The organism is Methylobacterium sp. C1 (assembly GCF_001854385.1).
GTDB lineage: Bacteria > Pseudomonadota > Alphaproteobacteria > Rhizobiales > Beijerinckiaceae > Methylobacterium > Methylobacterium radiotolerans.
The window spans coordinates 4,892,230-4,949,576 of record NZ_CP017640.1 but is presented as its reverse complement, the minus strand read 5'-3'; the positions used below and the strand labels follow the sequence as shown (position 1 = coordinate 4,949,576).

Below are 57,347 nucleotides of genomic sequence, written 5' to 3'. Positions count from 1 at the left end.
TCGACCGCGAGGCGCGCCTCGGGCACGTAGTCGAGGAGCGTCACGAGGCGCGGGTAGTAGCGGTCCAGGCGGTGCTCCTGCCCGGTGAACGGCTCGAAGCTCTGGCCGGAACCGGGCTCCAGGATGATCTCGGTGGCCGGGTCGATGACGAGTTCGTCGGCCTCCGCCACCGAGCGCTGCGAGATCGGGTCGTAGGAGCGGATCGCGGTGACGCGGCCCTCCGCGTGTTCGATCCGGCACGGCCGCGGCGCGGCGGCGGGGAACACCTCCACGGTGCGCCCGCGGACGGCGATCTCGCCCGGCTCGTCGACCCGCTCGTCGAGGATGTAGCCGAGGCGCTTGAGGTCGGCGGTGGCGGCCGCGACGTCGAGGGGGTCGCCGACCCGGAGCGTCACGCGGGCCGAGGCCCAGGTCTCCGGCGGCGGCACGCGCTGCACGAGGGCGGGGGCGGTCGTCAGAACGAAGTCCGGCAGCGCGTTCCGGTCGGTCAGCCAGCGCATCACGGCGGCCCGGGCGCCCATCGTCGCCCGCGACGGCGAGGCGTGGTCGAAGGGCAGGCAGTCCCACTCGGGATAGACCGCGACCCGCGCGTCGGGCTCCAGCGCCCGCAGGGTCGCGGCGAGATCCTCGAGGCGGCGGGCGTCCCGGGCGACGTGCACCACCGGCCCCGGCCCCTCGGCGAAGGCCAGGAGCGCGACCGCCAGGGCGCCGGTGGGCATCAGCGGCGCGTCCTCCAGCCCCTGCTGGGCGCCCGCCTTCGTCCTGCGCTTGGCCATGCCTGATCCGAACCCATCCCGTGTGAGCCGGCAACGCCGCACCCGCCCCGCGGGCTCCCGACCGCGGCGATCCGATCCACAAGGGCCGCGCGGCGCCCGCCGGATCGCGTCGCGCGGCTCCGACGGGCGCCGCAGGACGAGATCCCGGCAGGTGCCCGAAGCCCGGTCGGCCGCACCGGCAAGACTTGGACGGCGACCGTGAAACCGCGCCGCCGCCGACAATTTGAGATGAATGTCGAGTATTGGACGAACGCGGAATGCTTGCGCTGGTCCCGCCGTCGGACGCGTGATGCAGAGTTTCACTAGGGAGAAGCGGGAGCGTAGGCTATGACGACCCCGTGTCGCCGAACGAGACAATACCCCGCCCGTCGGGTTTCGAGCCCCGGCATCCCCAGCGGCTCGCCGCCTTGCGCGCCTACGCGATCCTCGATACGCCACCGGAGCGCGCGTTCGACGAGATCGCCGAGATGGCCGCCCAGGCCTGCGGCACGCCGATGGCCCACATCAACTTCGTCGACGCCGACCGGCAGTGGATCAAGGCCGCGTTCGGCCACGCCGCCCGGACGATGCCGCTCGATTTCGGCTTCTGCACCGAGGCCATGCGCGCGGACGGCGTCCTCGTGCTGCCCGATCTGGCCGCGGAGCCGGAGAGCGCCGCCAACCCCCTCGTGACCGGCGAACCGCACCTGCGCTTCTACGCCGGCGTGCCCCTTGTGACGCCGGACGGCTGGGCGATCGGGACGCTCTGCGTCCTCGACCGCGTCCCGCGCACGCTCACCGACCAGCAGCGCTTCATCCTGATGGCGCTCGCCCGGACGGTGATGACGCAGCTGGAATCCCGGAACGCCGAGGCGGCCCTGCGCCGGAACGAGGAGCGCTACCGCTCGCTGTTCACCTTCATCGATGCCGGCTTCTGCCTCATCGAGGTGAAGTTCGCCGACGGCGACCGGCCCGTCGACTACCGCTTCCTGGAGGTCAACCCCGCTTTCGAGCGGCAGACCGGCCTGCGGGAGGCGGTGGGCCGCTGGATGCGGGACCTCGCCCCCGACCACGAGCAGCACTGGTTCGACCTCTACGGCCGGGTCGCCCTGACCGGCGAGCCGGTCCGGTTCGAGCAGGCCGCCGCGGCGCTGGGCCGCTGGTACGACGTGCACGCCTACCGGGTCGACGGGCCGGCGCGGAACCGCGTCGCGATCCTGTTCAACGACATCACCGAGCGCCGCCGGGGCGAGAACGCGCTGCGGGCCCGCGAGGCGGAGCTCCGGCTGGTCGCGGACGCGATGCCGGTCCTGATCGCCTTCATCGACCGCGACCTGACCTACCGGTTCGCGAACGCCGCCTACGAGACCTGGACCGGCCAGACCCCCGACGCCGTCGTCGGGCGGACCGTTCGCGACCTCCTCGGCCCCGGCGCGTTCGAGGCCCGACGCGCCGGCATCGAGCGGGCGCTCGCCGGTCAGGAGGTCCGCGAGGAGTGGGCCTGGACCTTCCCGAACGGGCAGGCCCGGATCGCCGACACCCGCTACCTCCCGCGCCGCGGACCGGACGGAAGCGTCGACGGGTTCTACGTCTTCGCCCACGACGTCTCCGAGCGGAAGCGGAACGAGGTCCTGCTCCAGTCCCGGGCGGAGCACCTGGAGGCGCAGGTCGCCGCCCAGACCCGCGACCGCGACCGGGTCTGGACGCTGTCGCCGGTGCTGAAGCTCGTCTCGGACCGGACCGGGCAGGTCCAGTCGGTGAACCCCTCGTGGAGCCGGGCGCTCGGCTGGTCCGAGGCCGAGACGATCGGGCGGGCGGCCCTGGACTTCCTCGCCCCCACCGAGCGCGCGGCGGCGGAGGCGGCGCTGCGCCCGCTCTGCGCGGACAGCCGGGTCGAGGATGTGGAACTGTCGTGCCTGACCCGCGCCGGCGACCGGCGGCGGGTGCTCTGGACCGTCGTGCCGGAGGACGGGCTGTTCTACGGCTTCGGGCGCGACATCACCGAGCAGCGCCAGGCCGAGGAGGCCCTGCGCCAGTCCCAGAAGCTCGAGGCCATCGGCCAGCTCACCGGCGGGGTGGCGCACGACTTCAACAACCTCCTGACCATCATCCGATCCTCCGTGGAGTTCCTGCGCCGGCCGGAGCTGGCCGAGGAGCGCCGGCGCCGCTACCTCGACGCCGTCTCCGACACGGTCGACCGGGCGGCCAAGCTCACCGGCCAGCTCCTCGCCTTCGCCCGGCGCCAGGCGCTGAAGCCCCAGGTGTTCGACATCGGCGCGCGCCTGCGCAGCATCGCCGACATGCTCGACTCGGTCACCGGCGCGCGCATCCGCGTCACCATCGACCTGCCGGAGACACCCCGCTACGTGCGCGCCGACGAGAGCCAGTTCGAGACCGCGCTGATCAACATGGCGGTCAACGCCCGCGACGCCATGGACGGGGAAGGGTCACTGATCCTGCGGCTGGAGGGCGACAGCCCGATGCCGCCGATCCGCGGGCATGCCGGCGCGACGGGGCCGTTCGTGGCCGTGCGGGTCTCCGACACCGGCGCCGGCATCCCCGACGCGGATCTGGGGCGGATCTTCGAGCCGTTCTTCACCACCAAGGAGGTCGGCAAGGGCACCGGCCTCGGCCTCAGCCAGGTGATCGGCTTCGCCAAGCAGTCGGGCGGCGACATCGACGTGGCGAGCGCGCTCGGCCACGGCACGACCTTCTCGCTCTACCTGCCGCAGGTCGAGGCCCCCGCCGCGCCGTCCGAGGCCGACCGCGCGTCCGACCGGGCGGCGGAGCCGCGGCGGGGCCTGTGCATCCTCGTCGTGGAGGACAATCTCGGGGTCGGGCGCTTCTGCACCCAGATCCTGGAGGATCTGGGCCACGCGCCGGTCTGGGCGAAATCCGCCGAGGAGGCGCTGGCCGAGCTCGACCGGGCGCCGGACCGGTTCGACGTGGTCTTCTCCGACGTGGTCATGCCGGGGATGGGCGGCTTCGCCCTCGCCCGGCAGCTCCGGACCCACCGTCCCGACCTGCCGGTGGTGCTGACGTCGGGCTACAGCCACGTCCTCGCCAAGGACGACGCCCACGGCTTCGCCCTCGTGCGCAAGCCCTACTCGGCCGAGCAGCTCGCCCAGATCCTCTACGAGACGGCGCAGCGGGGGCGGCAGCCGGCCTCCCGGGCCCGACCCGCCGTCGGCTCCGATTAACAGACTTCGCTAGAATTCATCCGCGGTCTGGACGGCAATATTCCCGCGGATCCGATCCGGCTGTAGTCTATCGCCCATCGACCGCCGGGGCCTCGACCGCCATGCCGCTGACCGGACGTTTTTGGTTCCGCCGGACCTGGACCGGCAAGCTGATCCTGCTCGTCGAGGAGGAGCGCGGGCGCTGGTTCCGGCGCCGCCTCGGCCGCACCCTGCGCTGGCGCGACGCGCGGCTGCTCGACCTCGCCGAGGGGCCGCTGCGGGGGCTGATGACGTTGGAGCGGACCTACCGCGCCGAGTTCGGCCCCGGCGAGCCGCGCCGCCCCGCCGGCCTCGCGGCGGTCCCGGCCGGGCTGGCCCTGGCGCGCGGCGGACCGGAGCCAGGAACAAGGCCGCCCCTGTCGGGTTGACGGGAGGCAACACAGCGACGGCGTCGCTGTGTTGCAGCCCCTCGTGGGCGTTTCCTCCCTAGACTTCCGGACCGTTCTCCCCGGGGACGGTCCTTTTTTTGCTGTCCACCGCCAGTGCTCGACGGAGCCCGCGACGGACAGTTCTCAAGAATCTCTCAGAAAGTCTTCCCGCCGCCCTGGGTGTCGCCCGCGACGGCCTCGAGGGCCAGCAGCGCGAAGGTCGCGAGCCAGTGCTCGCCCATGTAGTCGCCGGTGACGTGCGGGAGGCCCGCCGCGAGGTGCGCCTCCGCGGCCGCGCGGAGTGGCGGCCGGCGGGGATCGTCCGGACCGAGGGACGCGGCGAGCGCGCGGAAGCACCACGCGCGGCTGAGGTTCAGCCCGTCGAGATGGGCGATCTTCCCGTCCGAGCGGTCGGTCACGCGGGCCGGGCGGAACAGGGTCGCCGGCCGGGACGCCGCGAGACCGGGCAGGAACCGGTCGAACCAGGGCGCGAAGCGCGCGGGCGGCAGCAGGCGGCGCATGCACTCCGCCTCGATCAGCGCCGAGGAGAGGAAGTCGTCGCCGCTAGGCTCGCCCCAGGCCGGGCAATCCGCGTCGTCCCCGTACCAGCGGACGGCGGTGTCGCGCAGCAGGGCAATCAGCGCGGCATCCCCGGCGCCCTCCGCGTAATCGGCCGCCAGGCGCAGCGCGAAGGCGGTGTTGAAGTGGGTCCCGACCCGCACCGGGTAGGTCGCCACCGGCAGGAACTCCGCGAATCGACCGACGATCAGCCCGGCCAGCGGCGCCAGGGCCTCGGACCAGCGGCGCTCCGGGAGCGCGGAGAGTTCGTCGGCGAGCTTCAGGAGCCAGCCCCAGCCGTAGGGCCGCTCGAATCCCCGGGCGGTCGGGGCGGCGAAGTAGGCGCATTCCCCCGCCACCGTCCCGGGGGTCAGCTGCGCGTCGAACCGGGCGCGGATCGCCGCGGCCTGCGGGCCGTCCGGGAACAGCCGCAGCACCCGCGCCAGCAGCCACGTGCCGTGGACGCAGGAATGCCAATCGTAGCTGCCGTGGAAGGCCGGGTGCAGGGCCGCGGGGGTGCGGGCATCGGCCGGCCCGGCCAGGACGTGCCCCGGCTTGTTCGGATACTCGCGGCCGACATGGCCGAGGGCGACGGCGGCGAAGCGCGCGGCGAGGTCGGGGGTGAGCGAAGGGGTGAGCGTCGGGGTGAGCGCGGGCGTCATCGCGGCATTCCGGCGGGGACTTGGCTGGGACTTGGCGGGGACTTGGCGGAGGCTTGGCGGAGGCTTGGCTGAGACTTGGCGGGGACTCTGCGACCGCCGGCATAGCGGGTTTCCCGGTGCGGCGTCAGGGCCTGCGGATCCTTTGCCGGCGCGGCCCCGGATCGGCTATCGCGGAGGGCCGGGCCGGACGCGCCGGCCTCACCGGGAGTCCCCATGCGCCGCGCGCCGCCCGCCGCCCTCCTCGTCGCGGCCCTGTCGGCCGCCGCGGCACCGGCCACCGCCGCGCCGGACCCGAGCCGCGACGTCCTGTGGGCGGCCCTGAAGACCTGCGTGCTCGCCAAGCGGCTCGCCAACCGGACCTTCCCGTGCCTCTCGGTCGATCTCGGGGACGGGACGCGGCCGGGCTCGGCGGTCCTGCGCGCGCCCGGCGAGCCGACCCACAGCGTCGTCATGCCGACCGACACCGTGCCGGGCCTGGAGGCGCCGGTCCTGCGCGGGCCGCGGGGTGCGGCCTACTGGCGGGCGGCCCTGGCGGCGCGGCCGCTCGTGTCGGACGCGCTGAAGGGGAGGCTCACCCCCGCGGAGGTCGGGCTCGCGGTCAACTCGGCCCGGGGCCGCAGCCAGGACCAGCTCCACATCCACCTCGACTGCCTGAAGCCGAGCGTGCTGAAGGCCGTCCGGGCGCACGGCCGGCAGGTGCGCCACACCTGGAGCCGCTTCCCGGTGCCGCTGGCCGGCGACCGCTACTACGCCCTGCGCGTGCCGGAGGCGGAGGCCGCGCAGTTCAACCCGTTCGCGGCCCTTCACACCCTGCCGGGCGCCCGGCCCGACCTGCACCGGACGAGCTTCGCGGCGCTCGCCACGCCCCCCGGCGATCCCGAGCCGGGCTACATCCTGCTGGCCTACCGGGCGCCGAGCGCCAGCGCCGAGGACGTGATGGACCATAGCTGCGCCGTCGCGGCCGCCCGGGGCGGCGCCTGAGCGGTCCGGGTCACCGGCTCAGCCCCTCCGCGCGGTAGAAGCCGGCCAGGGCGGCCCCCGTGGCCAGCCGGATCTTGGGCAGGGCGATGCGGTCGAACAGGGCCGCGTCGCGCGCGCGGTTCCCGCGTTCGGTGACGGCGATGTGGCGGATCATCGCCCATTTCACGCTGTCCCGGCCGCCGTCGAGGACGCCAGGCCGGTCACGCACGAACCACGACCGGCGCAGGTAGCGGATCAGGCCGGTGGCGGTCGGGACGTCGAGGAGGATCACGCCCGTCGCCCGCGCCAGACGCTGCGGCAGGCACCGGGCGTAGGTGCCGTCCATGACCCAGCGGGGCTCGCGGATCGCCGCGTCGTGCAGGGCCTGGAACTCCGCGAAGGGCCGCGGCTCCCAGTCGGTGCCCGGCCGGTGGTACAGCCGGTCGAGGTGGACCGGCGGCAGGCCGCGCGCCCGCGCGACGGCGACCGCCAGGGTGGACTTGCCGCTGTTCGACGGTCCCAGGATGCAGAGCCGCGGGCCGAGCGCGTCGAGGGTCACGGCGGCGTCACGGCGGCGTCACGGCGGCGTCACGGCGACCGCGGCGGCGGCAGCGCGTCGAGCAGCTGGCGCAGGAACGCCCGCACCGCCCGGGGCAGCCGCCGGTCGCGCATGGCCTGGACCTTGATGCCGCGGGCGAGGCTCGCCCGGGACTGGATCGGCAGGCTGACCAGCTCGTTGAGGCGCAGGGGCGTCCGGACCGACAGGGCCGACATCAGCGCCAGCCCGCGCGACCGCCGCACGAAGGGCAGCAGCGCCGAGAGCTTGTTGGCGGTCAGCACGGGCTCGACCGTGAGGCCCTCGTGCGCGCAGGCGGCGTCGAAGACCTGCCGCAGGGTCGTGTCCCGGGTCGGCAGGGCGACGGGATAGTGCAGCAGGTCGACGAGGCGCAGGGCCGGTGCCCGCGCGAGGGGGTGGTCGGGGGCGGCCAGCGCCAGCATGTCGACCTGCCCGTCGTAGAGAACCTCGACCTGCGCGGTTGGCGTCAGCGCGAAGGTGATCCCGAGATCGGCATCCCCCGCCGCGACCGTCTGGGTGACCTGGGCCGGGGGCTGGACCGTGACCTCGAAGCGGATGCCGGGATGGTCGGCGTGGAAGGCCGCGATCGCGTTCGGCACGATGTCGAGGGAGAAGCCCTCGGAGCAGGCGACCCGGATCAGCCCGCGGGCGAGCCCTTCGAGCTCCCGGATCTCGGTGACCACCTGCTCGGAGCGGATCAGCACCTGATGGGCGTGCTGCGCCAGGAGCTCCCCGGCCGGGCTCGGCACCATGCCGCGCGGGCGCCGCTCGAACAGCACGCAGTCGAGTTCGGCCTCGAGGTTGGCGATCTGCCGGCTGATCGCCGAGGCCGCGACGTTGAGCTGGGCCGAGGCCGCCGCGATCGAGCCGGTGCGGGCCACGGCCAGGAAGTAGCGCAGGCCCGTGCTCTGCATTATCGTGCTCGATACGCTGTATGGTGCCGCGCACATTGCCGATACGGCAACGCAGCACTCGCCAAATTCTACTTGTTGCGATCCCAGATGCACAACACCATGGCAGGGTGAAAAACGCGGCACCCGCGGAACCGTCCGCCGGGCCTGTCCGCCGCGCCGTCGGAGCCTGCATGCCGCTACGGACTCTCACCCGGGCCGCCACCCTGGCCGCCTCGCTCGCCGCACTGATGGCCGCGCACCCGGCGCTCGCCGGCAAGGCCGACGACACGCTGGTCTACGCCTCCGACAGCGAGCCCGAGAACGTCAGCCCGTACCACAACAGCGCCCGCGAGGGCGTGATCCTGGCCCGGAACTGCTGGGACACGCTGCTGTACCGGGATCCCAAGGACGGCACCTACAAGCCGATGCTGGCGACCGCCTGGACCTGGGTGGACGACACGACCCTCGACCTCACGATCCGCGAGGGCGTGGTCTTCCACAACGGCGACCCGCTCGGGCCGGAGGACGTGGCCTTCACGTTCAACTACGTGCTGACGCCCGAGGCGCGCACGGTCACCCGCCAGAACGTCGACTGGATGAAGTCGGTGGAGGTGACCGGCCCGCACAGCGTGCGCATCCACCTCAAGGCGCCGTTCCCGGCCGCGCTCGAGTACCTCGCCGGCCCGACCCCGATCTTCCCGGCGAACTACTTCAAGAAGGTCGGCCTCGACGGCTTCGCCAAGGCGCCGGTCGGCAGCGGACCCTACCGGATCACCAAGGTCGACAGCGGCCGCGGCGTCAGCATGGAGCGGTTCGACAAGTACTGGGCGGAGAGCCCTCTGGGTAAGCCGAAGATCGGCAAGCTGCAGTTCCGCGTCATCCCGGACGGCGAGAGCCGGATGGCCGAGCTGATGACCGGCGGCGTCGACTGGATCTGGCGGGTGCCGAGCGACCAGGCCGAGCAGCTGCGCGCCGCGCCCAACATCACGGTCCTCAATTCCGAGACGATGCGGGTCGGCTTCCTGCAGTTCGACACGCTCGGTCGCGCCAAGGAGAACTCGCCGCTCAAGGACGTGCGCGTCCGGCAGGCGATCTCCTACGCCATCGACCGCAAGGCGATGGTCGACAACCTCGTGCGCGGCGCCTCCCGGGTGATGAACGCGCTGTGCTTCGTCGACCAGTTCGGCTGCACCGACCAGGGGGTGATGCGCTACCCCTACGATCCGGCCAAGGCCAAGGCGCTGCTCAAGGAAGCCGGCTACGGAAACGGCTTCGAGATCGACCTCGGCGCCTATCGCGAGCGCGACTACGCCGAGGCGGTGATCGGCTATCTCGGCGCCGTCGGCATCAAGGCGCGGCTCAACTACCTGCGCTACGCGGCGTTCCGGGACGCGCTGCGGGCCGGCAAGACCTCGATCGGCTACCAGACCTGGGGCTCGTTCTCGGTGCTGGACGTCTCGGCCTTCGACGGGGTGTATTTCCGCGGTGGCGAGGAGGATCTGACCAAGGATCCGCAGGTAATCGCGGATCTGCAGAAGGGCGACGGCTCGACCGACCCGGAGACGCGCAAGGCCGCCTACGCCAAGGCGCTCCAGCGGATCGCCGCGGAAGCCTACGCGCTGCCGATGTTCTCCTACTCGACCAACTACGCCTTCACGTCGGACCTCAACTTCACCGCCCAGCCCGACGAGGTGCCGCGCTTCTACGCGGCGTCGTGGAAGTGACGGCGGTGGCCGCGGCGCGCCGAGCCCCCTCTCCCGTGCGGGAGCGGGTTGGGGTGAGGGGCCCGGTCAGTCCGGAGAGGTCGCATCCCTCACCCTGTCCCTCTCCCGCACGGGAGAGGGGACCCGCGATCGGTCCGGATGCCGTGAGCGCCGACCGATCCGTCTCCGATCGCCACGAAGGAGCCTGAGCCATGCTGGCCTTCACGGTCCGGCGCGTGCTGGTCGCCCTGGCGGTGGCCGTCACCGTCTCGGTGGCGAGCTTCCTGCTCCTCCACCTCTCGGGCGACCTCGCCACCGCCATCGCCGGCCCGGAGGCCACGGGCCCCCAGATCGCGCAGATCCGCCGGGATTACGGCCTCGACCAGCCGCTGCTGACCCAGTTCCTCACCTGGGGCTGGCGGGCGCTGCACCTCGATTTCGGCAACTCCTTCTATTTCCGCGAGAGCGTGATCGACCTGCTGGCCGCCCGCCTGCCGATCACCCTCTACCTCGGCATCATCGCGCTGGCCGTCGCGCTGTTCGTGGCGATCCCGCTCGGCGTCGTCGCCGCCGTGAAGCGGGACACGTGGATCGACCGGACGGCACTGGCCGTCTCGGTGCTCGGCCAGGCGATGCCGAGCTTCTGGTTCGGCCTGACGCTGATCCTGATCTTCTCCGTCAATCTCCGCTGGCTGCCGGTCTCCGGCAACGCCACGTGGAAGAACTTCGTCCTGCCCGCGGTGGCGCTCGGCTACTACGCGATGCCGGCGGTGATGCGCCTCACCCGCAACGGCATGCTGGAGGTGCTGGCCTCCGACTACGTCCGCACCGCCCGTGCCAAGGGGCTGCCGCCCCGGAAGATCCTGGTCCGGCACGCGCTGCGCAACGCCGTGATCCCGGTGATCGCCCTGTCGGCGGTGCAGTTCGGCTTCATGCTCGGCGGCTCGATCGTGATCGAGGCGGTGTTCTCGCTCCAGGGCCTCGGGCAGCTCGCCTGGGAATCCATCGCCCGCAACGACTTCCCCGTCGTCCAGGCGATCGTGCTGGTGCTCGCCATGATCTACATCGGCCTGACGCTCGCCGCCGACCTCCTGAACGCCTTCCTCGACCCGCGCCTGCGCCAGTCGTGAGGATCCGCCGATGAGCCTCCCCCCCGACACGGCGGCGCTCGCCGCCCCGGCCCTGCCCACGGACGCGCCGGTCGCGCTGGCGCCGGTCCCCTCCCCCACCCGCCTGATCCTGCGGCGGGGCCTGCGCCACACCGGCTTCCTGATCGGCGCCGGGATCCTCGGGCTGATCGTGCTGGCGGCGCTCGCCGCCCCGCTCATCGCGCCCCACGACCCCTACGCGCAGGACGTGTCCCGCCGCCTGATCCCGCCGGTCTGGCAGGCCAAGGGCACCTGGGCGCACGTGCTCGGCACCGACAAGCTCGGCCGCGACTACCTGAGCCGCCTGCTCTACGGCGGCCAGATCTCCCTCCTGATCGGGCTCTCGGCGGCGCTGATCTCCGGGCTGATCGGCACGACGCTGGGGCTCTGCGCCGGCTATTTCGGCGGCTGGGTCGACTCGGTGGTGAGCTACATCGTCACCACGCGGCTCGCCATGCCGGTGGTGCTGGTGGCGCTGGCCATGGCGGCGCTGGTCGGCGGCTCGCTCAAGGTGGTGGTGCTGGTGCTGGGCTTCCTGCTCTGGGACCGCTTCGCCGTGGTGACCCGGGCCGCCACCCAGCAGATCCGCAACCAGGATTTCGTCTCGGCCGCCCGCGCCGCGGGGCTCACGGACCTGCGGATCATCCGCCAGGAGATCCTGCCCAACATCATGAACGCCCTGATCGTCGTGGCGACCCTGGAGATGGCCCACGCGATCCTGCTGGAGGCCGCCCTGTCGTTCCTCGGGCTCGGCGTGCAGCCGCCCCTGCCCTCCTGGGGCCTGATGATCGCCGAGGGCAAGCAGTACATGTTCTTCCAGCCCTGGGTGATCACCATCCCGGGCGTGGCGCTCCTCCTGCTCGTGCTGGCGATCAATCTCCTGGGCGACGGCCTGCGCGACATCACGGCGCCCGAGGCGCGCAATTGACGCCTCCGCCGGGCCAGAGCCGGCCGGCAGATTAACGAAATGTTTCACGGGAAACACACCATGACGCGAGACGCCGCCATCGCGCGCGCCACGGAGGCCTTCGACTCGGGCGCGTTCCTCGCGCTCCTGCGAGAGGCGGTGGCGATGCCCACCGAGAGCCAGGCCCCCGGCCAGGAAGCGGCGCTCCGCGCCTATCTCGACGCCTTCATTGCGCCCCTCGTCGCCCGCCTCGGCTTCGAGACCCCGGAAATCTTCCCGAACCCGGACGGGGTGCACGGCCCGTTCCTGATCGCCGAGCGGCACGAGGGCGCGGACCTGCCGACCGTGCTGATCTACGGCCACGGCGACACGGTGCGGGGCTATCCCGAGCAGTGGCGGGAAGGGCTCGGGCCCTGGGAGATCGTGGTCGAGGGCGACCGCTGGTACGGACGCGGCACCGCCGACAACAAGGGCCAGCACGTCCTCAACCTCGCCGCCCTGGAGCAGGTGATCGCGGCCCGCGAGGGCCATCTCGGCTTCAACGTGAAGCTGCTGATCGAGATGGGCGAGGAATCGGGCTCCCCGGGCCTGCGGCCGTTCTGCCGGGAGCAGGCCGAGTCCCTGCGCTCCGACGTGCTGATCGCCTCGGACGGCCCCCGCCTCAACGGCGAGCGCCCGACCCTCTTCCTGGGCTCCCGCGGCGCCTACAATTTCGAGCTGAGCCTGAACCTGCGCGAGGGCCCGCACCATTCCGGCAACTGGGGCGGCCTGCTGCGCAACCCCGGCACGGTGCTGGCCTCGGCGATCGCCTCGATGGTCGACGCGCGGGGCAGCATCCTGGTGGACGCCCTGCGGCCGCCGCCGATCCCCGAGGGCGTGCGCGCGGCTTTGGCCGACATCCGCGTCGGCGAGGACCCGACCGCGCCCACGATCGATTCCGACTGGGGCGAGCCGGGCCTCACCCCGGCCGAGCGGGTCTTCGCCTGGAACACGCTGGAGGTGCTGGCCTTCAAGACCGGCGATCCGGACGGCCCGCTCAACGCCGTGCCGCCCCACGCCAAGGCGACCCTGCAGCTGCGCTTCGTGGTCGGCACCGACTGGCAGAACCTGATCCGGAACGTGCGCGCCCATCTCGACGCGCACGGCTTCCCGATGATCGAGGTCAGGCCGGCCCGCGCCGCCGAGGTGTTCCAGGCGACGCGGCTGCCGGTGGAGGATCCCTGGGTCGAGTGGGCGCTCCAGTCGATCGAGGCGAGCTCCGGCAAGAAGCCGGCGCTGCTGCCCAATCTCGGCGGCTCGCTGCCGAACGACGCCTTCTCGGAGATCTTAGGGTTGCCGACCCTCTGGGTGCCGCATTCCTACCCGGCCTGCCGCCAGCACGGGCCCGACGAGCACATGCTCGCCTCCGGCACCCGCGAGGGTCTGGCGATCATGGCCGGGCTGTTCTGGGATCTCGGGCAGGATGGCCCGGACATCCTCCGCCGCCGCGAAGCGAGGGCCTGACACGATGAGCGAGCCGGTCGTCCGCATCCGCGATCTGACGATCGCGCTCCCCAAGGGCGCCGACCGCCCGCACGCGGTCGAGGGCCTGAACCTCGACCTCGAGGCCGGGAAGATCCTGTGCGTGGTCGGGGAATCGGGCTCGGGCAAGTCGATGAGCGCCTACGCGCTCACCGGCCTCCTGCCCCGGGCCCTGAAGCCGACGGCCGGCACGATCCTGTTCGAGGGGCGGGACCTCCTGACCCTCGACGAGCCGGCGTGGCGGTCCCTCCGCGGCCGGCGCATCGCCATGGTGTTCCAGGAGCCGATGACGGCGCTGAACCCGGTGATGCGGATCGGCGACCAGATCGCCGAGATGTTCGAGGCGCACAACCTGCTCACCCGCAGCGAGCGCTGGGCCCGGGCGGTGGCGCTGGCCACGGAGGTCGGTCTGCCGAACCCCGAGGAGGCGGTCCGGGCCTACCCGCACCAGCTCTCCGGCGGCCAGCGACAGCGGGCGATGATCGCCATGGCGCTGGCGCTGGAGCCCTCGGTGCTGGTCGCCGACGAGCCGACCACGGCGCTCGACGTCACCACCCAGGCCCAGATCCTCCGGCTGATCCGCGACCTGCAGCGGAAGCGCGGGATGAGCGTCCTGTTCATCACCCACGATTTCGGCGTCGTGGCGGAGATCGCCGACCACGTGGCGGTGCTCCAGCGCGGGCGGCTCGTCGAGTCCGGCACGGCCGAAGCGGTGCTGCGCAACCCCCAGGCGCCCTACACCAAGGCGCTGCTCGCAGCCGTCCCGAGCCTGACGCCGCCGGCGCGCCCTCCGCTCGCGGCGGCCCCGGTCGCCCTGTCGGTCGCCGGCCTGTCGAAGACCTATGCCGGGCGCTCCGGCCTGTTCGGCAAGCCGCGGGTCGTGGCGGCGGTCAGGCAAGTCTCGTTCGATGTCCGCCGCGGCGAGACATTGGGGATCGTGGGCGAATCCGGCTCGGGCAAGTCGACCACGGCGCGGCTCGCGATCCGGCTGATCGAGCCCGACGGCGGCACGGTGCGCCTGGGTGACCTCGACTACACGGCGCTCAAGAGCGGCGCGCTGCGCGACAAGCGCAGCCGCATCCAGATGATCTTCCAGGACCCGTTCGCGTCGCTGAACCCGCGCCGCACCGTGGAGCAGATCATCACGGCGGGGCCGATCGCCCACGGGGTCCCGGCCGCGGAGGCGCGGGAGCGGGCGCGGAGCCTCCTCGACCTCGTCGGTCTCGATCCGAAGGCCGCTGCCCGCTACCCCAACGCCTTCTCGGGCGGCCAGCGCCAGCGCATCGGCATCGCCCGGGCGCTCGCCATGGAGCCGGACGTGCTGGTGGCCGACGAGGCGGTCTCGGCCCTGGACGTCTCGGTCCAGCGGCAGGTGCTGGATCTCCTGGAGGACCTGAAGCAGCGCCTGTCGCTGGCGATGCTGTTCATCACCCACGACCTGCGGGTGGCCGCCACGATCTGCGACCGGATCGCCGTGATGCACCGCGGCGCCATCGTGGAGATGCGGGGCACCGCGGACCTGTTCGCCGCGCCGGAGCACGCCTACACCCGCACCCTGCTCGCCGCGGTGCCGGGGGCGCACGCGCCCTGAGCCGTGCCGGCCCCGGACAGGCCAATCTGGGACGCAGAGACAAGTTTTTTGGACGGGACTGCCCTGTCCGGATCCTGCGAGTTCAGTAGGATAGCGCCGTTGTCGAGGGTGGAGCACCCCGGCGGATCTACGGCTGCACCCGCTATCCGTCCCCGCCCGCACCTCGCACGGGGACAGGGTTATCGAGCGTGTCGATCTCAGACAAGACCGACGACATCCGGCCGAACCGCAAGCGCAGCGAGGCGGATCTGCCGCCGGTGCTGCGCCGCGGGCGCGAGCACCGGATCGTGCGCTGGATCGGCGCCGCCAACCGCAAGGCACAGCGCTCCGCGGAGGACACCGCGCCCGCCTCCGCGGACAACCGCGTGATCAAGCTGAGCTGGGCCGACACGTTCGGCCGCCCGAGCCGGGCCGAGCCCGGCCGGCCCGCTCCGGGCCCCGCACAGGTGCTGCCGTTCCAGGGGCGCCGGAGCGAGACCGCGCCGCGCTCGACCCGGCGCCGCGCCGCCGATCAGCCGCCGGTGCCCGTCCTGCGCTGATCGACGCGCCCGCCGGGCACACCGAGGCCGATCGCCTTCGCGAGGGCGGAGCGCTGCGCGGCGTAGCCCGGCGCGGTCATCGGGTAATCGTCCGGCAGGCCGTAGCGCTCGCGGTACCGCTCCGGCGTCAGGCCGTGGGCGGTGAGGTGGCGTTTCAGGGTCTTGTAGGTCCGGCCGTCGATGAAGCTGACGATGCCGTCCTCCTGGACCGACTTGCGGATCTGGGCCGGCGTCGGCCGCTCCACGGCCGGCTCGGCGGCCGCCGCGGGCGGCTGCCCGTCGAGGGCCGCCAGGGCCGCGTGCACGCTCGCCATCAGCTCCGGCAGGGCCGTCGGCGGAACGGAATTGTTCGAGACGTAGGCGGCGACGATCTCGCCCACCAGCGTGACCAACCTGAGGCTGTTCTCGGGATTCTTTTCAGGCACTGCGGGAGTCCACACAAAGCTTTCGACGACGGTGCCCGCGGTTCCAAAGCAAAAACCGCGTATGTGTCAAGACGGTCTTGACAGAGAGTCGATCTCCCAAATCGCTTCACGGTGCGGGACGGCCGGCTCGCCGGCGCGAAAGGCCTCGGTCACCTGCACAAAGGTGCCAATCGAAGGCCGGTTACAGGGGTCGGGGGCCCGCGCGGCGGGAAATACCGCGCGCGGCGTCAGCCGATCCCGAGGGCGCGGATCAGGGTGAGGCTGAGGGCGATCAGGACCGCCAGGGAGGCGGTGACCGCGAGGGTGACCCGGCCGCCGACCCGGGCCAGGACACGGACGTCGACCCCGAGGCCGAGGGCGGCCATGGACAGGACCGTGAGCACGCCGGCGAGCTGGGTCAGCGGCTTCACCGCCGGGTCCGGGACAAGGCCCAGGGAGCGCAGGGTGGCCAGCGCCAGGAAGCCGAGGATGAACCAGGGCACCAGCTTGGTGAAGCCCGGACGGGACGGCGCCGGCGGCGCCCCCGCCGCCTGCGGCAGACGCGGGGCGATCAGCGAGAACACCACCACGACGGGGCCGAGCATCAGCACGCGCACCAGCTTGACCAGGGTGCCGACCTGGGTCGACAGCAGGCTCACCGGCACGGTCGCGGCCAGGACCTGCGGCACCGCGTAGACGGTCAGCCCCGCCAGCACCCCGTACTGGTTGTCGGTCATGCCGGCGAGGGGCACGAACAGCGGCAGCCCGAGCACCATCAGCACGCCCAGGACGGCGGTGAACGCGATGGCGGCGGCGATGTCCTTCGCCTCCGCGCCGATCACGGGCGCCACCGCGGCGATGGCCGAGTTGCCGCAGATGGCGTTGCCGCAGGCCACCAAGATCGCCATCCGGGCCGGCAGCCCGAGCGCCCGGCAGATCGCCACGCTGGCGGCGATGCCGAGCACCACGGTTCCGACGATGCCGGCCAGCAGCGCCGGGCCCGAGGCGAGGATCGCCCCGAGGCTCAGGGAGGCGCCGAGCAGCACCACGGCGACCTCGAGGAGCTGCTTGGCCGAGAAGGCGATGCCGGTGCGGAACTGCGCCGGGGGTGTCCAGGCGGTTCGCACCGCGATCCCGATCAGGATCGCCAGGACCAGGGCCTCGATATAGGGGTGGCCGGCGACCCGCTCCTCCACCGCCTGCGCGGCCATCGCCACCGCGGTGATCGCCGCGCACAGCCCGATCCCGGGCAGGACCGAGGCGGCCGTGTCCGACCGGCCGCCCCGGTCGGAGCGCGCCGGCGTCGGGGCCGTCTTGGAGGGGGCTTCAGGACTCACGGGATCGGGCTCCGGGGATCGTCGGCGGAGCCTATAGGAAGAAAACGTTCGCCGCACCCGCGCAACAGAGAAGTTCGATCTCTATTCGAGTGCCATGCGAGAAGACACATCTCGGCGTCCGCCGGAGACAGCGACAGGCCGAGCGCTGCCGGAGCGCTCCGCGTCCCCCCGCGGCGACGCGGGCCGGTGTCGCGCACCGGCCCGCCCCCGCTCAGGCCTGCATGCCCCAGCGCTGGACGGTGCGCCGCTCGATCGTCTGGAAGATCAGGTTCTCGACCACGAGGCCGATCAGGATCACGGTGAGCAGCCCGGCGAACACGTTCGGGATGTCGAGCATGTTCTTGTTCTCGAAGATGAACCAGCCGAGGCCGCCCGCCCCGGACGACACGCCGAAGACCAGCTCGGCGGCGATCAGGGTGCGCCACGCGAAGGCCCAGCCGACCTTCAGGCCGGTGAGGATCGAGGGGAAGGCCGCCGGGATCAGGATCTTGCCGATCAGCCGCGGGCCCGAGAGCCCGTAATTGCGCCCGACCATCTTGAGCGTGCGGCTGACCGACAGGAAGCCCGAATGGGTGTTGAGCGCGATCGCCCAGGTCACCGAGTGGACCAGCACGAAGATCAGGCTGCCGTTGCCCAGGCCGAACCAGATCAGCGCCAGGGGCAGCAGCGCGATCGCCGGCAGCGGGTTGAACATCGACGTCAGGGTCTCGAGGAGGTCGGTCCCGATCCGCGACGCGATGGCGACGCCGGTGAGCAGGGTCGCCAGGGCGACGCCGGCGGCGTAGCCCATGAGCAGCACCTTCAGCGAGCTCCAGGCCCGGGCCGGGAGCGTGCCGTCCGCGATGCCCCGGACGAAGGCCTCCACGGTCGCCGAGAAGGTCGGGAACAGGAGGTCGTTGTCGAGGTAGCGCCCGTAGGCCTCCCAGATCCCGGCGAGGAGCACGAGGATCACGACCTTGCGCAGCCAGGCCTGGTTGTAGAGCCGCTCGGCGACCGACAGCGGCTTCTCCACCACGGTGGCGCCGTGGGCGTGGCCGGTCTCGCGCACGATCTCGGGCCGGCCGGACGGCGGCAGGGGCGACAGGCGCGGCGCGGGGCCGGCCAGCGGGGGGCCGCTCAGGGCTTGCGCGCTAGACATTCTCCGCCTCCTGGATCTCTTCCGAGAACAGCATGTGCTGGATCCGGCCCTCGAGCTGCAGCGCCGCCTCCGGCGTTTCGGCGCTGTTGAGCTCGGCCTTCACCTCGCCGGGATGGGGCGAGAGCAGCAGGATGCGCGAGCCGACCTTGATCGCCTCGGGGATCGAGTGGGTGACGAACAGGACGGTGAAGCGCGTGCCCTCCCACAGCATCAGCAGCTCGTCCTGCATGCGCCGCCGGGTGAGCGCGTCGAGCGCCGCGAAGGGCTCGTCCATCAGCAGGATGTCGGGCTCCATCGCCATGCCGCGGGCGATGGCGACGCGCTGCTTCATGCCGCCCGACAGGGTGTGGGGGTAGCTGTCGGCGAACTTCGTGAGGTTGACCTTGTCGATGTAGAGGTTGGCCCGGTCCAGGGCCTCGCGACCTCTCAGCCGGCCCGAGGCCTCGAGGGCGAAGACCACGTTCTGCCGGACCGTCTTCCACGGCAGGAGCTGGTCGAATTCCTGGAACACCATCATCCGGTCGGGGCCGGGCTCGGTGACCGGGCGCCCCTTCAGGCGGATCTCGCCCTCGGTCGGCGCCATGTAGCCGCCCACCGCCTTGAGCAGGGTCGACTTCCCGCATCCGGACGGCCCGAGCAGGACGAAGCGGTCCCCGGGCCAGACCCGGAAGCTCACCCGGTAGGTGGCCGTGACGAGGTGCTCGGGCGTCTTGTAGCGGAGCGTGACGCCGTCGACCTCCAGCAGAGGCTGACCCGTGTCCATCCATCCTCCCTGGCGCCGCGGCTTGGGCCGCGTTTCGCTGAGCGCCGGAGATGGTCCGACCCTCACGGGAAAGTGTATCGGTCAGTCGAAGAGGCTGTAAAGGTCGATATTTTGTATGCGATAGGACCGAGGTCCTCGGGGCGCGATCCCGGCGCGGTCAGGCCGGGTGCCACCACGCCCCGCGCAGCACCACGCCCTCCGCGGTGATCCGCCGGTCGCCCGTCATGTGCTCGCCCCGGGTGTCGACGTAGTCGAACTCCCCGTCCCGCACCGCCAGCACCGTGGCGTCGCCGAGCGCCCCGACCTTCAGGGTCCCGTACTCCATCCGCTTCAGCGCCACGGCGGCGTTCACCGTGGAGGCGGCGACGACCTCGTCGAGGCTCATGCCCAGGCAGAGCATCTTCGACATGGTGGTGACCTGGTCGAAGGCCGGCCCCTCGATGCAGAGCTGGTGCACGTCGGACGAGATCGTGTCGGGCAGGAAGCCGCCGGCCAGCATGGCCCGCGCCGTCTTGAAGGCGAACGAGCCCTTGCCGTGGCCGATGTCGAAGATCACGCCCCGCGCCCGCGCCTCGCGGAGCGCCGGCTTCACGGCGCCCTGGGCCGTGATCGGGGAGTTCGGGAACGGCCGGAACGCGTGGGTCAGCACGTCGCCGGGCCGCAGCATGGCCAGCACCGCCTCGTAGCTCGGCGGCGGCTCGTCGATATGGGCCATCAGCGGCAGGCCGGTCTCCTCGGCGACCTGCAGCGCGATGTCGAGCGGCGCGGTGCCCTGGTCGCCCGAGGCGTGGCGCCCGACCCGGACCTTGATGCCGACGATCACGTCCCGGTTGGCGTCGGCGACCTCGACCGCCTCGCGCGGTGCCATGAGCCGCGGATCCTCGCTCTCGCCGACCATGATGGTCTTCGAGAAGCCGAAGATCCCCGCGAAGGAGACGTGCAGGTAGGCGAGGATCCGCGCCTGCGACCGCTCGATCACGTGGCTGCGGAAGCCGGCAAAGTTGCCGGGGCCGGCGCTGCCGGTATCGACCGAGGTGGTCACCCCCGAGGTCCGGCAGAATTCGTCGGCGTCGATGCCGAGCGAGGTGCCGCCCCAGTAGACGTGGGTGTGCAGGTCGATCAGGCCCGGGGTGACGATGGCGCCGGCCATGTCGCGGACCTGCGTGCCGGGGCTCGCCTGAAGGTCGCGGCCGAAGCCCGAGACGCGGCCGTCCGCGAAGGCGACGTCGCAGATCCCGTCGTGGTTCTGCGACGGGTCGATGACCCGCGCGCCCTTCAGGATGAGGTCGTGCTGCACGAGAGACTCCAGATGTTGGTCGCGGGAATCCGACCCGTCATCGCGCGCGCAGCGAAGCGACCCAGGGATCCGCCACGCTCGGGGACCGCGCGCCGCCCTGGATTGCTTCGCTGCGCTCGCCAGGACGGCGCCGTCAGGCCGCCCGGGCGGGCACGGCCGTGTCGTTGAGGTGGCAGGCGGCGAAGTGGCCGGAGCCCACCGGGTCGAGGCCGGGCACCTCGGTCCGGCAGCGGTCGAAGGCGTGCGGGCAGCGGGTGTGGAAGCGGCAGCCCGACGGCGGGTTGATCGGGCTCGGCACGTCGCCCTTGAGGACGATGCGGGTGCGCCCGGCCCCGGGCTCGGGGATCGGCACCGCCGAGAGCAGGGCCTGGGTGTAGGGGTGCTTGGGCGCCAGGAAGATGTCCCGGCGCGGGCCGATCTCGACGATCTTGCCGAGATACATCACGGCGACGCGGTGGGTCATGTGCTCGACGATGGCGAGGTCGTGCGAGATGAACAGCATCGCGAGGTCGAGCTCGCGCTGCAGGTCGCGCAGCAGGTTGACGATCTGCGCCTTCACCGAGACGTCGAGCGCCGAGACCGCCTCGTCGCAGATGATCAGGTCCGGCTCGGCGGCGAGCGCCCGGGCGATGCCGATGCGCTGGCGCTGCCCGCCCGAGAACTCGTGCGGGAAGCGCCCGAGCGCCTCGCGGGGCAGGCCGACCCGCTCCATCAGGCTGGCCAGCCGGCTCTCCAGGTCGGCGGCGTTGCGGGCCAGCCCGAAATTGCGGATCGGCTCGGCCAGGATCGCCCGCACCCGCATCCGCGGGTTGAGCGACGAGAACGGGTCCTGGAAGACCATCTGGATGTGGCGCCGCAGGGGCCGGAGCGCCCCGGCCGAGAGGTCGTCGATGCGCTTCCCGCCGAGGACCACCTGTCCGGCGGTGGGCGCGTAGAGGCGCATCAGCGCCTTGGCGACGGTGGACTTGCCGCAGCCGGACTCGCCGACGAGCGAGAGGGTCTCGCCGCGGGCGACCGTGAACGACAGGCCGTCCACCGCCTTGAGCACGCGGCTCTGGCGGCCGAGCAGGCCGCCGCCGAGGGCGAAGTGCTTCTTGAGGTCGTTGACCTCCAGCAGGGTGCGACCGGCGGGTGCGGGGGTGGCGCTCATGCCGCGAGGGCGTCCTTCGGCGCGTAGTGGCAGGCGGCGAGGTGGCCCGGCGCCTTCGGCTCCAGGGCCGGCGCGTAGGCGCGGCACAGGTCGGTCACGTCCGGGCAGCGCCCGGCGAAGACGCAGCCCTCGATCCGGCCTTTCAGGCTCGGGACCATGCCGGGGATCTCGGCGAGCCGCGCGTCGGCGCCGTGCTCGACGGCGCCGAGCTTCGGCACCGCCCCCATCAGGCCGCGGGTGTAGGGATGGCGTGGCGACCGGAACAGGTCGCGGACCGGCGCCTCCTCGACCTTGCGGCCGGCATACATCACCACCACCCGGTCGGCGACCTCGGCGACCACGCCGAGATCGTGGGTGATCAGCATGATCGCGGCGCCGACCCGGGCCTTCAGGTCGCGCATCAGGTCGAGGATCTGGGCCTGGATGGTCACGTCGAGCGCCGTGGTCGGCTCGTCGGCGATCAGGAGTTTCGGCGAGCAGGCGAGCGCGATGGCGATCATCACCCGCTGGCGCATGCCGCCGGAGAGCTGGTGCGGGTATTCCCGCACCCGGCGCCGCGGCTCGGGGATGCCGACGAGGGTCAGCATCTCCACCGCCCGCTCCTCGGCCTCCCGGCGGCCGAGGCCCTGGTGCAGCCGCAGGGTCTCGCCGATCTGGCGGCCGACCGTCAGCACCGGGTTCAGCGAGGTCATCGGCTCCTGGAAGATCACGCTGATGTCGTTGCCGCGGATCTTGCGCATGGCGCTGTTCGGCAGGTCGAGGAGGTTCCTGCCCTCGAACTTGATCGCGCCGGCGATGCGGGCCGGCGGCTCGGGCAGGAGCCGCAGGATCGACATCGAGGTCACCGACTTGCCGCAGCCGGACTCGCCCACGATCGCCAGGGTCTCGCCCGACTGGATCGCGAACGAGACCCCGTCCACCGCCCGGTTCACCCCGTCGGGGGTGCGGAAATGGACCTGCAGGTTCTCGATCGACAGGAGGGGGGTTCCGCTCACGCCTGTGCTCATCCCTGTGCTCATCACACGTCCTTCGCCATGCGGGGATCGAGGGCGTCGCGCAGGCCGTCGCCGACGAGGTTCACGGCGAGCACCGTCATCGAGAGGAAGATCGCCGGGAACAGGATGATGTAGAACTTCACCTGCCAGAGGGCCCGGCCCTCGGCCATGATGTTGCCCCAGGACGGCGTCGAGGGCGGCACGCCCGCGCCGATGAACGACAGGATCGCCTCGGTGATCATCGCGGAGGCGCAGATGTAGGTCGCCTGCACGGTCATGGGCGCCAGCGTGTTGGGCAGGATGTGGCGCCAGATGATCGCCGGCATCCGGGTGCCCGTGGTCACCGCCGCCTCGACGTAGGGCTGCTCGCGCAGCGACAGCACCACGCCGCGCACGAGGCGGGCGACGCGCGGGATCTCCGCGATGGTGATCGCGATGATCACGTTCTGGACCGAGCCGCGGGTGAGCGCCATCAGCGCGACCGCGAGCAGGATCGGCGGGATCGACATCATGCCGTCGACGACCCGCATGACGATCCCGTCGAGCCAGCGCACCATGCCGGAGACGAGGCCGACCGCCAGCCCGGCGATCGACGCGAGGAACGCCACCGAGAAGCCGACCAGCAGCGAGACCCGGGCGCCGTAGACCACCCGCGAGTAGACGTCGCGGCCGAGCATGTCGGTGCCGAACCAGTACTGCGCCGACGGTGCCCGGGTGCGCTTGGCGGGCGCCAGGGCGGTCGGGTCGACGGTGCCGAGGTAAGGCGCGAGCACCGCCATCAGGAAGACGATGAGCAGCAGCACGCCGCCGACCACGATGGTCGGGTTGCGGCGCACGTAGGTCCAGACCTTGCCCCGGCGCTTGCGGGCCGGGATGACGTCCGGCAGCGGCGCCGCGACGGCGAGGCCCGGCGGCGGCGGTGCCTTGGGGACGGCCCCGTCGGGCGGATTGCCCGCCTGCGGGGCGCTGCTGGGGAAGGGCGCGACGGTCGCGGTCAATAGCGGATCCTCGGGTCGAGCACGGTGTAGAAGAGGTCGATGGCGAGGTTCACGAGCACGTAGACGAAGCTGAACAGCAGCACGACGCCCTGGATGACCGGGTAGTCGCGCCGCAGGATCGCGTCGACGGTGAGGCGCCCGAGGCCGGGGATGGCGAAGACCGTCTCGGTCACCACCGCGCCTCCGATCAGCAACGCGATGCCGATGCCGATCACGGTGACGATCGGCACCGCGGCGTTCTTGAGGGCGTGGACGAACAGGACCGGCCCCTGCGCCAGCCCCTTGGCCCGGGCGGTGCGCACGTAATCCTGCTGGAGCACGTCGAGCATGGTCGCGCGGGTCACCCGGGCGATCAGCGCGATGTAGACGAGGCCCAGCGTCACCGCCGGCAGGATCAGGTTGGACAGCCAGGGCCACAGGCCCTGCTCGATCGGCGTGTAGCCCTGGACCGGCAGCCAGCCGAGCTCGAGGGCGAAGACGTAGGCCAGCACGTAGCCGACCACGAAGACCGGCACCGAGAAGCCCGTCACGGCGAGCCCCATCACGAGGCGGTCGATCAGGCTGCCGGCCTTCCAGGCGGCGACGACGCCGAGCGGCACCGCCACCAGGATCGCGAAGACCAGGGTGACGAGCATCAGCGAGACGGTGGGCTCCACCCGCTGGCCGATCATGGTGGTGACCGGCAGGTTGGTGAAGATCGAGGTGCCGAGATCGCCGTGGAGGATCTGCCACGACCATTCCCAGAACCGCACCAGGAAGGGCCGGTCGAGGCCGAGCGTGGCGCGGATGCGGGCGACGTCGTCGGGCGTCGCCTGGTCGCCCGCGATGATCGCGGCCGGGTCGCCGGGGGCGAAGTAGAGGAGGCTGAAGACGAACAGCCCGACCACCGCCATGACCGGGATGGTGGCGAGGATGCGCCTGCCGATATAGCCGAGCATGGGTCCTCGCTATCGTGCGGGCGGGCGGGCGCGGCGGGTAGCGCCGCCCCTGCCCTCATCGCGGGGGCCGACATTCACGCGTCCGGGTCGGGCGCCGACGCTGGCGGCGGAGCGCGACGCGCCCCCTCTCCCGTGCGGGAGCGGGTCGGGGTGCGGGATCGGACGCTTCAGGAGCGCGCGCACCGCCGGCGCACGTGCGGGAGAGGGGCCTCGCGCCTCGTCCCGCGGCCGCGTTGCCGAACGCGCTGTCCGAGGCCGGTAGCCCGCCCGAGAGACCGGGCGGGTCGGGCGGCCCGACTTGGCGAGAGCGAGCGCCATCACGCCTTCGACACGCCCCAGGTGAAGGGGATCGGCCCCTTCACGATGCCCGAGACGTTCTTGCGCCACGCCTGGTAGCCGAGGAAGAACCCGGTGGGCACGTAGACCACGCCCTCGCAGGCGGCGGCGTTGACCTTGTCGATGGCGGCCTTCTCGGCGGCCGGGTCGGCGGCGTCGAACCACTCGGCGATGGCGGTCTCGACCGGCGGGATGCTGGGCCAGCCGAACCACGCCTTGTCGCCGCTCGCCCGCACCGCCGGGTAGCCCGCCGGATTGATGCAGTCGGCGCCCGCGTGCCAGGTGTGGAACATGTTCCAGCCGCCCTGAGACGGCGGCGCCTTGGAGGCCCGGCGGGTGCCGGTCGTGCCCCAGTCGGTGGCGACGAAGTCGACGTTGAAGCCCATCTGCTTCAGGAGGTCGGCGGTGATGTCGCCCTGCGCCTTGGTGATCCCCTGGTCCTGCGCCACGACGCAGACCACCGGCTCGCCCTTGTAGCCGGCCTCCTTGAGCAGCTTCTGGCCGAGCTTGATGTCGCCCTTGCCGACATTGCCGCCGCCCGCCTCGCTGTAGAGGGGCGTCCCCGGCGTGAAGAAGCCCGGCAGCTTCTTCCACAGGCTGTCGTCGTCGCCGACGATCGCCCGCATGTAGTCCTCCTGGCTCATGGCGGTCATGACCGCCTGGCGGATCTTCGGGTTGTCGAAGGGCGGGTGCAGGTGGTTCATCCGGAACGACCCGACATTGCCCAGCGGGTCGGCGATATCGACGTTGAGGTTGGCGTTCTTGCGCAGCAGCGGCACGAGGTCGGAGATCGGGTTCTCCCACCAGTCGACCTCGCCGTTCTGCAGGGCCGCCGACGCGGTGGCGGCGTCCGGCATGATCACCCACTCGACCCGGTCGACCAGCATGCGCTTGCCGCCGGCGAGCCAGGAATTCGGCTCGTCGCGGGGCTTGTAGTCGGTGAAGGTCTCGAACACCGCCCGGGCGCCCGGCACCCACTCGTTGCGGACGAACTTCATCGGGCCCGAGCCGACATACTCGGAGATCTGCGTGAACGGGTCGGTCTTGGCGATCCGCTCCGGCATCATCAGCGCCATCGGCGCGTTGGTCTTGCCGAGCGCGTAGAGCAGCTTCGGGAACGGCTTCTTCAGGCGCCACTGGAAGGTCTTGTCGTCGGTCGCCGCGAGGTCGTCCTGGATCCCGCGGATCATCAGGCCGATCGGGTCCCGGGCCATCCAGCGGGTGAGGCTCGCCACCACGTCCTTGGCCAGCACCGGCTCGCCGTCGTGCCACTTGAGGCCGGGGCGCAGCCGGAAGGTCCAGGTCAGCTTGTCGCCCGAGACCTCCTCGGACTCGACCATCTGGCGCTGCGGCTTCAGCTGCGCGTCGACGCCGTAGAGCATATCCCAGACGAGGGTGCCGGCGTTGCGCACCACGTACTGGGTCCCCCAGATCGGGTCGAAATTGGCGAGGTTCGCCTGCGGCACGAAGCGCAGGACCTTGCCGCCCTGCGCGAGGGCCGGCCGCGCGAGCTGCGGCGCAGCCAAACCGAGCGCAGCCGAACCCTTGAGAAAGGTCCTGCGGTCCATCGTCTTCTCCCTGGCGGTGCGGATCTCAAGCATCGGTCGCCGGCCCGCACCTTGCGGGCGAGTTTGAACGGTTCTGATGCACGGGCGCAATGGCCCGACGTGACAACGCGGCCCGGGCAAGCGCCCACGCCGCCGCCGGCCTCGGGGCGACGGCGGCGTGGATGGGGGCTGGGGTGGCGCGGCTCGAACTCACGGGGCGCGTCTCGCAAGCCCCGCGCCAGCCCGACCGTCCCTGCGTTATGTATTCAGGATCGGCGGTCTGTTTCGCGCGCGGCCTCGCGACGGCGCGTCATCCCGGAACCGCCGGGGCGCGGAGGGCCCGCACCGACGGCGGCCCTGGATGTCCGGCTCGCCCGCGGCCCCCGGAAAGACGGGGAGGCGTGCGCGCACAGGCGCGGGCGCGATGCCGGCGCGACCGCGCCAGAAGTGGGAGGGCCGACCGCGCGCCGACTCCGTCCTCGCTCCGCTCCCGCACGGGAACGGGGCGCGTCGTGCCCGGTCCGGGCTCAGCCCACCTGCCGCAGGTGACCGCCCCGCGCGCCCGGCACCGCCTGCATGGCGCGGATGAAGGCCGCGATCCGGGGCGCGATCACCGCCCGGTAGCGCGAGCCGTTGAACACGCCGTAATGGCCGACGCCGGCCTGGAGGTGGTAGGCCTTGCGCGCCTCGGGCAGGTTCGGCGTCAGGTCGAGGGCCGCCTTGGTCTGGCCGACGCCGGAGATGTCGTCGTTCTCGCCCTCCACCGCGAGGATCGCGCAGCGGCGGACGGCGCCGAGATCGACCGGCGTGCCGCGGTGCTTCATCTGTCCCGTCGGCAGGGCGTGGTCGACGAACACGGTCTGCACGGTCTGGAGATAGTACTCGGCCGTCAGGTCCATCACGGCGAGGTACTCGTCGTAGAACTCGCGGTGCTTCTCGGCCGAGTCGCCGTCGCCCGTCACCAGATGGTCGAACATGTCCGAATGGGCGGTGACGTGGCGGTCGAGGTTCATCGCCATGAAGCCCGAGAGCTGCAGGAAGCCCGGATAGACCCGGCGCCACGCGCCCGGGTAGATCGGCGGCACGAGGCTGATCGTGTTCTGCTCGAACCACTTCTGACCGCGCTCCTGCGCGAGGCAGTTCACCGCGGTGGGCGAGCGGCGGGTGTCGATCGGGCCGCCCATCAGGGTCATGGAGGTCGGCACCGCCGGCTCGTCGGCCGCCTCCATCAGCGCCACCGCGGCGATCACCGGCACGGCCGGCTGGCAGACCGCCATGACGTGCAGGTCCGGCCCCAGGACCGCGAACATCTCCTGCAGGTAGTCGATGTAGTCGTCCAGATCGAACTGGCCGGCGAAGAGCGGCACCATCCGGGCGTCGGTCCAGTCGGTGATATACACCCGGTGGTTCGGCAGCATCGCCTCGACGGTGCCGCGCAGCAGCGTGGCGTAGTGACCCGACATCGGCGCGACGATCAGCAGCTTGGGCTGCGGCTCCGCGGGGGCCGCCTGGAACGCGCGGTCGAAGGCGATCAGGCGGCAGAACGGCCGCTCCCAGACCACCCGCTCGGTGACCGGGACCGCCGCGCCGTCCACCACCGTCTCGGTGAAGCCGAAGGCGGGCTTGCCGTACTGGCGGGTGACGCGCTCGAACATCTCGCAGCCGGCGCTGACCGCGCGGGCATAGGGTCCGTAGGCCAGGGGGTTGCCCGGCATCTGCAGCCCGTAGCGGGTGAGGTCGGCGGCGACGCGGGCGGGTGCCATCAGGGCGCGCGCGCCCTCGTACAGGGAATAGGCCAGCAGCATCGTCACCTCGCGGTCTCGGTCCGGCCGCGGGCTTCGAGCCGCGCGACCCATACCCCCTGCAACCCGATTCGGTAGGATAATGCTCCACCCTGAACGCGGGTGGAACATCCCGCAGCTGCGGCGACTTGCCTGTGACCAGATCCGCCGGCGACCCTCCGCCAGCGACGACGTGTCCGGGTCGGCATGCCGGGATTCCCAGCACCGCGTCGTGCGAAGGGAGTCCGCGGGACGCCGCTCCGGCGGCGCCCGTCCGGCGACGCACGATACAGTCTATGCCCGATACCGATCTCAGCGGCCTCGGTCGCGACGCGCGACACCTGCGGCTCGACACCTTCGTCCGCCTGCGCTGGCTCGCCATCACGGGCCAGAGCGCGGCGGTCGTCGGGGCGCAGTTCGGCCTCGGCCTGCCGCTGCCCTTCGGCTGGTGCTTCCTGGTGATCGCCACCTCGTCCTGGCTGAACCTCGCCCTGCGGATCCGCTTCCCGGCGAGCTACCGGCTCAGCGACGATTCCGCGGCGCTGCTCCTCGCCTTCGACATCGTGCAGCTCGCGGCCCTGCTGTTCCTCACGGGCGGGCTCCAGAACCCGTTCTCGCTGCTGTTCCTCGCCCCCGTGCTGATCTCCGCCACCGCCCTGCCGCCCGAGCGGACGCTGGCGCTCGGCCTCCTGGCGGTGGGCCTCGCGACCCTGCTCGCGCTGGTGCACCGGCCCCTGCCCTGGTTCGCGGACGGTCGGATCGAGCTGCCGTTCCTGTACGTCTCCGGCGTCTGGACCGCGATCCTGCTCGGCACCGCCTTCACAGGCGTCTACGCGTGGCGGGTGGCCGAGGAGACCCGGCTCCTCGCCCAGGCGCTCGCCGCCACCGAGCTGGTGCTCGCCCGCGAGCAGCACCTGTCGCAGCTCGACGGGCTCGCGGCCGCGGCTGCCCACGAATTGGGCACACCGCTGGGCACGATCATGGTTGTGACCAAGGAGCTGATCCGCCAGCTCGGCCCCACCGCCTCGCCGGCGGTGGCGGAGGATCTCAACCTGCTGCGCGAGCAGGTCGACCGCTGCCGCGGCATCCTCGGCAAGCTGACCTCCCTCGACGGGGACGGGGCGGGGGCCGGCTTCCTGGAGACGGTGACGTTCAGCCACCTCGTGGAGGAGCTGGTGGCGCCGCAGCGGGCACTCGGCGCCGCCCTCGCCGTCACCAGCACCGGCGAGGGGCCGGAGCCCGCCTGCCGGCGCAACCCGGGCGTCATGTTCGGGCTCGCCAACATCCTCGACAACGCCGTCGACTTCGCCGAGGCCGGCGTCACCGTGGAGGGGCGCTGGACCCCCGACCGCGTCTGGATCGAGATCCGCGACGACGGGCCGGGCTTCTCCAGCGAGGTGCTGCTGCGGGCGGGCGAGCCCTACGTCACCACCCGCAGCCACGACCGGCCGCAATCCGGCGGGACCGTGGGGGCCGGGCTCGGCCTCGGGCTGTTCATCGCCAAGACCCTGATCGAGCGCTCGGGGGCGCAGCTCGCCCTCATGAACGTCGCGGCGCCGGACGCCCACGGGGCGATCGTGCGCGTCTCCTGGGCCCGCCACATCTTCGAGCGCGGCGCCGCGCCGCGACATTCTCCGGAACTCAGTATCCGCGCCCCCCTGCCACCGCGCGACGCCGTACCTATATGAAGGACAGACCAAGAACCCGACGACGAAAACCCGAAAGGAGTGCCGGATGCTCACGCAGCCCGGGGCCTCGGCGGCGACAGACCCCGCCGTGATCAACGATGCCGATCCACTGGCCGCCTTCTCCGACCGCAGCCTGCTGATCGTCGACGACGACAAGCCCTTCCAGACCCGCCTCGCCCGCGCCATGGAGAGCCGCGGCTATCACGTGCAGGTGGCCGACAGCGTCGCGGACGGCGTCTCCGCCGTCGAGGCGCGCGCGCCCGCGTTCGCGGTGATCGACATGCGCCTCGGCGACGGCAACGGCCTCGACGTGATCGCCCGCCTCAAGGAGCGCCGCCCCGAGGCCCGGGGCGTGATCCTCACCGGCTACGGCAACATCGCCACGGCGGTGACCGCGGTGAAGCTCGGCGCCTTCGACTACCTCGCCAAGCCGGCCGACGCCGACGAGATCCACGGCACGCTGATGGCGCAGCCGGGCGAGCGGGCCGACCCGCCCGAGAACCCGATGTCGGCCGACCGGGTCCGCTGGGAGCACATCCAGCGCGTCTACGAGCTGTGCAGCCGCAACGTCAGCGAGACCGCCCGGCGCCTCAACATGCACCGGCGGACCCTGCAGCGGATCCTGGCCAAGCGCGCGCCGCGCTGAGGCCGGACCGCTCCGGCGCCGCCCGGTCGGTTGCATCGCCCCGCCTCTGTGGGCTAGCTGCGCGGGTCCCGGACGGTTCGTCCGGGGCCCGAAATCTTTTCGAGGGCGGATCTCGTGAACGGGCGCAACGCCATCACCATCATCAGCATGATGGTCCTCGTCGGCACCGAGGTGTTCGCCGTGGCCATCGCGGCGGGCTGGGCCATCGCGGGCATCTTCGATCTCGGCGACCGGGTCGGGCACGTCCTGATGGGCCTGTTCAGCCTGTTCGCGGCCTGGATCATGCTCCAGCTCTGGCGCCGGGCGACCAGCATCGAGCCCCTGCGGGGCCCGGCCCCGGCTGCGCATCGCTGAACGAGCGCGCGTGGGCGGGTTCTTCATTCAAGTTGTATCGAACAGCGGAATGATCCCTATGCGTGCGGCGTGTTCGACAGTGCGCCGGCCTTCCTGCTAGAAGCGACCGGCGACGGTCTGTGTGATGTTGTCGCAGGTCACACCCCCGTCCCGGACACGCGTGAGACCCGAAGATCCATGAAAGCCCGTATCATCGTCACCCTGAAGACCGGTGTGCTGGACCCGCAGGGCAAGGCGATCGAGGCCGCCCTCCGATCCCTCAGCATCGAGGGCGTCGACGGCGTCCGGCAGGGCAAGGTCTTCGACATCGAGGTGTCGGCGGTCGACAGCGCCGTCGCTGAGGCGACCCTGCGCGCGGCCTGCGAGAAGCTCCTGGCCAACACCGTCGTCGAGAACTACGCGATCGAGATCCTCTGATGCACGCCGCGGTCGTCGTCTTCCCGGGTTCCAACCGCGAGTCGGACGTCGTCCGGGCCCTGCGGCGCTCCGGCGCGCAGGTGAGCCTCGTGTGGCACGCGGACCACGCGCTCCCCGCCGGCACCGACCTCGCCGTCCTGCCCGGCGGCTTCTCGTACGGCGACTATCTGCGCTGCGGCGCCATCGCCGGACGCGCCGCCGCCATGGACGCGGTGCGGGCCCACGCCGCCCGCGGCGGCCTCGTGCTCGGCATCTGCAACGGCTTCCAGATCCTGTGCGAATCGGGGCTCCTGCCGGGCGTTCTGATGCGCAACATCGACCGGCGCTTCATCTGCCATCGGCAGACGCTCCGGGTCGAGCGCACCGACACCCGCTTCACCAGCGCCTACCGGCAGGGTCAGGTCATCGACGTCTGCGTGGCCCACGGCGAAGGCAACTACTTCGCCGATCCCGAGACCCTGGCGCGGATCGAGGGCGAGGGCCGGGTCGCCTTCCGCTACTGCGACGCGACCGGCGCGATCACCGTGGAGGCCAACCGCAACGGCTCCCTCAACGCCATCGCGGGCGTCCTGTCGGAGACCGGGAACGTCCTCGGGATGATGCCGCACCCGGAGAACTTCGTCGAGGACCTGATCGGCGGGACCGACGGGCGCGGTCTGTTCGACAGTCTGGCGGCCTGAGATCGCCGGGCGAGAACCTGCCTTAACTCCGCATTAAGGTTTTCGAGGCATAAACAGGCATCCAGTGATCTGGATGTCGAGTTGGACATATCCGTCCGCTCTGTTTTGATGCCTCCCTGATGACTCCTCGAGCCGCTCCGTCCGGGGCGGCTTTTTTCTGTGCGCTCGCCGCCGCGCCGGCTGGCCGGGCCGCGCGGAAGCGGCCCGCACGGGCCGGGCAGCCGCGCCGCCTGACCCCTTCGGGGCCCCCTGCGCGGTCCCGGACGGCGCCGGTTGCCGATCGCGGGGCGTTGCCCGGCGATGACGTGTCGAGCGCGCCGTTGCCCCGGATCTGGGACGCCGCCCTCGCGGCCGTCCCCGCATGAGACGCGCGTCCGCTCCGGATCCACAACGCGAGAGCCCAGGCCGGGCGGACCCGACCTGGGCTGAGTGCGACCTCGGCTGAATGCGGGCTGGGCGGGGCGAGCCGCCTCAGTACAGCCCGCCGGCCTGCGCGGCCCGGTCGGGATCGGGCGCGACCGCCGCGGGGGCGGCCGCCTGGCCGCCGCCCGAGGAGGACGGCGCCGAGTAGGAATCCGGCGGCGCGGTGCCGGGCTTGAACGCCTCCAGGATCGTCCCGGCGCCCTCCCCCGAACCGGCGCGGGTGCCGCTCGCGAGGTTGATGCGGATCAGCTTGATCCCCGGCGGCACGCGGAACGGCGTCGGCGGCTTGTCCTTGAGGGCCGTCTTCAGGAACTCCAGGGCGATCGGCGCGGCCAAGCCGCCGCCGGTGGCGCGGTCGCCCAGCGACCGGGGCTTGTCGAAGCCGATATAGATGCCGACCGCCAGATCCGGCGAGAAGCCCACGAACCACGCGTCCTTGGCGTCGTTCGTCGTGCCGGTCTTGCCGGCCAGCGGCTTGCCGATCTGCTTCAGGATCGTGGCGGTGCCGCGCTGGACCACGCCCTCCATGATCGAGACCATCTGGTAGGCGGTCAGCGGGTCGAGCACCTGCTCGGAATCGTCCACCAGCTTCGGCTCGTCCTGGCCCGACCACTTCTCGGCGTCGCAGCCGATGCACTTGCGGTTGTCGTGCCGGTAGATCGTCTCGCCGATGCGGTCCTGGATCCGGTCGATCAGGGTCGGCCGGATGCGCCGGCCGCCGTTGGCGAGCATCGAGTAGGCGGTGACCATGCGCATCACCGTGGTCTCACCCGCGCCGAGCGACATGGGCAGCACCGGCAGCATGTCGTCGTAGACGCCGAAGCGGCGTGCGTACTCGGCGATGAGCGGCATGCCGACATCCTTGGCGAGCCGGACCGTCATCAGGTTCTTCGAGTGCTCGATGCCGTAGCGCAGGGTGTGCGGGCCGCCCGACTTGCCGTCGTAGTTCGAGGGCGTCCAGGCCTCCTGGCCGGGACCGGCCTCGATGGTGATCGGGGTGTCCTGGATGATCGAGGCGGGCGTGTAGCCGTTGTCGAGGGCTGCCGAGTAGACGATCGGCTTGAACGAGGAGCCGGGCTGGCGCATCGCCTGGGTGGCGCGGTTGAACTCGGACTCGTCGTACGAGAAACCGCCGACCATCGCGTGCACGCGGCCCGTATTCGGGTCCATGGCCACGATGGCGCCGGAGACCTCGGGCTTCTGGCGCAGGCGGAACTGGCCGCGGCCGCCGTCCATCGCCTCGACGTAGACCATGTCGCCGGGCTGGAGATTGGCGCGGCCGGCCCAGCGCATGCCCTCGGGGGTGATCACGCCGGTCTCGCGGTCCTTGCCGACCTGGCCGGAGGCCTCGCGCCGGGGCTGCAGGCCGATCTGCACGCCGCCGCCGCCGTTGCCCAGCACCACGGCGAGCCGCCAGGGGGCCACGTCGCCGAGCGCCGGAACCTCGGCCGCCGCCATGCCCCAGTCGCGCCCGGTCAGGTCGACCTTGGTGACCGGACCGCGCCAGCCATGGGCCTGGTCGTAGCGCACGAGGCCGTCGACCAGAGCCTTGCGGGCCCAGGCCTGCATCTTCGGGTCGAGGGTCGTGCGCACCGAGAGGCCGCCCTCGTAGAGCTTCTTCTCGCCGTAGCGCTCGGAGATCTCGCGGCGGACCTCCTCGGTGAAGTAGTTGGCGTTGGCGGCGTTCGGGAAGGCGACGCGCGGGTTGACGCCGAGCGGCATCTTCTTGGCGGAATCCGCCTCCTCCCGGGTGATGTAGCCGTTCTCCGCCATCAGGCGGATGATCTCGTTGCGGCGGTCGAGGGCCGCCTGGGTCTTGCGGTAGGGGTGGTAGTTGTTCGGCCCCTTCGGCAGGGCGGCGAGGTAGGCCGCCTCGTTGATGGTCAGCTCGTGGACCGACTTGCCGAAATAGTCGAGCGCGGCGGCCGCGACGCCGTGCAGGTTGCGGCCGGGCACGATCGTGCCGAGGAAGATCTCGTTGAGGTAGAGCTCGAGGATCTTGTCCTTCGAGTAGGCCGCCTCGATCCGGAGCGCCAGCAGCGCCTCCTTGATCTTGCGGTCGTAGGTCTGCTCGGAGGAGAGCAGGAAGTTCTTGGCGACCTGCTGGGTGATGGTCGAGGCGCCCTGCCGCTTGCCCGACTTGGCGTTGGTCAGGAAGGCGCGCACGATCCCCTCGGGGTCGATGCCGCCGTGCTTGTAGAAGTTCTTGTCCTCGGCCGACAGGAAGGCCGCCACGACGATCTTCGGCATCGCCTGGATCGGCAGGTACAGCCGGCGCTCGCGGGCGTACTCGGCCAGCAGGGAGCCGTCCGCCGCGTGGACGCGGGTCATCACCGGCGGCTCGTAATTCGCGAGGGCGGCGTGGTCGGGCAGGTCCTGGCTGTACTTCCAGTAGAAGTAGCCGCCCACCGCCGCGCCGACCACGAACAGCACCGCGGCGGCGCTGAACAGGATCCCAAAGAAACGGAGGATCAGACGCATCCGGTGTTCCGCTCGTCGCTGGCCCGGCCGAATGCCGGAATCGGCTCATCCGGCGCGTGCACCCCGCGCGCTGCGCGGCCGGCCCCCGGACGGTCCCGTGAGACCCCCTCGGAATGCCGGTTTCGGCGGCCGTGCGACGGGGCGTCGGACGTCCCGTATCGACACTCTATCTATGGTGAAACTGGGGCGGCGGCCGCCGCGCGGCGCGTCGGGGCCGGCCGGCCGAGCGTGGCGCGGTTGGTGAAGAACTGGTCGATCGCCTTGGCCATGGAGCCGGTGACGTCGGCCCGCCACTCCGGCGATTGCAGCATCTCCAGGTCGCGCTTGCTGGAGAGGTAGCCGAGTTCCACGAGCACGCTCGGCACGTCGGGGGAGCGCAGCACCACGAAGCGCGCCTCCCGGTGGGGCTTGGCGCTCATCTTCATCACGGGGGCGAGCTGGCCCATCAGCGTGCGGGCGAAGCCCGACGAGAAGCCCCGCGTCTCGCGCAGGGTCAGCTCCTGCAGGATGTCGGCGATGTCCGGCGGCGCCTCGGCGGCGTCGACGCCCGCGGCGGAATCGGCCCGGTTCTCGCGCTCGGCGAGCTTGGCGGATTCGGCGTCCGTGGCCTTCTCGGAATTGGTGTAGATCGTGGCGCCGCTCACCTGGGGCGCCGCCGAGATCGAGTCCGCGTGGATCGACACGAACAGGTCGGCCCTGGCGTCGCGGGCGAGGCGCACCCGCTCGGCCAGGGGCACGAACACGTCGCGGTCGCGGGTCATCCGGACCCGGTAGCGGCCGCCCGCCTCCAGCTTCGCCACGAGGGCCTGGGCGAAGCCGAACACGATGTCCTTCTCGAACACGCCGCCCACCGCGATGGCGCCGGGATCGGTGCCGCCGTGGCCGGCATCGACCATGATCAGCGGCCGCTGGTCGGCGGGCTCCGGCGGCGCGGCGCGGGCCTGGGCGGGGGCGGGATCGGCGGTAGCGGCGGCCTTGCGGAACGCGTCGCGGTCGGCGCGCTGCAGCGGGATCGTGAGCAGAACCGCGCCGTCGCGCGGCCGCGTCGCGGTCTCGATCTTCCCGACGGTGGCGGGCGCGGTGAGGTCGATCACGATGCGGGACCGCCCGGGCGCGAACAGGCCGTAGCGGAAGCTCTGCACGAGGCCGTCGCGGCGGCTGCCGGTCCCAGAATCGAGCTGGAAATTGACCTCGGGCAGGTCGATCACCGCCCGGTCGGGCCGCTCCATCACGAAGCCGCGGGCCTCCACGGCCCGGGACAGCGTCAGGGTGAGGCGCGTGGTGCCGGCCTGACTCGCGAGGTCGGCCCCGATGGCGACGGCCGGCTTCTCGCCGGTCTGCGCGGCGACCGGCGCCCCCGCCAGCGCCGGCAGGAGCGCGACGGCGAGGCGGAGCCATGCGGAACGGATCAGGCGCGCGCAGTTCGGCATCGGTCCGGTGTCGTCTCCCGTGCCCTCCGTTAAGGCATGGGACCGACTTGGTTAACGGGGGGTTGCCGTCGCCGGTTCGATCCGGCCGGCCTTGTGGCCGGGATGCGACAAGTCCGGGCCTCCCGCGCGCGGCGCCTCAGCGGTACGCGACGACCCGGCTCGCCTGCCCGACCACCGTGACCCAGCAGGTCAGGGACGCGTCGGCGGCCCGCTGGACCTCGCCGACCTGCAGGCGGATGAGGTCGGCCGGCGTGCGGGCGCCCGAGAGCGCTCGCAGATGCGCGACGGCCGCCTCGCCCTCGCCGCGCACGTAGCGGGCGATGATCGAGCCGATCTCGGCGACGTCGAGGCGGTCGGGGGTGAAGACGATGCGGTTCGCGGCCGCGGCGCGGCCCGGACCCGCGGCGGTCACCGGCGGGAGGGCGACGTCGATCGCGGCCTCGGTCACCGGGTCGGACGAGGCTCCCACCGTGCCGTCGGGCGCAGTCTCGCCCGCGATGTCGGACCCCGCGTCAGGCGTCACCTCGGGCGTCACCTCGGCCGGCGGCGCGGCGGCCTCGACGGGCCGGTCGGTCGCCGGGTCGGGCTGATCCGCCGCGACCGGGGCGTCGGCGGCCTGGATCTCGGGGGCGGCCGACGCGTCCTGCAACGGCTGGGGCGTCCCGGCGGGACGGCTCCTCGGTCGACGCGGCTTTCCCATCGCGCGATCTCCTCCTGTCGGCGTCAGCCCGTCCCGACGGACCGGCGGCCGGAGGTCGTGCGCGGCCGGCTCGCCGGCGGTGTCGGCGCCGGGCCCGTGACGCCCGGGCGTCAGAGCGGGGGATCCGGCGGCCCTCGGGTGGCCCACCGGATCCCGATCCTCGAGCCCCGATCGCGGATCGGGGCGGCCGGCCTCAGCGGGCGGCGGCGTTCTGCGCGAGGGCGCCGTAATCCTTCGCCTGGGCCTGGAGAGCGGCGAACTGGCTGCGGACGAACTCGGACTGGAGCTCGAACGCCTCGCGGAGGTCCTTCGTGCGCACCAGCTTCTGGGCGAAGTCGAAGGTCGCGTTGGCGTTGGTCTGGGCGTGATCGAACCCCTTCGCGACCGCGGCGCTGAGGGTCGACTGGAAGGTCTGGCCCGAGGCCTGGACCTGCTCGGCGGCCTTCACGGCGTTCGCCATCATGGTGCCGACGGCGGTCCGGGCCTGATCGACGCTCTTCTCCGCGAAGTCGCGCATCTCGGTCGGGATCTCGAAGTTCGGGGTCTGCATCGATGTCTCCAGCATCATCCTTGGAGCGGGACGCCGCATGCGTCCGCGTTGACGCACCTCTATATGTTGCACTGCAACAAGAAGTCAAGTGCAGGTTTGGGGCGCGCCCGCGGGACCGGAAGCCCGATAAAATGCCGATTCGATGATCTCACGAAGTCGTCCGATCGTGGGCTCGGTCCGACAGCAGGTTGCGACCAAGCTGTGCCATTTACACAGTCAGCTAAGATTGCTGATCGCGGCGGCGACCCGCTTCGCAAAAAACTATCTCGCTGTCCAGGGCGGTGCGAACGGATCGTGAATTCTTCTGGTATGCCAAATATCCCGCACGCGCCAGGACCGTTATTCCAGGGCCAGCGCCGCGGGATGCTGCATCGCACCAGCCGCCGATTCGATCAGACGGGCGTAGAGCCCGCGGAGCGCCGCCGTGTGCGCGCCCAGGTCCATCGGCGCCGCTCGGGCGAGCCGGGCCGCCTCGGCTCCGAGCGCGTCCGCCAGGGCGTGGTCGCGGAGCGCCGTGAACGCCTCGGCGAGGGGCACGATCTCCGGCGCGACCACGAATCCGGTCCGGCCGTGCCGGACCTTCTCGGCGGCGCCGGAGCGGTCGGAGGCCACGACCGGGATGCCGGCCGCCAGCGCCTCGTAGACGGTGAGCGGCCCGGTCTCGTACCAGCGGGACGGCGCGGCGAGCGCCCGGGCGCGGGCCCGGAGCGTCGCCCAGACCGCTTCGGGCCGCTGCCATCCGATCACCTCCACGCCGTCCCGGGCGCGCAGCTCCGCCTCCAGGGGCCCGGCGCCGATGAACAGGGCCGGGAGCCCGGCGGCCCGGGCGGCGTCGGCCACGAGGTCGGCGCCCTTCTCGCGGGTGAGGCGACCCACGTAGGCGATCGCGTCGCCGCGGGCGGGCTCGGCCGTCGGGCCTTCGGGAAGCCGGACCGGATTGTCGACCCGGTGATGCGTCAGGGCGTAGCCGCCGAGGAGGGCGCCCAGCCGCTGCCGGCTGGCGTCGCAGACATGGACGACGTGGAGCGGGCGGTGCCGGCCCGCCCGGCCGACGGCCCGCCGCAGCGTCGCGGCGCGGGCGACGCGCACGGCCTTGTGCACCCGGCTGCGCGGGTCGCAGGGCGCCGCGAGGCACGCGGCCGACAGGGGCGCGAGCCCGCAGGGCTCGGCCCGGTCGAAGCGGTAGTAGACGCCGTTCGGGCAGGCCAGGGCGTAGTCGTGCAGCGTGACGACCAGCGGCACCCCGGTCCCCGACAGGACCGGGAAGATCGCCGGCGACAGGGTCCGGGTCCACTGATGCAGGTGGACGCAGTCCGGCGGCGCGGCGAGGCCGGCGAGGGCCGCGGCGAGGCGGCGGGCGGCGGCCGCGTGCCAGATCCCGGCAGCGGCGGCCCGCGCGGCGCCGAGCGACCAGATGTCGGGCAGGCCGAGCTCGATCCGGCGAATGCCGGCGTGGTCGAGGAGCGGGTCGACGGGACCGGGGATCGCCTGGATGTAGGTGACGGCGAGGCCGGCCTCGGCGAGGCCGCGGGCCGATTCCAGCGCCACCTTCTCGGCGCCGCCGCTGGCGGCCGCGAACTCGGCCAGGATCACGACGTGCATGGTGACCCTCCCGGGGATCGATCGGTCGCGCGCGCCGGGAGGATGGAGCAGACCGGTTTACGAGCGATCAACCGCGGCCGGATACAGGTGTCGGTCCCGGTTCGCAGCGGCGGAAGTCCTGACGTGCACGTCGTCCTCGTCGCAGACCACGCCGCGATCAACGGCGGCCAGGCCAAGGTCGCCATCGAATCCGCCCTGGGCCTCGCCGCCCGGGGGATCCGCGTCAGCCTGTTCGCCGCGGTCGGCCCGGTCGATCCGCGGCTGGAGCCGGCCGGCGTGCGGGTGGTCTGCCTGGATCAGGACGACGTGACCACGGCGCGCAGCAAGCTCGCCTTCGCGGCCCAGGCGATCTGGAACGGGCCGGCCTGCCGCGCCCTGGCGGCGGAACTCGCCGCCTGCGATCCCCGCGACACGCTGGTCCACGTCCACGCCTTCGCCAAGGCGCTGTCGCCGTCGATCGGCGCGGCGCTCCGGGCCTCCGGGCTGCCCTGCCTCTACACGATGCACGAGTTCTTCCTCGTCTGCCCGACCGGCGGCTTCTACGCCTACCCGGCGCAGCGGATCTGCCACCGCACCCCGATGTCGCCCGCCTGCATCGTGGCGAATTGCGACGCGCGCAGCTACCCGCGCAAGGTGGCCCGGATGGTCCGCCACGCCGGCCTCGCCCACGTGGCCCGGCTGCCGGAGCTGTTCGCCCACGTCGTCACGATCAGCGACCTGCAGGAGAGCGTCGTGCGGCCGCTCCTGCCCGGCGGCACCGCCTTCCACCGGGTCGACAACCCCATCGCGGTGGCGCGGGCGCCGGTCCACGACGGCCCGCCGGGCGACTTCCTGTTCGTCGGGCGGATCTCCACCGAGAAGGGCGCGCCGATCTTCGCCGAGGCGGCCCGGCGGGCGGGGGTGCGGGCGGCCTTCGTGGGCGACGGCCCCGAGCGGGCCGAGCTCGCCGCGCGCTATCCCGAGGCGGCGATGCTCGGCTGGCGCGACGCCGCGGCCGTGCAGGCGCTGATGCGGCGGACCCGGGCGCTGGTCTTCCCGAGCGTCTGGTACGAGGGCCAGCCGCTCACCGTCTACGAGGCGCTGGCCTGCGGCGCGCCGGTGATCGTGAGCGACGCCTGCGCGGGCCGCGAGGCGGTGGCCGACGGCGAGACCGGGTTCTGGTTCCGCTCGGGCGACCCGGACGATCTCGCCGCGCATCTGCGCCGCCTGACCGACGACGGCCTCGCGGCCCGGATGGGCCGGGCCGCCCACGAGCGCTACTGGGCCGCGCCCCTGACCCTGGACGCCCATCTCGACCGGCTCGAGGCCGTCTACGGGACGGTGCTGCGCGAGGCCGCCGCCCGCGCGCGGGCCCACGGCCCGCTCGGGCGGCCGCTCGCGACCGCCTGACTTCCCGACCCGCCAGATCGACGCGCGTCCCCGAAAGATCGGAAACACCCGCCCTTCCTCGCGTTGATGCGCACCGGCACCCTTGCGTGCCCCCGTCACGGACGAGCGAGCGACATGGCCGAGACCCACAAGCCGAACGAGACCAAGCCGGGCTTCCAGCAGGGCAGCGCCAAGCCGGGCGACGCCAAGAACCCCGACAACAAGCAGGAGAAGCTGAACGAGCGCCTGGACGACGCCCTGGAGGAGACCTTCCCGTCGAGCGACCCGGTCTCGGTGAAGATCACCAAGTAGGCCCGCGGAACCGGCGCGGGCCGGGCGGCGTCAGGCCGCCCGGTCGTCCGGGACCGTCGCCCGCGCGCGGTCGATCAGGCGGCGGGCCTCGGGGCCCGGGACCGCGCGGCTGAACAGGAAGCCCTGCACCTCGTCGTAGCCCTCCGCGCGGAGCATCGCGAGCTGCTCGGGGGTCTCGACGCCCTCGGCGGTGGTGGCGATGCCGAGGCTGGTGCCCAGGCTCGCCACCGCCCGCACGATCGCCGTGCAGTGGGTGTTCTCGCCGACCTGGCTCACGAAGGAGCGGTCGAGCTTGATCTTGTCGAACGGGAAGCTGCGCAGGTAGCTCAGGCTCGAATAGCCGGTCCCGAAATCGTCCATCGCGATCCGGATCCCCATGGCCCGCAACTCGTGCAGGGTCGCGAGATTGGCGGCGCTGTCGGCGAGGAGGACCGATTCGGTGATCTCCAGCTCCAGGCGCCGCGGGTCGAGCCCCGTGACGGCGAGCGCGCCCCGCACGGTCTCGACCAAGCTGCGGTTGCGGAACTGGATCGGCGACAGGTTCACGGCGAGCCGGATCGTCTCCGGCCACGCCGTCGCCTCGGCGAAGGCGGTCTGCATCACCCAGGCGCCGATCGGCACGATCAGGCCGGTCTCCTCGGCGAGCGGCACGAACTCGGCCGGCGAGACCGGGCCGTGCTCCGGGTGGTGCCAGCGCAGCAGCGCCTCGAAGGCCAGGATCCGGTCAGAGCGGGCATCCATCAGCGGCTGGTAGACCAGCGAGAACTGGCCGCGGGCGAAGGCCTCGCGCAGCTCGTTCTCGCGCCGCCGCCGCGCCTGCACCCAGGCATCCATCTCCGGCTCGAAGCACCGGAAGGTGCTGCCGCCCTCGGCCTTCGCCCGGTACAGGGCGAGGTCGGCGTTCTTCATCAGCGTCTCGGGATCGGTGCCGTCCCGGGGCAGGCAGGCGACGCCGATGCTGGTGCCGATGTGGCAATCCTGGCCCTCCAGGCGGAAGGGCCGGCCGAGCTCGGCGATCACCCGGGCGATCAGCCCGTCGGCCAGCGCCGGGAGATCCATCCCGCGCACCAGGATGGCGAACTCGTCGCCGCCGAGCCGGGCCACGAGGTCGTCCTTGCGCAGGCAGCCGGCGATCCGCTCGGCCGCCTCGCGCAGCAGCGCGTCGCCGACCGGGTGGCCCAGCGTGTCGTTGACGATCTTGAACTTGTCGAGGTCGAGGCAGAGCAGCACCGCCTCCTCGCCGTCCCGGGCGTGGCGGGCGATCGCCTCGCCGAGGCGGTCCCGGAACAGCACGCGGTTCGGCAGCCCGGTGAGGGCGTCGTGGTGGGCCATGTGGGCGATGCGGGCCTCGGCCCGGCGCCGCTCGGTCATGTCGATGGCGGCCTCGAGCACGGCCTGCCGCCCCTCGAACGGCATCGCCCTCTGGAACAGGGAGACCTCGATCGCCGAGCCGTCGGCGCGACGGTGGAGCGAGCCGGCGGCGGGCAGGCCGAGCTCGGTCGCCTCCTCGGCCGCGATGGCGAGGTCGGCCGGCGCCCGGCTCAGGAACTGCTCGCGGCTGTAGCCGTAATGGGCGACGGCGGCGTCGTTCACCGCCAGGAAGCGGTCGCGCGCGTCGGCCACCACCCACATCGGCACCGGGTTGTTCTCGAACAGGAGCCGGAACGAGGCCTCCCGGGCCTTGATGTCGCCGACATCCGTCATGGTGACCGAGAGAAGATCGCCGACGCAGCCCGCCTCGACCTTGAGGTAGAGCGTGCCGCCGTCGGACCGGGGGCGGCTCAGCTCGAAGGCCGAGCGCCCGCCCCGCTCGACCATGGCGGCGAGCGTCGCGATCGTCCGCGCGGTGATCGCCCCGGGGAAGAGCTGGCCCACGCGCTGCCATTGCAGGGCGGCGGCGGGGCGCTCCAGCAGGCGCTCGGCGCCGCGGTTGAGGGCGACGATCTTGAAATCGATCGGGCGGCCCGCGGCGTCCCGGATCGTGCTGAGGGCCAGGATGCCCTGGTCGGTGGCGGTGAACATCGCCTGGACCAGCTCGGTCCGCACGCTCGCCCCGTCGAACCCGATCAGCACGAACGGCTCGCCCCAGCGGTTGCCCAGGGGCACGCCGACCAGGCGGGTCGAGGTCACGACCCCGGCGGCGAGGCGATCGCACCGGCCGTAGGCCGGCTGGCCGGACGCGAGGGCGGACGCGACCATCTCGTCGACGGGCTCGCGCAGCTCGATCGCGAGCGCGTCGACCGGGAGGGTCTCGGCCGACGGCCCCTCCGCGCCTTCGGCACCCTGCGCGAGCCAGGCGCCGAAGGCCTGGCCCGCCCAGAGGATCCGGGCGGCGCGCCCGGCGCGGGTCGTCACCAGGGCGGCCCGGTCGGCGAGGCGGCCGAGGCTCCCGAGAACGACGGCCTCGTAGGACGGGATCGGCGCCCCCGGCGTCCGGCAATCCTGCCAGTGCCGGAGGAGGTTCTTGCCTGTCTGACCGTCGTCGTGCTGCGCGCTCACCGAGCCGCCCCAGTTGTTCACCGGGGGCCAGGAAGCGGGGACTTCGTTTAAGCCGGGTTCATGAGCCGACTTATAATCCCATGTTACGTACTATTCCCCAGTTTTAGCCGAGTCTTCAGGCGGATTCGAGCAGCCGGCGGGCGATCACCTGGGCCTGGATCTCCGCGGCGCCCTCGAAGATCGAGAGGATGCGCGCGTCGCACAGGATCCGGCTGACCGGGTACTCGAGCGCGAAGCCGTTGCCGCCGTGGATCTGGAGGGCGTTGTCGGCCGCCGCCCAGGCGACGCGGGCGCCGAGCAGCTTCGCCATCCCGGCCTCCAGGTCGCAGCGCTTGCCCTCGTCCTTCTCGCGGGCCGAGAAGTAGGTGAGCTGGCGGGCGATGTTGATCTCCACCGCCATCATGGCGAGCTTGTCGGCCACCCGCGGGAAATTCACCAGCGCCTTGCCGAACTGGACCCGCTCCTCGGCGTAGCGCAGGCCGACATCGAGGGCCGACTGGGCGACGCCGATGGCGCGCGCTGCGGTCTGGATGCGGGCCGACTCGAAGGTCTGCATCAGCTGGGCGAAGCCCTTGCCCTCGACCTCGCCCAGCAGGTTGCCGCCCGGCACCGCGAAGCCCTCGAAGGCGAGCTCGTACTCCTTCATGCCGCGGTAGCCGAGCACCTCGATCTCGCCGCCCGACAGGCCCTGGACCGGGAACGGGTCCTCGTCGGTGCCGCGCGGCTTCTCGGCGATCAGCATGGAGAGGCCCTTGTGGCCCTTCTCCTCGGGCTTGGTGCGGACGAGCACCGTCATGATGTCGGCGCGGACCGGGTGGGTGATCCAGGTCTTGTTGCCGGTGATCTTCCAGACGTCGCCCTCCTTCACCGCGCGGGTGCGCAGGCTCGCGAGGTCGGAGCCGGTATTGGGCTCGGTGAAGACGGCCGTCGGAAGAATGTCGCCGCTGGCGATCTTCGGCAGGAAGCGCTGCTTCTGCTCCTCGGTGCCGCCGCACAGGATCAGCTCCGCGGCGATCTCCGAGCGGGTGCCGAGCGAGCCGACGCCGATATAGGCCCGGGACAGTTCCTCCGAGACCACGCACATGGCGGTCTTCGGCAGGCCCATGCCGCCGTACTCCTCGGGAATCGTCAGGCCGAAGACGCCGAGCTCGGCCATCTTCTGCACGATCTCCATCGGGATGTAGGCGTTCTTCAGGTGCCACTCGTGCGCCTGATCGACCACCTCGGCCTTGCCGAAGCGGCGCATCTCGGAGCGGATCGCCTCCATGTCCTCGTCGAGGCCCGAAGCGCCGACGGTCGCCGAGCCGCCGCCGTCGCGCATCAGCGCCACCAGGGCGGCGCGGTTCTCGGGGGTGTTGCCCTCGGCGATCAGGGTCTCGACCGCGTCCGTGCGGTACTGGGCCACCTCCTTGGCGGAGAGGCCGAGCGACCCGGTCAGGCGGACCATCTCGCCCTGACTCATCGGGATGCCGGAGAAGAGCTGGTCGAGATACTCGCCGGCGCCGATCCGGACGAGGAGCGCCTCGATCTCGCCGAACCGGCCCTCGGCCTGGAGTCGCTCGGCGTAGCCGCCGAGCTCGCTCACCGCCTCCGCGTAGGTCGCGAGCCAGGCGAGCCCGTGGGCGGCGTGCTGCTGGCCCTCGAGCTTGGCCGCGTCGATCCGCCCGTCCGTCCCGAGGATCCGCGTGCGGACCCGGCGCGTGGCCTCGGCGGCCAGCGCTTTCGCGCTCTCACCGGCGGCCTTGGTCAGGGACACGAGATCCTGCGGCTCGGTCTGGATGGCGGGGGATGCGGACATGGTTTTCTGCTCGCGTGGCGTCTTCTTGGATCGGGTCTTTTAACCTGTCGCGGTCCGGAGCCGAAGCAGATTTCGTTTGGCTCGTCTTGAACTCAAGTTGAATACCGGGGCTGGCGGGCCGACGCGCGGCCGCGCGAAGTCAAGGCCGGACCGGCGCGCCGACGCGCGACGGCCCGGACACTGATGATCGTGCCTCCAGCCCGCCGAAAGCTGTTCGCGAGACGGCGTCGGCTCAGCGCCTCTGCTCGCACCGGGTCTTCAGGTAGGACCCGTCCTCGCCCTTGAAGCCGGCATTGGCCGCCAGGACCGGCCCCTGGACGAGGCATTCCTGGAGCGTGTGGGCCGGGCCGGTGACCACGTCGATGGCGGTCTCGCGCGAGCAGTCCGGCGCCTGGACGGAGGCGGCGCAGATGAGGGCGACGACGATGATCTGGTTCATGGGGCCTCCCGGCGGGCCCGGCTCTCGAGACGGCGGGCGTCTACCGAAAGAGGGACCGCCGGACCTGGTTCCACCGGCCCGGCCGCGCTGATGTCGCGCTGCTGTCGCGCCGCGGCATCACACCAGGGCGGCGAGATCGGCGCCGGCCTCGATCTGGTCGGGGCCGGGCACGCGGCCCTCGCCCAGCAGGTGGAGGAACGCCGTGAAGGCCGGGTTGCGGCCGATGCTGCAGGCCGCCACCGCGCGGTTCTCGCGGACGTAGTAGGCGATGAAGTCGAGCGCCGCCGGGTCGCCCTGCAGGATGATCCGCTCGAAATCCGGCGCGTAGCCGCCGTAATCCAGGCGCTTGTCGCCCTGGTTGCTCCAGAAGAACGGCGCGCCCGCGAAGACGCCGGTGGCGCCGAGCATCGCCCGGGCGACGTGCGTGCCGTGCTGCTGCGCCAGCCGCCAGTGCTCGATCCGCGCCGTGATGCCGCTGGCGCGCTCCGGGAAGGACGCGATGTCGCCCGCGACCCAGACATTGTCGGCGAGCCTCAGGTCGGCGCCGACCGGGAGGCCGCCGGCCTCGTCCGGCTCCACCCCGGCGACGATCCCGGTCTCCGGCGCGGCGCCGGCGCCGATCAGCACGAGGTCGGCCGGGAGCCGCGCGCCGTCCTCGGTCTCGACGGCCTCGACCGACCCGGTTCCGGCGATCCGCGCGACCGTGCCGGTCACGAAGGTCACGCCGTTGCCGGCGTGGTAGCGCTTCAGCGCCGCGCCCACGGCCTCGCCGAAGCGCTTGGCGAAGGGGATCTCCTCCCGGGACAGGACCGTCACCGACAGGCCGCGCTTGGTCAGGAAGGCCGCCGCCTCCAGGCCGATGAAGCCCGCGCCGATCACCACGACGCGCGTCGCCCGCTCCGCCGCGGCGCTGAGCCGCACCGCGTCGTCGAGGCTGCGCAGGGTCATCACGCCGTCGCGGTCCTTTCCCTCGAGATCCGGCACCACGGCGCGGCTGCCGGTGGCGATCAGCAGCGCGTCGCCGGTGAGCGTGCGCCCGTCCGCCAGCGCGACGCTGCGGCCGGCCGGATCGACCCGCGTCGCCTCGGCCACGACCCGCTCGACGCGGTGGGCGGCCGCGAAGTCCGGCTCCAGCAGAGTCTTCTCCGCGGGCGTCGGCTTGGCCAGGAACTGCTTGGACAGCTTGGTCCGGTCGTAGGGCGGGTGGCCCTCGCGGCCGACCATCGTGATGGTCCCCGCGAACCCGTCGCGCCGGAGGGTGGTGATGCAGGCCACGGCCGCCGCGCCGGTGCCGACGATCAGGACCGTCCCGACCGGGGCCTCGGCCCGCCGCGCCGGGACCGGCTCGGGGGTCAGCGTCGCCACCGCCTCGCCGCCCTCGATCCGGACGGGATAGCGGGTGAGCGCCTCGAGTGCCGGCGGCTCCTCCAGGCCGCCGTCGGCGACCGCGAAGGCCGCCTTGTGCCAGGGGCAGTAGAGCCGGCCGCCGCAGATCTCGCCCTTGGCCAGCGGCGCCCCGAGATGCGGGCACTTCGCCTGGAACGCGCGCACGCCGTCGGCGTCGCGCACGAACAGCACCGCGTCGTCGCCGGCCTTGCCCTCGGCCTTGCCGCCGAGGGGGATCGCGTCGAGGGCGAGGCGAACCTCGCGGGGCTTGTCCTGGTTCATCCTCGCCTCGCGCGGTGCCGGCCCGGGCCGAGCCGGCCCGCGCGCACCAAACCGCGAGGGCGCGAAGGGTTTCCGCGCCTTCCGTCGCAGGGGCGGCGGCCTCAGCGGCGGCCTCAGCCGCGACTCGCCACCGCCACGCCGAGGGCGGCGAGCGCCATGCCGGCGCCCTGCACCGGGGTCAGAACCTCGCCGAACAGCAGGTAGCCGAGCACGGCCGCGACCGGCGGCACGAGGAAGAACAGGGCGGCGACGCCCGCCACCGCCCCCCGCCGGATCAGCACCAGCAGCAGCAGGATCCCCGCGACCGAGTTGACCAGGACCGCCCAGCCGAGGCCGAGCCACAGGGCCGGCGCCGGGTCGAACGCGGTGCCGCCGAAGGCGAGCGCCAGCGGGATGGCGCAGGCCATGCCGCCGACGAACTGGAGGGTCGCGCCGGCCAGGAGATCGACCCGGCCGCCGGTGCGCTTCTGCCAGAGCGTGCCGAGGGTCAGCGCCAGCACCCCCAGGAGGCTGACGGCCAGCGCCGCCGGCGGGATCCCGGACGGGTCCGTGGCGCCGAGCTTCGGGGCGAGCACGAGGCCCGTGCCGACGAAGCCCATGAGGATCCCGAGCGCGCGCCGGCCGCTGACCCGCTCGCCCAGCAGCGGCTGCGCCAGGAGCGCGGTGAGCAGCGGCTGGAGGCTGCCGACGAGGGCCGCGATGCCGGCCGGCAGCCCGTGGCTCACCGCCCAGAAGACGCCCGACAGGTAGACCCCCTGCATCAGGAAGCCCGCGATGACCGGGTCGCGCCATCCTGCCCGGTCCCCCGGCCAGCGCACCCGGGCGGCCGCGGCGATCAGCGCCAACACCAGGGCGACGGCGGTGAAGCGGACGGCCGTGAAGGCGAGCGGATCGACGTGCGGCACCACCGCCCGGGCCGAGATGAAGCCCGTGGCCCAGATCGGGATGAACAGCGCCGGAAGGGCGCCGGACGCGAGCGTCGACGGGCGTGGGAGCATCGGCATGGCCGCCGGACGGAGCATGCCGGCGCGCCTGGCGCAACGGTGATCTCTCCGGCCGGGCGAGGCGCGGCTATGGCGCGGCTATGGCGCGGGCAGGGCGCGGCCACGGCCGGCGCCGGCGTGGCGCGGACGCGTCACCGGCCGCCGATCGGGACCGGAGCGGGCCGGCGGCGTTGACGCGCGGGTGCCGGCGCCGTTCATCGGCGGGCCTCTCCCCGAGAGGATCGCCCCGAGGATCGCGCGATCGAGGATGGTTGGACACCCGTGAAACCTCTCCGCAGCGGATTACAGGTCATGGGCGTCGCCGCGCAGCGCTTCGTCTCCCACGACGGCTGGGCGATCGCGAGCCACATCGCGCTCTCGAGCCTGACCTCGCTGTTCCCGTTCCTGATCCTGCTGGCGGCGCTGGCCGGCCTGTTCGGCACGCAGTCGCTGGCCGACGAGGCCGGGGTGCTGATCTTCGACGCGTGGCCGCGGGAGATCGCCAAGCCGATCGTCGGCGAGGTCCACCGGGTGCTCACCGAGCAGCGCAGCGGCGTGCTGACGCTCGGCGCGCTGTTCGCCCTGTACTTCTCCTCCTCGGGCGTCGAGAGCCTGCGGGTCGGGCTGAACCGGGCCTACGGCCTGCGCGAGAGCCGGCCCTGGTGGCTGACCCGCCTCGAATCGATCGGCTACGTGATCTGCGGCGCCTTCGCGATGCTCGCCTTCGCGCTGCTCGTGGTGCTGGGGCCGCTGATCTGGCGCAACGTCGTCCTGGTGGCGCCCGGTCTGGAGCCCCTGAGCCTGACGGTGGCGATCGGCCGGATCGCCGTCACGGCCCTGCTGCTCGCGGTCGTGCTGGTCATCGCCCACAAGTTCGTTGCGGCCGGGCGGCGCTCGATCCTGTCGGTGCTGCCGGGGATCGGGGTGACGCTGGTCCTGTGGTTCTTCGCCGGCCTCGGCTTCGGCTACTACCTCGACCGGTTCTCCAACGCCTACGCGTCGACCTACGGGGGGCTGGCCACCGCGATGGTGTTCCTGGTCTTCCTCTACTGGCTCGCCGCCATGTTCCTGTTCGGCGGCGAGATCAACGGCACGGTCATCGCCGCCCGCCGCAGCCGCCTGCAGGCGAAGATGCTGGCGCGCCGGGCCGAGATGGAGGGCCGGAGGGCCGGAACGGGTGCCTCGGGGTCGGGCGCCTGATCCCGAGGGATGCCGGCCCTCACCCGCGCCCGCGCGGGAACAGGAGCGGGGCTCCGCGCGCGATCCCGGCGACGCGGTGCGCCCGGCGGCGGCGCGTCCTCACGCCGCCAGCGCCAGCCCCTCCTCGGCATCCGCCTCGGTCGCCATGAACTGCGCCCGGGCGAGCTCGGCGAAGCGGCCGCCCTCGGCCACCAGCTGGTCGAAGGTCCCGGCCTCGACGATCCGGCCCTCGTGGAACACCAGGATCCGGTCGGCGTCGCGGATCGTCGCGAGGCGGTGGGCGATCACGAAGGTGGTCCGCCCCTCCATCACGGTCTCCAGGGCGCCCTGGAGCTTGCGCTCGGTGGCGGCGTCCAGCGCCGAGGTCGCCTCGTCGAGGATCAGGATCGGCGGGTTCTTCAGGAGCGCCCGGGCGATCGAGAGCCGCTGGCGCTCGCCGCCCGAGAGCGACCGGCCGCGCTCGCCGATCACCGTGTCGAGCCCGGCGGGCTGGCGCGCCATGAAGGCGCTGGCCTGGGCCCGCTCCAGGGCGTCGAGCATCTCGGCGTCCGTGGCGTCGGGGCAGCCGACCTGCAGGTTCTCGCGGATCGAGCGGGCGAACAGCATCGGCTCCTGGAACACCACGCCGATGTTGTGGCGCAGCGAGGCGAGGCCGACGTCGCGGATGTCCATCCCGTCGATCCGGATCGAACCGGCGGCCGGGTCGAAACTGCGGTGCAGGAGGCCGAGCGTCGTCGACTTGCCCGAGCCGGTGGTGCCGACGAGCGCGATCGTCTCGCCGGGCTTGGCGGTGAACGAGACGCCGTCGAGCGCCTGGCGCCTTCCGTCGTACGAGAAGGCGACGTCGTCGAAGGTGACCGCGCCCTCGAACCGGGCGACCTGCCGGGCGTGCGGCCGGTCGGCCACCGCCGGGACGGTGTCGTAGATCTCGAAGAACTCGGCGATCTTCGGGGCCTGCTGGAACAGGCCGTTGACGAAGCCGACCACGTGGTCGAGCCGGGCCACGAAGGCGGTGGCGAGGCTCATGAAGGCCACGACCTCGCCCACCGTGGTGGTGCCGGCCTGGTAGAGCCAGATGCCGGTGACGAAGATCGCCGTCATGGTGATGGTCGCCGACGCCCGGGTCGCCACGTTCGCCAGCGCCCACCAGGACAGGACCGGGATCTGCGCGGCGAGCAGGTTGGTGATGATGCCGCGCATCGCCTCCTTCTCGGCCTTGGCGCGGGTGAAGGACTGGATCACCGCGACGTTGCCGAGCGCGTCGGAGGCGTGGGCGGCGAGCCCCGAGTTGAACGCCTCGACCTGCCCCTGCAGCGTCTCGGTCCGGCGCATCACGAAGGTGGTCAGCGCCGTGAAGGCCAGCACCAGCACCACCAGGATCGAGCCGAGCTGCCAGTTGATGAACAGGGTCATCGGCAGGAGCACGCCGAGCGAGACCAGGGCGACGAGGTGGTCGCGGAAGAAGCCGAGCCACAGCCACGCCATGCCGTTCGTGCCCTCCAGCATCGCCTTCAGGACGCGGCCGGAATGGTTGGCCGAGTGGAAGGCGAGCGGCAGGTCGAGGACGTGCTCGAAGTAGCTCGCCATCGACGACAGGCGGTTGCGATGCGCGAGCCGGTCGGCGTGGAGCGCGATGAACACGCCCGCCGCGATGGTGAAGAAGCCGAACGCCACCCAGGCGGCGAGCAGGGGCAGCATGGTGCCCATGGCGTCGCCGCCGCGCTTGAGATGGGTCAGCTGGTCGATGATCCGGCCCATCAGCAGGGGCTCGGCGAAGGCCGCGATCGCCAGGACCACGTTGGTGACGGCCAAGCCTATGGCCAGCCGCCGCTCCGCCTTCAGAAATCCCAGGACCCGCCCGTACAGACGAACCATCGTACCGCTCCGCCACCCCTGGCGCGGCCCGTGTGACCCGGGTCTCACGCCTTCACCGAGGAGATCCGCGCGGCCGGCATAAGCGCCAGATCCGAGTCAAACCCCTCGTACGAAACGGGTATGCCAGCGCCTGCCTGAACGGGCGATGACGGGCCGATACAGGTTCGAAACAGTCGCCCGCACCGTTGCTTCAGCAAAGTTTCCCGAAGGTTGACGCGGACCCCTCGCGTCCCGGCTGCGAGGGCGGTGCCGCTCCACCCGGAGAGCCCGCCGGATCATCGTCCACGGATCGCGCAACCGGCACCCGACTGCTCGGCGGCGGCGCGGCGCTCGCGCTGATCATGATCGACGGCGGCCGGCCTTCCGGACGACAGATTCGCCTCCGCCGCCGGCAAGGCCGACACCGAGCCGATGGTGCCCCCTCCATGCCCCTCCATGCCCCTCCGTGCCGGCCGGCGGGGCGCCGCTACTTCGCGGTGAGCAGCGCCCAGTAGACCTTGTACTTCGAGCCCGGCGCGTAGGCGGTGGCGATCCCCATCCGGGTCGCCCCGGGCGCCAGCATGGTGGCGTCGTGGGGCGGGCTCTCGCGCCAGCCCGAGAAGGCCTCGGCCAGGGTGTGGTAGCCCGCCGAGAGGTTGGCGTTGACGTTCGCGTAGCCGAGCCGCTCGACGGCGGCCTTGACGGTCTGGGCCCGGCTCGGCCGGTCGGCGAGCGCCATGGCGGCCGCCTCGGCCTCGGCGAGGCGCTGCAACTCGGGATCAACCGTCAGCGGCGCCGCGCCGCGGTTGCGGCGATAGGACGAGATCATGTCGCGGGCCGCCTCGACGTCGACATGCGCGCTGTTGCTGGCGAGCGGCAGGTAGATGCTCGGCAGCGCCGCGCTGCTCGGCGGCTGGGCGGCACAGCCGCCCAGCAGCGCCGCCGACAGCGCGGCCGGGCCGATCATCCGGGCCCCGGTCCTGATCCGGCCGAGCCCGCGCCCCGCATGTCGACCGTCCCGATCGCGTCTCGTCACGACTTACCCATCCCTGCGACGGCCCTGCCGCCCGGGCGGCATATAGGCGTTGCCGGGCGGCCGCGCATCGGACGATTAGGGCTTCCTCAAAGGCCTTGGGTCTAAAACCGCACACCGATGACGACCGCGCGTTCCCTGGCCCTGGTGAAATCGCCCCGCGACCGATCCGTCCGCGGGCGCGCCGACCCGTCGGCCGCGGACGAGGCGGTCGCCGAGGCCGCGGCCGCCTGCGCCCTGCAGCGGGCGATCATCCGCCAGCAGGCCGGCCTGCTGGCGCGGCAGGAGCGGGTCCTGGCGGACGCCGGGATGGGCCTGTGGTCCTGCCGCCTGCACGACGGTGCCCTCGACTGGTCCGGCGGCGTCCACGACCTGTTCGGCGTTCCCCGAGGCGCGGCCCTGCATCGGCCCCGGATCCTGGACCTCTACGAGCCGGCCTCGCGGCGCCTGCTGGAGACGCTCCGGCACCGGGCGATCGCCCGGGGCGGCGCCTTCGCGCTCGACGCCGAGGTGCTGGCCGGAGGCCGGCGACGCTGGATCCGGATCCGCGCCGCGGTCGAGTCCGAGGACGGGCGCCCGACCCGCCTCTTCGGAACCAAGCAGGACGTCACCGAGGAGATCGGCCGGCTGGCCGAGCTGAGCCGGCGCGCCGAGTGCGACCCGCTGACCGGGCTGGCGAACCGCCGCGGCTTCGACGCGCAGTTCGCGGCGCAGTGCGCGGCACAGTTCCGGACCGGGACGGCCGGCTCCGGTCCGGAGCCGCTCGGCGCCCTGCTGCTGATCGACCTCGACGGGTTCAAGCCGGTCAACGACATCCACGGCCACGCGGCCGGCGACCTGTGCCTCAGGCGCGCGGCCGCGCGGCTGGCGGCCGTCTGCCGGGACGCGACCCTCGTGGCCCGCATCGGCGGCGACGAGTTCGCCGTGCTCCTGCGGGCGCCCGTCGACCCGTCCGGGCTGGTCGAGCGCGGACGGCGGATCGTGGCCGCCTTGAGCCGACCGGTCCCGTATCGCGGCCACGGGCTGCGGATCGGCGCCTCCGTGGGGATCGCCGTGGGGACGGCCGCGGGGACGGCCGCGGGCGGCGGCCCCGCCCGGCTGTTCGGGCGGGCGGACGCGGCGCTCTACGCCGCCAAGGACGCTGGCGGGAACACCGTCCGGATCGCCCGCGGCGGCGGCCGGTCAGGCGCCGGCGCTGCGCAGACCGCGGTCGCGCGGGGGCCGGGCTGATTCGCCACCCTCGGGGAGCGCGGCCGGCTGGATGAAGCGGCTGGCGATCTCGCCCATGGCGCTCTGCATCGTGTCGAGGCCCTGCACGGTGACGATGCTGGAGCCGGGCCCGAGCGGCGGGATGAAGCCCGCCTCCGACAGGGTCGCGAACACCGAGAAGTTCAGGTCGGTCACCACCTTCTGGCCGAGGCTCACGTCCACGATCCAGACGAGGAGCTCGAATTCCAGGAACGGGTCGCCGATCTTCTTGAACACCACCCGGGGCGGCGGCTCCTTCAGGACGTCGGCATGGCCCTGCGCGCAGGCCGTGATCATCTCGGCGGCGCGCACCGGATCCTGGTTGCGCAGGACGCTGACCGTGATGCTGACGCGCCCGGTCCGGTCCCCCCGCACCCGGTTCTTGACCACGCCGGAGATCAGGTTCGAGTTCGGCACGATCACGGCCGAGCGGTCGAAGGTCTGGATCTCGGTCGAGCGGACCGAGATCCGCTTCACGATACCCTCGGAATCGCCGATCACCACCTGGTCGCCGACCCGGATCGGGCGCTCCCACAGGAGCAGCAGGCCGGAGACGAAGTTGTTGACGATCGACTGGAGGCCGAAACCGATACCGACCGACAGGGCGCCGGCCACGATGGTGAGCTTCTCCAGGCTCAGGCCGAGATACGAGAAGGCGAGCGCCAGCGCGATCAGGAAGCCGCAATAGCCCGCCACCGTGGTGATCGAGTTGCGCAGGCCGGCGTCGAGGTCGGTGGCCGGCAGGTAGGTGTTCTCGAGCCAGCGCTGCACCCCGCGGGTGATGAACACGCCGACCACCAGGATGCCGATCCCGAAGGCGATGCTGGAGAGCGAGATCGTGACGTCGCCGACCTTGAAGCCGAAGAAGGCCTGCCGGACCGACGAGACGATGTCGGTGGAATCGAGCCCCCAGGGCGCCAGCACGAGGACCGCGGCCGCCAGGAACAGGACGAGCCGGGTCGCGCCCGTCGTCAGGACCGAGATCTGGTTGAGCGAGCGCTTGCGCAGGCCGGTATTGGCCTGGAGCGTGGTGGCGAGCCGCGTCTCGTCGCTGAGCGCGCGGCCGACGAAGATGTCGACGCTCTGGACCAGCAGGTAGAGCAGCACGAGGACGGCCGCGTCCCAGATCAGCTGGTCGATCAGGAAGGCCGCGAAGGCCACGTAGCCGACCAGCGCGCCGAGCCCGATCAGCGCCACCGCGGCCCAGCCCAGGAGCCGGGCCGGCCCGCCGATGCCCGTCGTGGTCTTGGTCGGCACGTAGGGGCCGAAGCAGGCCTCCTCCTCCTGCTCGGTGTCGGCGAAGCGGTGGAGGCCGACCGCGAGGATCAGCGCGGTGGCGACCGCGCCGATGCCCCGCGTGGCGATGGAGATCGGCAGGGCCGCCGAGATCCCAGAGTTCAGCGCCTCGACGGACTTCACCACGGTGATCACCGTGGCGATGCCGACGGCGAGCCGGGTCAGGCGCGTGGCCGCCGCGTCGCTCACCGGGGCGGGCCGCCAGGCCGGCTTCTCGGGGCTGAGCAGCCCGTCGCAGAGGGCCTCCACGAAGGCGATGAAGGCGAGGCCGCCGAGGATCGCGGCGGCGACCGGCAGGAGCCGGGACGGCAGCAGGTTGGTGGAATCGAGGGCGTAGTAGACCGCGTAGGACCCGGCCACGGCCGGCACCGTGCCGAGCAGGATCACCCGCCAGGCGGCGAGCATCACGGCGCGCCGCGACGGATCGGTCTTGGTGGCGTCCCGGCGGGCGCCCTTGGGGGCGATGTTGCGCCGGCCGAAATACAGCGCCACCGAGATCCCGAAGGCGAGGCCCAGGAACAGCAGGTTGGCGAGGCTGCCGTTGCGGGAGAACAGCAGCCCGATATCCGACACGGCGCTCTGCAGGGCGCGCGTGTCCCGGGGCACGTCGCCCATCACCTTGGTCCAGAGACCGGGGCCGACCAGCGGCTGGGAGCGCTGGAGCAGGTCGCGGGTGAAGGATTCGCGGCGGCGGTTCGAGACCCGGTCGACGATCTGGTCGCCCTGCACCACCAGGGAGCGGGCGAGGCGCTGGGTCTCGTCGATGCGGGTGACGGCGGCCTCGCGCTCGGCGCGCTCCGCGGCGACGTCGGCGCTCTCCTGGGTGTCCTTCGGCTTCGGCCCGAGCTGGGCCAGGCGCTCGCGCGCGGCCTCCAGCGGCGCGTCGAGCCGGGTGACCAGGGTGCGGATCTCGTCGGTGACCGTGACGGCGCTGTCGCGGATGGCGTTAAGGTCGACGACCGTCAGCTCCGCGTGGCCGAGCTGCTTCTCGCGGGCGTCGAGCTCGGCCTTGGCGGCGTCGAGCTTGGCCCGGACCTTCTTGAACTGCTCGGGAACCTCGGCCTTCGCGGCCGGCGGGGGCGCGGGCTTCGCGTCGGCCGGTCTCGCGCCGGTCGCCTGCGCGTCGGGTGCCTTGCCGTCCGCGGGCTTGGCCTCGGGCGCGGCCTTGGTGTCGGCGGCCTTGGTGTCCGCAGGCTTGTGATCCGCGGGTTTCTGATCGGCGGACTTGGCGGCGGGCGCCGGATCCTGCGCGAAGGCCGGCAGGGCCAGGGCCGCCGGGGTTGCGAACACCAGCGCGGCGAGCAGGGCGAGGGCGCGGGACGGGCGCGGGGCGCCCTCCGGCTTCCGGGTCCGCGCTGGGATACGATGCATGAGCAACCTCTCGTCGGGCGCGCGGCGGCCGGCCGGAGTCCGGCATCGGCGAATCGGCGGCGATCGGGGACCGGGCGGGCCTCCTGGCGGCCGGGCGCTCTGGGCGAGCAATAGGGCGAAACCGTGCCCCTGCCCACCCCGGACCGGGTCCCGTCTCTGCGAGCCCGCTGTGGGTGCGTCCCCGGGGCTCATCCGGAAAAGCTTCACAAGGGTGTCACGCTGGGATTAGATGAACACCTGATGGACAGGGCCTTTTCGTTGCTACGCGAAAGGGCGCGGCCGGTGGCGATGCCGGCCCGGCCCGGCCGCGTTCCGGATGCTACCGCATCGACCGGCGCCCCCGCGCGCCGGCCCGTCGCCCTGTTGTTCCCTCCGTCTCTCCCGTCAAGCCGTCGCTCCGCGCGCCGGCTCGTCCTGCATCGGCCCCGGGCCGGTTCGGACGGGCCGGCGGGGCGGCGGCATGGTCCCGCGCGTCTCACGCGCTAGAGCTAGTCCGAAGAGTCGCGCCGATGATGGATCTCCAAACCCTCGTCCTCAACGCGGATTATCGGCCGCTCTCGTACAATCCGCTCTCCCTCTGGTCGTGGAAGGACGCCTTCACGGCCCTGTTCCTCGACCGCGTCACCCTGGTGGCGAGCTACGACGTCGAGGCGCGCTCGCCCTCCCGCGCCCTGCGGGTGCCGAGCGTAGTGGCGCTGAAGAACTACGTGGCGCTGGCCCGCAGCCCGGCCTTCACCCGCTACAACATCTACCTGCGCGACGGTTTCAGCTGCCAGTATTGCGGCCTGCGGCTGCCCTCGGGCGGCCTGACCTTCGACCACGTGGTGCCGCGCTCCCGGGGCGGCCTGTCGAGCTGGGAGAACGTCGTGGCGGCCTGCTCGCCCTGCAACCTGCGCAAGGCCAACCGCACGCCGGACGAGGCGGACATGCCGCTGATGACCGAGCCCCGGCGGCCGACGCGCTACGAGCTGCACCACCGGCAGCCCGAGTTCGACCACCGCCAGTACCATCACACCTGGCTCGACTACCTCTACTGGGACAGCGAGCTGGAGAACTGAGGGCGGCGCGGAGGCGTCACCAGGCCGGCGCGCGGCGGGGCGGCTCGTTGTACATCGGGACGTTGAGATTGCGCGGCAGGTAATCCCGCACCAGGACGGGCGGGGGAACGGCGGGCAGCGGGCGCACCCGCACGGTCCGGCGCA

General features: G+C 72.3%; 48 protein-coding genes (2 of these 48 only partly in view). 19 read left to right on the top strand and 29 right to left on the bottom strand.

Going from position 1 to position 57,347, the window contains the following annotated elements; all coding sequences use genetic code 11:
- Positions 1–776, bottom strand: the 5' portion of a protein-coding gene (locus BKE41_RS22900; RefSeq protein ID WP_107645313.1) for a DEAD/DEAH box helicase. 2,566 nt of this gene lie to the left of the window's left edge; 776 of the gene's 3,342 nt are visible here — the first part of the coding sequence; the start codon lies at positions 774–776; its stop codon lies off the left edge, out of view.
- A gap of 467 nt (positions 777–1,243) precedes the next feature.
- Between BKE41_RS22900 and BKE41_RS22895 the strand changes: the two genes are divergently transcribed.
- Positions 1,244–3,955 (top strand): PAS domain-containing protein, encoded by a 2,712-nt coding sequence (locus tag BKE41_RS22895; protein ID WP_327796355.1) that lies wholly within the window; start codon positions 1,244–1,246, stop codon positions 3,953–3,955.
- 101 nt (positions 3,956–4,056) lie between these two features.
- On the top strand, positions 4,057–4,362 hold the full coding sequence (locus tag BKE41_RS22890; protein ID WP_012321306.1) for a hypothetical protein: 306 nt from the start codon (positions 4,057–4,059) through the stop codon (positions 4,360–4,362).
- A gap of 155 nt (positions 4,363–4,517) precedes the next feature.
- Here BKE41_RS22890 and BKE41_RS22885 read toward each other — a convergent pair whose 3' ends face one another.
- Positions 4,518–5,582, bottom strand: coding sequence for a DUF2891 domain-containing protein (locus BKE41_RS22885; protein ID WP_012321305.1), 1,065 nt, complete (start codon positions 5,580–5,582; stop codon positions 4,518–4,520).
- A gap of 213 nt (positions 5,583–5,795) precedes the next feature.
- Between BKE41_RS22885 and BKE41_RS22880 the strand changes: the two genes are divergently transcribed.
- Positions 5,796–6,563, top strand: a complete 768-nt coding sequence (locus BKE41_RS22880) for a CDP-diacylglycerol diphosphatase (protein ID WP_024828819.1) — start codon at positions 5,796–5,798, stop codon at positions 6,561–6,563.
- A 10-nt stretch (positions 6,564–6,573) separates the two neighbouring features.
- Here the strand turns inward: BKE41_RS22880 and BKE41_RS22875 are convergent, their stop codons facing one another.
- Both BKE41_RS22875 and BKE41_RS22870 read right to left on the bottom strand, forming a co-directional pair.
- On the bottom strand, positions 6,574–7,101 hold the full coding sequence (locus BKE41_RS22875) for an ATPase AAA (protein ID WP_012321303.1): 528 nt from the start codon (positions 7,099–7,101) through the stop codon (positions 6,574–6,576).
- Positions 7,102–7,130: 29 nt separating this feature from the next.
- Positions 7,131–8,033 (bottom strand): LysR family transcriptional regulator, encoded by a 903-nt coding sequence (locus BKE41_RS22870; protein ID WP_024828820.1) that lies wholly within the window; start codon positions 8,031–8,033, stop codon positions 7,131–7,133.
- A gap of 170 nt (positions 8,034–8,203) precedes the next feature.
- On the opposite strand from BKE41_RS22870, the gene BKE41_RS22865 reads away from it, so the two are divergent.
- From BKE41_RS22865 to BKE41_RS22840, 6 genes are all read left to right on the top strand, one after another.
- A complete protein-coding gene (locus BKE41_RS22865; protein ID WP_071000144.1) occupies positions 8,204–9,736 on the top strand; it encodes an ABC transporter substrate-binding protein in 1,533 nt (510 codons plus the stop codon).
- Positions 9,737–9,927: 191 nt separating this feature from the next.
- Complete coding sequence (locus tag BKE41_RS22860; protein WP_012321300.1) at positions 9,928–10,845, top strand: ABC transporter permease; 918 nt, start codon at positions 9,928–9,930, stop codon at positions 10,843–10,845.
- 10 nt (positions 10,846–10,855) lie between these two features.
- Complete coding sequence (locus BKE41_RS22855; protein ID WP_071000143.1) at positions 10,856–11,791, top strand: ABC transporter permease; 936 nt, start codon at positions 10,856–10,858, stop codon at positions 11,789–11,791.
- A 60-nt stretch (positions 11,792–11,851) separates the two neighbouring features.
- Positions 11,852–13,273, top strand: a complete 1,422-nt coding sequence (locus BKE41_RS22850) for a M20 family metallopeptidase (protein WP_043074570.1) — start codon at positions 11,852–11,854, stop codon at positions 13,271–13,273.
- A gap of 4 nt (positions 13,274–13,277) precedes the next feature.
- Positions 13,278–14,882, top strand: coding sequence for an ABC transporter ATP-binding protein (locus tag BKE41_RS22845; RefSeq protein ID WP_043074580.1), 1,605 nt, complete (start codon positions 13,278–13,280; stop codon positions 14,880–14,882).
- A 188-nt stretch (positions 14,883–15,070) separates the two neighbouring features.
- Positions 15,071–15,421, top strand: a complete 351-nt coding sequence (locus BKE41_RS22840; RefSeq protein WP_012321296.1) for a hypothetical protein — start codon at positions 15,071–15,073, stop codon at positions 15,419–15,421.
- On the opposite strand, the gene BKE41_RS22835 is transcribed toward BKE41_RS22840, so the two are convergent.
- The 11 genes from BKE41_RS22835 to phaZ form a co-directional block, all read right to left on the bottom strand.
- Positions 15,394–15,846, bottom strand: a complete 453-nt coding sequence (locus BKE41_RS22835; RefSeq protein WP_012321295.1) for a MucR family transcriptional regulator — start codon at positions 15,844–15,846, stop codon at positions 15,394–15,396. The genes BKE41_RS22840 and BKE41_RS22835 overlap by 28 nt on opposite strands.
- Positions 15,847–16,073: 227 nt before the next feature.
- On the bottom strand, positions 16,074–17,162 hold the full coding sequence (locus tag BKE41_RS22830) for a putative sulfate exporter family transporter (protein ID WP_024828824.1): 1,089 nt from the start codon (positions 17,160–17,162) through the stop codon (positions 16,074–16,076).
- A gap of 211 nt (positions 17,163–17,373) precedes the next feature.
- A complete protein-coding gene (locus BKE41_RS22825; RefSeq protein WP_012321293.1) occupies positions 17,374–18,300 on the bottom strand; it encodes an ABC transporter permease in 927 nt (308 codons plus the stop codon).
- Positions 18,293–19,063 (bottom strand): ABC transporter ATP-binding protein, encoded by a 771-nt coding sequence (locus BKE41_RS22820; RefSeq protein ID WP_012321292.1) that lies wholly within the window; start codon positions 19,061–19,063, stop codon positions 18,293–18,295. Before BKE41_RS22820 ends, BKE41_RS22825 begins: the two co-directional genes overlap by 8 nt.
- 157 nt (positions 19,064–19,220) lie before the next feature.
- Complete coding sequence (locus BKE41_RS22815) at positions 19,221–20,360, bottom strand: amidohydrolase/deacetylase family metallohydrolase (RefSeq protein ID WP_012321291.1); 1,140 nt, start codon at positions 20,358–20,360, stop codon at positions 19,221–19,223.
- Positions 20,361–20,493: 133 nt separating this feature from the next.
- Positions 20,494–21,510: an oligopeptide/dipeptide ABC transporter ATP-binding protein gene (locus BKE41_RS22810; RefSeq protein WP_012321290.1), complete on the bottom strand. Its 1,017-nt coding sequence runs from the start codon at positions 21,508–21,510 to the stop codon at positions 20,494–20,496.
- Complete coding sequence (locus tag BKE41_RS22805; RefSeq protein ID WP_029358647.1) at positions 21,507–22,517, bottom strand: ABC transporter ATP-binding protein; 1,011 nt, start codon at positions 22,515–22,517, stop codon at positions 21,507–21,509. Before BKE41_RS22805 ends, BKE41_RS22810 begins: the two co-directional genes overlap by 4 nt.
- Before the next feature lie 11 nt (positions 22,518–22,528).
- Positions 22,529–23,392, bottom strand: a complete 864-nt coding sequence (locus tag BKE41_RS22800; RefSeq protein WP_046154979.1) for an ABC transporter permease — start codon at positions 23,390–23,392, stop codon at positions 22,529–22,531.
- Between the two features lie 107 nt (positions 23,393–23,499).
- The gene (locus tag BKE41_RS22795; protein WP_012321287.1) at positions 23,500–24,441 is read right to left on the bottom strand and encodes an ABC transporter permease; all 942 of its coding nucleotides are present in this window, start codon (positions 24,439–24,441) and stop codon (positions 23,500–23,502) included.
- A gap of 317 nt (positions 24,442–24,758) precedes the next feature.
- On the bottom strand, positions 24,759–26,345 hold the full coding sequence (locus BKE41_RS22790) for an ABC transporter substrate-binding protein (RefSeq protein ID WP_012321286.1): 1,587 nt from the start codon (positions 26,343–26,345) through the stop codon (positions 24,759–24,761).
- A gap of 506 nt (positions 26,346–26,851) precedes the next feature.
- Complete coding sequence (gene phaZ / locus BKE41_RS22785; RefSeq protein ID WP_024828827.1) at positions 26,852–28,129, bottom strand: polyhydroxyalkanoate depolymerase; 1,278 nt, start codon at positions 28,127–28,129, stop codon at positions 26,852–26,854.
- A gap of 272 nt (positions 28,130–28,401) precedes the next feature.
- On the opposite strand from phaZ, the gene BKE41_RS22780 reads away from it, so the two are divergent.
- The 5 genes from BKE41_RS22780 (at position 28,402) to purQ (ending at position 31,890) form a co-directional block, all read left to right on the top strand.
- Positions 28,402–29,793 carry an ActS/PrrB/RegB family redox-sensitive histidine kinase gene (locus tag BKE41_RS22780; protein ID WP_012321284.1) on the top strand — a complete coding sequence of 464 codons (1,392 nt, stop codon included), beginning with the start codon at positions 28,402–28,404 and terminating at the stop codon, positions 29,791–29,793.
- A 46-nt stretch (positions 29,794–29,839) separates the two neighbouring features.
- Positions 29,840–30,439, top strand: coding sequence for an ActR/PrrA/RegA family redox response regulator transcription factor (locus BKE41_RS22775; protein WP_029358650.1), 600 nt, complete (start codon positions 29,840–29,842; stop codon positions 30,437–30,439).
- Between the two features lie 114 nt (positions 30,440–30,553).
- Positions 30,554–30,793, top strand: coding sequence for a hypothetical protein (locus BKE41_RS22770; RefSeq protein ID WP_012321282.1), 240 nt, complete (start codon positions 30,554–30,556; stop codon positions 30,791–30,793).
- A gap of 177 nt (positions 30,794–30,970) precedes the next feature.
- Positions 30,971–31,210 carry a phosphoribosylformylglycinamidine synthase subunit PurS gene (gene purS / locus BKE41_RS22765; RefSeq protein ID WP_071000142.1) on the top strand — a complete coding sequence of 80 codons (240 nt, stop codon included), beginning with the start codon at positions 30,971–30,973 and terminating at the stop codon, positions 31,208–31,210.
- Positions 31,210–31,890 carry a phosphoribosylformylglycinamidine synthase subunit PurQ gene (gene purQ, locus BKE41_RS22760; protein WP_012321280.1) on the top strand — a complete coding sequence of 227 codons (681 nt, stop codon included), beginning with the start codon at positions 31,210–31,212 and terminating at the stop codon, positions 31,888–31,890. Before purS ends, purQ begins: the two co-directional genes overlap by 1 nt.
- Before the next feature lie 471 nt (positions 31,891–32,361).
- Here the strand turns inward: purQ and BKE41_RS22755 are convergent, their stop codons facing one another.
- The 5 genes from BKE41_RS22755 to BKE41_RS22735 form a co-directional block, all read right to left on the bottom strand.
- Positions 32,362–34,794, bottom strand: coding sequence for a penicillin-binding protein 1A (locus tag BKE41_RS22755; RefSeq protein WP_071000141.1), 2,433 nt, complete (start codon positions 34,792–34,794; stop codon positions 32,362–32,364).
- Between the two features lie 170 nt (positions 34,795–34,964).
- On the bottom strand, positions 34,965–36,224 hold the full coding sequence (locus BKE41_RS22750; RefSeq protein WP_058607190.1) for an N-acetylmuramoyl-L-alanine amidase: 1,260 nt from the start codon (positions 36,222–36,224) through the stop codon (positions 34,965–34,967).
- Between the two features lie 136 nt (positions 36,225–36,360).
- Positions 36,361–36,924 carry a hypothetical protein gene (locus BKE41_RS22745; RefSeq protein WP_071000140.1) on the bottom strand — a complete coding sequence of 188 codons (564 nt, stop codon included), beginning with the start codon at positions 36,922–36,924 and terminating at the stop codon, positions 36,361–36,363.
- Positions 36,925–37,117: 193 nt separating this feature from the next.
- Positions 37,118–37,474: a phasin gene (locus BKE41_RS22740; protein ID WP_012321276.1), complete on the bottom strand. Its 357-nt coding sequence runs from the start codon at positions 37,472–37,474 to the stop codon at positions 37,118–37,120.
- A gap of 339 nt (positions 37,475–37,813) precedes the next feature.
- Positions 37,814–39,076 carry a glycosyltransferase gene (locus tag BKE41_RS22735; RefSeq protein ID WP_071000139.1) on the bottom strand — a complete coding sequence of 421 codons (1,263 nt, stop codon included), beginning with the start codon at positions 39,074–39,076 and terminating at the stop codon, positions 37,814–37,816.
- Positions 39,077–39,199: 123 nt separating this feature from the next.
- Between BKE41_RS22735 and BKE41_RS22730 the strand changes: the two genes are divergently transcribed.
- On the top strand, positions 39,200–40,465 hold the full coding sequence (locus BKE41_RS22730) for a glycosyltransferase family 4 protein (RefSeq protein ID WP_024828832.1): 1,266 nt from the start codon (positions 39,200–39,202) through the stop codon (positions 40,463–40,465).
- A 114-nt stretch (positions 40,466–40,579) separates the two neighbouring features.
- Entirely contained in the window at positions 40,580–40,756 is a 177-nt protein-coding gene (locus BKE41_RS31745; RefSeq protein ID WP_012321273.1) for a hypothetical protein, read from the top strand.
- A gap of 30 nt (positions 40,757–40,786) precedes the next feature.
- Here BKE41_RS31745 and BKE41_RS22725 read toward each other — a convergent pair whose 3' ends face one another.
- From BKE41_RS22725 to BKE41_RS22705, 5 genes are all read right to left on the bottom strand, one after another.
- The gene (locus BKE41_RS22725; RefSeq protein ID WP_024828833.1) at positions 40,787–43,276 is read right to left on the bottom strand and encodes an EAL domain-containing protein; all 2,490 of its coding nucleotides are present in this window, start codon (positions 43,274–43,276) and stop codon (positions 40,787–40,789) included.
- 94 nt (positions 43,277–43,370) lie between these two features.
- Positions 43,371–45,053 (bottom strand): acyl-CoA dehydrogenase family protein, encoded by a 1,683-nt coding sequence (locus BKE41_RS22720; protein ID WP_029358655.1) that lies wholly within the window; start codon positions 45,051–45,053, stop codon positions 43,371–43,373.
- A gap of 232 nt (positions 45,054–45,285) precedes the next feature.
- Positions 45,286–45,492: a hypothetical protein gene (locus tag BKE41_RS22715; protein WP_012321270.1), complete on the bottom strand. Its 207-nt coding sequence runs from the start codon at positions 45,490–45,492 to the stop codon at positions 45,286–45,288.
- A 117-nt stretch (positions 45,493–45,609) separates the two neighbouring features.
- Complete coding sequence (locus BKE41_RS22710; RefSeq protein WP_012321269.1) at positions 45,610–47,160, bottom strand: FAD-dependent oxidoreductase; 1,551 nt, start codon at positions 47,158–47,160, stop codon at positions 45,610–45,612.
- A 113-nt stretch (positions 47,161–47,273) separates the two neighbouring features.
- The gene (locus BKE41_RS22705; RefSeq protein ID WP_012321268.1) at positions 47,274–48,182 is read right to left on the bottom strand and encodes a DMT family transporter; all 909 of its coding nucleotides are present in this window, start codon (positions 48,180–48,182) and stop codon (positions 47,274–47,276) included.
- Between the two features lie 273 nt (positions 48,183–48,455).
- Here BKE41_RS22705 and BKE41_RS22700 point away from each other — a divergent pair, with 273 nt between their 5' ends.
- Positions 48,456–49,343: a YihY/virulence factor BrkB family protein gene (locus tag BKE41_RS22700; RefSeq protein WP_012321267.1), complete on the top strand. Its 888-nt coding sequence runs from the start codon at positions 48,456–48,458 to the stop codon at positions 49,341–49,343.
- Positions 49,344–49,442: 99 nt separating this feature from the next.
- Here BKE41_RS22700 and BKE41_RS22695 read toward each other — a convergent pair whose 3' ends face one another.
- Both BKE41_RS22695 and BKE41_RS22690 read right to left on the bottom strand, forming a co-directional pair.
- Positions 49,443–51,218, bottom strand: a complete 1,776-nt coding sequence (locus BKE41_RS22695) for a glucan ABC transporter ATP-binding protein/ permease (RefSeq protein WP_012321266.1) — start codon at positions 51,216–51,218, stop codon at positions 49,443–49,445.
- A 466-nt stretch (positions 51,219–51,684) separates the two neighbouring features.
- A complete protein-coding gene (locus tag BKE41_RS22690; protein WP_059409031.1) occupies positions 51,685–52,164 on the bottom strand; it encodes a CAP domain-containing protein in 480 nt (159 codons plus the stop codon).
- 186 nt (positions 52,165–52,350) lie between these two features.
- Between BKE41_RS22690 and BKE41_RS22685 the strand changes: the two genes are divergently transcribed.
- A complete protein-coding gene (locus BKE41_RS22685) occupies positions 52,351–53,460 on the top strand; it encodes a GGDEF domain-containing protein (RefSeq protein WP_012321264.1) in 1,110 nt (369 codons plus the stop codon).
- Here BKE41_RS22685 and BKE41_RS22680 read toward each other — a convergent pair.
- Positions 53,413–56,145, bottom strand: a complete 2,733-nt coding sequence (locus tag BKE41_RS22680; protein WP_043074558.1) for a DUF3772 domain-containing protein — start codon at positions 56,143–56,145, stop codon at positions 53,413–53,415. The genes BKE41_RS22685 and BKE41_RS22680 overlap by 48 nt on opposite strands.
- Positions 56,146–56,654: 509 nt before the next feature.
- On the opposite strand from BKE41_RS22680, the gene BKE41_RS22675 reads away from it, so the two are divergent.
- Positions 56,655–57,203, top strand: coding sequence for an HNH endonuclease (locus tag BKE41_RS22675; protein WP_012321262.1), 549 nt, complete (start codon positions 56,655–56,657; stop codon positions 57,201–57,203).
- Between the two features lie 16 nt (positions 57,204–57,219).
- Here the strand turns inward: BKE41_RS22675 and BKE41_RS22670 are convergent, their stop codons facing one another.
- Positions 57,220–57,347: the 3' portion of a hypothetical protein gene (locus BKE41_RS22670; RefSeq protein WP_029358663.1), read on the bottom strand. Its footprint extends 115 nt past the window's final position; the window shows 128 of its 243 coding nt (coding positions 116–243); the start codon falls outside the window, past its right edge — the gene reads right to left on this strand; it ends in the stop codon at positions 57,220–57,222.

Coding starts and splice junctions, on each gene's coding strand:
- BKE41_RS22895 (WP_327796355.1), top strand. CDS start 1,244: ATGGCCGCCCAGGCCTGCGGCACGCCGATGGCCCACATCAACTTCGTC.
- BKE41_RS22890 (WP_012321306.1), top strand. CDS start 4,057: ATGCCGCTGACCGGACGTTTTTGGTTCCGCCGGACCTGGACCGGCAAG.
- BKE41_RS22885 (WP_012321305.1), bottom strand. CDS start 5,582: ATGACGCCCGCGCTCACCCCGACGCTCACCCCTTCGCTCACCCCCGAC.
- BKE41_RS22880 (WP_024828819.1), top strand. CDS start 5,796: ATGCGCCGCGCGCCGCCCGCCGCCCTCCTCGTCGCGGCCCTGTCGGCC.
- BKE41_RS22870 (WP_024828820.1), bottom strand. CDS start 8,033: ATGCAGAGCACGGGCCTGCGCTACTTCCTGGCCGTGGCCCGCACCGGC.
- BKE41_RS22865 (WP_071000144.1), top strand. CDS start 8,204: ATGCCGCTACGGACTCTCACCCGGGCCGCCACCCTGGCCGCCTCGCTC.
- BKE41_RS22860 (WP_012321300.1), top strand. CDS start 9,928: ATGCTGGCCTTCACGGTCCGGCGCGTGCTGGTCGCCCTGGCGGTGGCC.
- BKE41_RS22855 (WP_071000143.1), top strand. CDS start 10,856: ATGAGCCTCCCCCCCGACACGGCGGCGCTCGCCGCCCCGGCCCTGCCC.
- BKE41_RS22850 (WP_043074570.1), top strand. CDS start 11,852: ATGACGCGAGACGCCGCCATCGCGCGCGCCACGGAGGCCTTCGACTCG.
- BKE41_RS22845 (WP_043074580.1), top strand. CDS start 13,278: ATGAGCGAGCCGGTCGTCCGCATCCGCGATCTGACGATCGCGCTCCCC.
- BKE41_RS22825 (WP_012321293.1), bottom strand. CDS start 18,300: ATGTCTAGCGCGCAAGCCCTGAGCGGCCCCCCGCTGGCCGGCCCCGCG.
- BKE41_RS22820 (WP_012321292.1), bottom strand. CDS start 19,063: ATGGACACGGGTCAGCCTCTGCTGGAGGTCGACGGCGTCACGCTCCGC.
- BKE41_RS22810 (WP_012321290.1), bottom strand. CDS start 21,510: ATGAGCGCCACCCCCGCACCCGCCGGTCGCACCCTGCTGGAGGTCAAC.
- BKE41_RS22805 (WP_029358647.1), bottom strand. CDS start 22,517: ATGAGCACAGGCGTGAGCGGAACCCCCCTCCTGTCGATCGAGAACCTG.
- BKE41_RS22795 (WP_012321287.1), bottom strand. CDS start 24,441: ATGCTCGGCTATATCGGCAGGCGCATCCTCGCCACCATCCCGGTCATG.
- BKE41_RS22790 (WP_012321286.1), bottom strand. CDS start 26,345: ATGGACCGCAGGACCTTTCTCAAGGGTTCGGCTGCGCTCGGTTTGGCT.
- phaZ (WP_024828827.1), bottom strand. CDS start 28,129: ATGCTGCTGGCCTATTCCCTGTACGAGGGCGCGCGCGCCCTGATGGCA.
- BKE41_RS22780 (WP_012321284.1), top strand. CDS start 28,402: ATGCCCGATACCGATCTCAGCGGCCTCGGTCGCGACGCGCGACACCTG.
- BKE41_RS22775 (WP_029358650.1), top strand. CDS start 29,840: ATGCTCACGCAGCCCGGGGCCTCGGCGGCGACAGACCCCGCCGTGATC.
- purS (WP_071000142.1), top strand. CDS start 30,971: ATGAAAGCCCGTATCATCGTCACCCTGAAGACCGGTGTGCTGGACCCG.
- purQ (WP_012321280.1), top strand. CDS start 31,210: ATGCACGCCGCGGTCGTCGTCTTCCCGGGTTCCAACCGCGAGTCGGAC.
- BKE41_RS22755 (WP_071000141.1), bottom strand. CDS start 34,794: ATGCGTCTGATCCTCCGTTTCTTTGGGATCCTGTTCAGCGCCGCCGCG.
- BKE41_RS22750 (WP_058607190.1), bottom strand. CDS start 36,224: ATGCCGAACTGCGCGCGCCTGATCCGTTCCGCATGGCTCCGCCTCGCC.
- BKE41_RS22745 (WP_071000140.1), bottom strand. CDS start 36,924: ATGGGAAAGCCGCGTCGACCGAGGAGCCGTCCCGCCGGGACGCCCCAG.
- BKE41_RS22740 (WP_012321276.1), bottom strand. CDS start 37,474: ATGCAGACCCCGAACTTCGAGATCCCGACCGAGATGCGCGACTTCGCG.
- BKE41_RS22735 (WP_071000139.1), bottom strand. CDS start 39,076: ATGCACGTCGTGATCCTGGCCGAGTTCGCGGCCGCCAGCGGCGGCGCC.
- BKE41_RS31745 (WP_012321273.1), top strand. CDS start 40,580: ATGGCCGAGACCCACAAGCCGAACGAGACCAAGCCGGGCTTCCAGCAG.
- BKE41_RS22720 (WP_029358655.1), bottom strand. CDS start 45,053: ATGTCCGCATCCCCCGCCATCCAGACCGAGCCGCAGGATCTCGTGTCC.
- BKE41_RS22715 (WP_012321270.1), bottom strand. CDS start 45,492: ATGAACCAGATCATCGTCGTCGCCCTCATCTGCGCCGCCTCCGTCCAG.
- BKE41_RS22710 (WP_012321269.1), bottom strand. CDS start 47,160: ATGAACCAGGACAAGCCCCGCGAGGTTCGCCTCGCCCTCGACGCGATC.
- BKE41_RS22705 (WP_012321268.1), bottom strand. CDS start 48,182: ATGCTCCGTCCGGCGGCCATGCCGATGCTCCCACGCCCGTCGACGCTC.
- BKE41_RS22700 (WP_012321267.1), top strand. CDS start 48,456: ATGGGCGTCGCCGCGCAGCGCTTCGTCTCCCACGACGGCTGGGCGATC.
- BKE41_RS22695 (WP_012321266.1), bottom strand. CDS start 51,218: ATGGTTCGTCTGTACGGGCGGGTCCTGGGATTTCTGAAGGCGGAGCGG.
- BKE41_RS22690 (WP_059409031.1), bottom strand. CDS start 52,164: ATGATCGGCCCGGCCGCGCTGTCGGCGGCGCTGCTGGGCGGCTGTGCC.
- BKE41_RS22685 (WP_012321264.1), top strand. CDS start 52,351: ATGACGACCGCGCGTTCCCTGGCCCTGGTGAAATCGCCCCGCGACCGA.
- BKE41_RS22680 (WP_043074558.1), bottom strand. CDS start 56,145: ATGCATCGTATCCCAGCGCGGACCCGGAAGCCGGAGGGCGCCCCGCGC.
- BKE41_RS22675 (WP_012321262.1), top strand. CDS start 56,655: ATGATGGATCTCCAAACCCTCGTCCTCAACGCGGATTATCGGCCGCTC.